Annotated in this window: 46 protein-coding genes and 1 pseudogene; 35 read left to right on the top strand and 12 right to left on the bottom strand. The window is 46.4% G+C overall.

Going from position 1 to position 52813, the window contains the following annotated elements:
* Positions 1-161 precede the first annotated feature (161 nt).
* From gatC to KKC1_RS03425, 14 genes are all read left to right on the top strand, one after another.
* Positions 162-443, top strand: a complete 282-nt coding sequence (gatC, locus tag KKC1_RS03490; RefSeq protein ID WP_088553122.1) for an Asp-tRNA(Asn)/Glu-tRNA(Gln) amidotransferase subunit GatC — start codon at positions 162-164, stop codon at positions 441-443.
* A 12-nt stretch (positions 444-455) separates the two neighbouring features.
* Complete coding sequence (gene gatA, locus KKC1_RS03485) at positions 456-1925, top strand: Asp-tRNA(Asn)/Glu-tRNA(Gln) amidotransferase subunit GatA (protein WP_088553121.1); 1470 nt, start codon at positions 456-458, stop codon at positions 1923-1925.
* A complete protein-coding gene (gene gatB, locus KKC1_RS03480) occupies positions 1925-3364 on the top strand; it encodes an Asp-tRNA(Asn)/Glu-tRNA(Gln) amidotransferase subunit GatB (protein WP_088553120.1) in 1440 nt (479 codons plus the stop codon). Before gatA ends, gatB begins: the two co-directional genes overlap by 1 nt.
* A gap of 557 nt (positions 3365-3921) precedes the next feature.
* Positions 3922-5061 (top strand): homocitrate synthase, encoded by a 1140-nt coding sequence (nifV, locus tag KKC1_RS03475; protein WP_088553119.1) that lies wholly within the window; start codon positions 3922-3924, stop codon positions 5059-5061.
* Between the two features lie 53 nt (positions 5062-5114).
* Positions 5115-6116 carry an isocitrate dehydrogenase (NAD(+)) gene (locus tag KKC1_RS03470; RefSeq protein WP_088553118.1) on the top strand — a complete coding sequence of 334 codons (1002 nt, stop codon included), beginning with the start codon at positions 5115-5117 and terminating at the stop codon, positions 6114-6116.
* 149 nt (positions 6117-6265) lie between these two features.
* A complete protein-coding gene (locus KKC1_RS03465; protein ID WP_088553117.1) occupies positions 6266-6853 on the top strand; it encodes a DUF6305 family protein in 588 nt (195 codons plus the stop codon).
* An 18-nt stretch (positions 6854-6871) separates the two neighbouring features.
* On the top strand, positions 6872-8248 hold the full coding sequence (locus KKC1_RS03460; RefSeq protein WP_088553116.1) for a HAMP domain-containing sensor histidine kinase: 1377 nt from the start codon (positions 6872-6874) through the stop codon (positions 8246-8248).
* Entirely contained in the window at positions 8226-8855 is a 630-nt protein-coding gene (locus KKC1_RS03455) for a response regulator (protein ID WP_088553115.1), read from the top strand. The genes KKC1_RS03460 and KKC1_RS03455 overlap by 23 nt, the downstream gene beginning before the upstream one ends.
* A gap of 139 nt (positions 8856-8994) precedes the next feature.
* Positions 8995-9960: an ABC transporter ATP-binding protein gene (locus KKC1_RS03450; RefSeq protein WP_088553114.1), complete on the top strand. Its 966-nt coding sequence runs from the start codon at positions 8995-8997 to the stop codon at positions 9958-9960.
* Between the two features lie 15 nt (positions 9961-9975).
* Positions 9976-10941: an ABC transporter ATP-binding protein gene (locus KKC1_RS03445; protein WP_088553113.1), complete on the top strand. Its 966-nt coding sequence runs from the start codon at positions 9976-9978 to the stop codon at positions 10939-10941.
* Positions 10942-11036: 95 nt separating this feature from the next.
* Entirely contained in the window at positions 11037-12656 is a 1620-nt protein-coding gene (locus tag KKC1_RS03440) for an ABC transporter substrate-binding protein (protein WP_088553112.1), read from the top strand.
* Positions 12657-12754: 98 nt separating this feature from the next.
* Positions 12755-13759: an ABC transporter permease gene (locus KKC1_RS03435; protein WP_088553111.1), complete on the top strand. Its 1005-nt coding sequence runs from the start codon at positions 12755-12757 to the stop codon at positions 13757-13759.
* A 19-nt stretch (positions 13760-13778) separates the two neighbouring features.
* Positions 13779-14672 carry a nickel transporter permease gene (gene nikC, locus KKC1_RS03430; RefSeq protein ID WP_202819928.1) on the top strand — a complete coding sequence of 298 codons (894 nt, stop codon included), beginning with the start codon at positions 13779-13781 and terminating at the stop codon, positions 14670-14672.
* 174 nt (positions 14673-14846) lie between these two features.
* Positions 14847-15224 carry a carbohydrate-binding protein gene (locus KKC1_RS03425; RefSeq protein WP_238134180.1) on the top strand — a complete coding sequence of 126 codons (378 nt, stop codon included), beginning with the start codon at positions 14847-14849 and terminating at the stop codon, positions 15222-15224.
* Positions 15225-15325: 101 nt separating this feature from the next.
* On the opposite strand, the gene glgA is transcribed toward KKC1_RS03425, so the two are convergent.
* The gene (glgA, locus tag KKC1_RS03420; protein WP_088553109.1) at positions 15326-16807 is read right to left on the bottom strand and encodes a glycogen synthase GlgA; all 1482 of its coding nucleotides are present in this window, start codon (positions 16805-16807) and stop codon (positions 15326-15328) included.
* Positions 16808-16820: 13 nt separating this feature from the next.
* Complete coding sequence (gene galT, locus KKC1_RS03415; protein WP_088553108.1) at positions 16821-17813, bottom strand: galactose-1-phosphate uridylyltransferase; 993 nt, start codon at positions 17811-17813, stop codon at positions 16821-16823.
* A gap of 190 nt (positions 17814-18003) precedes the next feature.
* Here galT and KKC1_RS03410 point away from each other — a divergent pair, with 190 nt between their 5' ends.
* Together KKC1_RS03410 and KKC1_RS03405 are read left to right on the top strand one after the other, a co-directional pair.
* Positions 18004-19350 carry a glycosyltransferase family 4 protein gene (locus KKC1_RS03410; protein WP_088553107.1) on the top strand — a complete coding sequence of 449 codons (1347 nt, stop codon included), beginning with the start codon at positions 18004-18006 and terminating at the stop codon, positions 19348-19350.
* Positions 19350-21830 carry a mannose-1-phosphate guanyltransferase gene (locus KKC1_RS03405; RefSeq protein WP_088553106.1) on the top strand — a complete coding sequence of 827 codons (2481 nt, stop codon included), beginning with the start codon at positions 19350-19352 and terminating at the stop codon, positions 21828-21830. The genes KKC1_RS03410 and KKC1_RS03405 overlap by 1 nt, the downstream gene beginning before the upstream one ends.
* A 145-nt stretch (positions 21831-21975) precedes the next feature.
* Here KKC1_RS03405 and KKC1_RS03400 read toward each other — a convergent pair whose 3' ends face one another.
* From KKC1_RS03400 to KKC1_RS03380, 5 genes are all read right to left on the bottom strand, one after another.
* Positions 21976-23883 (bottom strand): TRAP transporter permease, encoded by a 1908-nt coding sequence (locus KKC1_RS03400; protein ID WP_088553105.1) that lies wholly within the window; start codon positions 23881-23883, stop codon positions 21976-21978.
* A complete protein-coding gene (locus tag KKC1_RS03395; RefSeq protein ID WP_088553104.1) occupies positions 23880-24404 on the bottom strand; it encodes a DUF1850 domain-containing protein in 525 nt (174 codons plus the stop codon). The genes KKC1_RS03400 and KKC1_RS03395 overlap by 4 nt, the downstream gene beginning before the upstream one ends.
* On the bottom strand, positions 24404-25456 hold the full coding sequence (locus tag KKC1_RS03390; RefSeq protein ID WP_202819927.1) for a TAXI family TRAP transporter solute-binding subunit: 1053 nt from the start codon (positions 25454-25456) through the stop codon (positions 24404-24406). The genes KKC1_RS03395 and KKC1_RS03390 overlap by 1 nt, the downstream gene beginning before the upstream one ends.
* Positions 25457-25751: 295 nt before the next feature.
* Positions 25752-27137 carry a sigma-54-dependent transcriptional regulator gene (locus tag KKC1_RS03385; protein WP_088553103.1) on the bottom strand — a complete coding sequence of 462 codons (1386 nt, stop codon included), beginning with the start codon at positions 27135-27137 and terminating at the stop codon, positions 25752-25754.
* Positions 27130-29211 (bottom strand): transporter substrate-binding domain-containing protein, encoded by a 2082-nt coding sequence (locus KKC1_RS03380; protein ID WP_088553102.1) that lies wholly within the window; start codon positions 29209-29211, stop codon positions 27130-27132. The genes KKC1_RS03385 and KKC1_RS03380 overlap by 8 nt, the downstream gene beginning before the upstream one ends.
* 186 nt (positions 29212-29397) lie before the next feature.
* On the opposite strand from KKC1_RS03380, the gene KKC1_RS03375 reads away from it, so the two are divergent.
* Positions 29398-30447, top strand: a complete 1050-nt coding sequence (locus KKC1_RS03375; RefSeq protein ID WP_192868056.1) for a TAXI family TRAP transporter solute-binding subunit — start codon at positions 29398-29400, stop codon at positions 30445-30447.
* Complete coding sequence (locus tag KKC1_RS03370; RefSeq protein ID WP_088553100.1) at positions 30444-30917, top strand: DUF1850 domain-containing protein; 474 nt, start codon at positions 30444-30446, stop codon at positions 30915-30917. The genes KKC1_RS03375 and KKC1_RS03370 overlap by 4 nt, the downstream gene beginning before the upstream one ends.
* A gap of 308 nt (positions 30918-31225) precedes the next feature.
* On the opposite strand, the gene KKC1_RS03360 is transcribed toward KKC1_RS03370, so the two are convergent.
* Genes KKC1_RS03360 through KKC1_RS03350 form a run of 3 tightly spaced genes read right to left on the bottom strand, consistent with a single transcriptional unit; the run spans position 31226 to position 33947 of the window.
* A complete protein-coding gene (locus tag KKC1_RS03360; protein ID WP_088553098.1) occupies positions 31226-31720 on the bottom strand; it encodes a hypothetical protein in 495 nt (164 codons plus the stop codon).
* A 37-nt stretch (positions 31721-31757) separates the two neighbouring features.
* The gene (locus KKC1_RS03355; protein ID WP_088553097.1) at positions 31758-33341 is read right to left on the bottom strand and encodes a glycoside hydrolase family 57 protein; all 1584 of its coding nucleotides are present in this window, start codon (positions 33339-33341) and stop codon (positions 31758-31760) included.
* The gene (locus tag KKC1_RS03350) at positions 33342-33947 is read right to left on the bottom strand and encodes a DUF4912 domain-containing protein (protein ID WP_088553096.1); all 606 of its coding nucleotides are present in this window, start codon (positions 33945-33947) and stop codon (positions 33342-33344) included.
* A gap of 163 nt (positions 33948-34110) precedes the next feature.
* On the opposite strand from KKC1_RS03350, the gene KKC1_RS03345 reads away from it, so the two are divergent.
* From KKC1_RS03345 to rlmD, 5 genes are all read left to right on the top strand, one after another.
* Positions 34111-36075, top strand: coding sequence for a glycoside hydrolase family 15 protein (locus tag KKC1_RS03345; protein ID WP_088553095.1), 1965 nt, complete (start codon positions 34111-34113; stop codon positions 36073-36075).
* A 74-nt stretch (positions 36076-36149) separates the two neighbouring features.
* The gene (locus tag KKC1_RS03340; RefSeq protein WP_143288665.1) at positions 36150-37148 is read left to right on the top strand and encodes a potassium channel family protein; all 999 of its coding nucleotides are present in this window, start codon (positions 36150-36152) and stop codon (positions 37146-37148) included.
* A gap of 169 nt (positions 37149-37317) precedes the next feature.
* Entirely contained in the window at positions 37318-38025 is a 708-nt protein-coding gene (locus tag KKC1_RS03335) for a CPBP family intramembrane glutamic endopeptidase (RefSeq protein ID WP_088553093.1), read from the top strand.
* 57 nt (positions 38026-38082) lie between these two features.
* Positions 38083-38736 carry a CPBP family intramembrane glutamic endopeptidase gene (locus KKC1_RS03330; protein ID WP_088553092.1) on the top strand — a complete coding sequence of 218 codons (654 nt, stop codon included), beginning with the start codon at positions 38083-38085 and terminating at the stop codon, positions 38734-38736.
* 45 nt (positions 38737-38781) lie between these two features.
* A complete protein-coding gene (gene rlmD / locus KKC1_RS03325) occupies positions 38782-40149 on the top strand; it encodes a 23S rRNA (uracil(1939)-C(5))-methyltransferase RlmD (RefSeq protein ID WP_192868055.1) in 1368 nt (455 codons plus the stop codon).
* Between the two features lie 35 nt (positions 40150-40184).
* On the opposite strand, the gene KKC1_RS03320 is transcribed toward rlmD, so the two are convergent.
* The gene (locus KKC1_RS03320; protein WP_088553090.1) at positions 40185-41627 is read right to left on the bottom strand and encodes a multiheme c-type cytochrome; all 1443 of its coding nucleotides are present in this window, start codon (positions 41625-41627) and stop codon (positions 40185-40187) included.
* 168 nt (positions 41628-41795) lie between these two features.
* On the opposite strand from KKC1_RS03320, the gene KKC1_RS03315 reads away from it, so the two are divergent.
* The 3 genes from KKC1_RS03315 to KKC1_RS03305 are packed head-to-tail and all read left to right on the top strand — an operon-like array spanning position 41796 to position 43349.
* Positions 41796-42188 (top strand): hotdog fold thioesterase, encoded by a 393-nt coding sequence (locus KKC1_RS03315; protein WP_088553089.1) that lies wholly within the window; start codon positions 41796-41798, stop codon positions 42186-42188.
* Between the two features lie 24 nt (positions 42189-42212).
* Positions 42213-42488, top strand: a complete 276-nt coding sequence (locus tag KKC1_RS16190) for a hypothetical protein (RefSeq protein ID WP_192868054.1) — start codon at positions 42213-42215, stop codon at positions 42486-42488.
* Positions 42489-42512: 24 nt separating this feature from the next.
* Positions 42513-43349 (top strand): deoxyribonuclease IV, encoded by an 837-nt coding sequence (locus KKC1_RS03305; RefSeq protein ID WP_088553088.1) that lies wholly within the window; start codon positions 42513-42515, stop codon positions 43347-43349.
* A 3-nt stretch (positions 43350-43352) separates the two neighbouring features.
* On the opposite strand, the gene KKC1_RS03300 is transcribed toward KKC1_RS03305, so the two are convergent.
* Entirely contained in the window at positions 43353-43784 is a 432-nt protein-coding gene (locus tag KKC1_RS03300; RefSeq protein ID WP_088553087.1) for a hypothetical protein, read from the bottom strand.
* Positions 43785-43937: 153 nt separating this feature from the next.
* Here KKC1_RS03300 and nth point away from each other — a divergent pair, with 153 nt between their 5' ends.
* The 9 genes and pseudogenes from nth to KKC1_RS17330 form a co-directional block, all read left to right on the top strand.
* The gene (gene nth / locus KKC1_RS03295; protein WP_088553086.1) at positions 43938-44576 is read left to right on the top strand and encodes an endonuclease III; all 639 of its coding nucleotides are present in this window, start codon (positions 43938-43940) and stop codon (positions 44574-44576) included.
* Positions 44577-44632: 56 nt separating this feature from the next.
* Complete coding sequence (locus tag KKC1_RS03290) at positions 44633-44965, top strand: hypothetical protein (RefSeq protein WP_088553085.1); 333 nt, start codon at positions 44633-44635, stop codon at positions 44963-44965.
* A gap of 9 nt (positions 44966-44974) precedes the next feature.
* Positions 44975-45160, top strand: coding sequence for a hypothetical protein (locus KKC1_RS15985; protein ID WP_088553084.1), 186 nt, complete (start codon positions 44975-44977; stop codon positions 45158-45160).
* A 360-nt stretch (positions 45161-45520) separates the two neighbouring features.
* Positions 45521-47194, top strand: coding sequence for an L-lactate permease (locus KKC1_RS03280; protein ID WP_088553083.1), 1674 nt, complete (start codon positions 45521-45523; stop codon positions 47192-47194).
* A gap of 104 nt (positions 47195-47298) precedes the next feature.
* Positions 47299-48681 carry an FAD-binding oxidoreductase gene (locus tag KKC1_RS03275; protein ID WP_088553082.1) on the top strand — a complete coding sequence of 461 codons (1383 nt, stop codon included), beginning with the start codon at positions 47299-47301 and terminating at the stop codon, positions 48679-48681.
* Positions 48682-48692: 11 nt separating this feature from the next.
* A complete protein-coding gene (locus KKC1_RS03270; RefSeq protein ID WP_088553081.1) occupies positions 48693-49994 on the top strand; it encodes a (Fe-S)-binding protein in 1302 nt (433 codons plus the stop codon).
* Complete coding sequence (locus KKC1_RS03265; RefSeq protein ID WP_088553080.1) at positions 49975-50517, top strand: LutC/YkgG family protein; 543 nt, start codon at positions 49975-49977, stop codon at positions 50515-50517. Before KKC1_RS03270 ends, KKC1_RS03265 begins: the two co-directional genes overlap by 20 nt.
* Positions 50514-52703: an L-lactate dehydrogenase (quinone) large subunit LdhH gene (gene ldhH, locus KKC1_RS03260; RefSeq protein WP_238134179.1), complete on the top strand. Its 2190-nt coding sequence runs from the start codon at positions 50514-50516 to the stop codon at positions 52701-52703. The genes KKC1_RS03265 and ldhH overlap by 4 nt, the downstream gene beginning before the upstream one ends.
* Positions 52704-52706: 3 nt before the next feature.
* Positions 52707-52813 (top strand): annotated as a pseudogene (locus KKC1_RS17330) (alpha-hydroxy-acid oxidizing protein); the annotation flags it as partial.

Below are 52813 nucleotides of genomic sequence, written 5' to 3'. Positions count from 1 at the left end.
ATCATACATAAATCCCCAATTACCATTGGAGGAAAGAAAATCGAAAAAATTACCTAGGTCCACTTGACAGCTTCTTGACGGGGGGCTTGTTTGGACAGGCGGTCGGCGATTTGGTATAATAAAGTAGTATTCCATAATAAGCCAACAGGACGGTGAAGGTTATGATTTCCAAAAAAGAAGTAGAACACGTGGCCTTGCTTGCTCGTTTGGAACTCTCCGAAGAGGAAAAGGAAATGTATACGCAGCAGTTGGGCAGTATCCTGGAATACATTAATAAACTGAACGAGCTGGATACGGAGAATGTGGAACCGACTGCCCATGTTCTGCCCATGCGTAATGTTTTTAGGGAAGATCAATCCCGTACATGGCTGGATAACGAGACGGCATTGGCCAACGCACCTTCCAAGCAGGATGGTTATTTCAAGGTGCCGAGGATAGTTTGAGGAGGGATACGGTTGAATCTGTACGAATTAACGGCTCACGAGCTTCACGAGCTGTTACAGAAGAAAGAAGTCAGCTCCCGGGAAATAACCCAGAGCGTTTTGGAACGGATTGAAGAGGTAGATGATTCGGTAAAAGCGTATGTGACCCTAACCAAGGAAAAGGCTTTACAACAGGCGGACAAGGTTGATAAGTCCTTAGCTTCAGGAGAAACGCTTGGTCCTTTGGCCGGTATACCCATGGGCTTTAAAGATAATATTTGTACCAAAGGTATTAAAACCACCTGCTCTTCCAAAATTCTGGAAAATTTTGTGCCGCCTTATAATGCTACCGTAGTAGAACGGTTGGAAGAGGCCGGAGCAATTTGTTTGGGGAAACTGAACATGGACGAATTTGCCATGGGCTCTTCCAATGAAAACTCCGCCTTTTTTCCTACCCGGAATCCCTGGGATTTGGACCGAGTTCCGGGCGGTTCCAGCGGTGGTGCGGTAGCGGCGGTAGCGGCTGACGAGGCCATCTATACGCTGGGCTCCGACACCGGCGGTTCCATCCGGCAGCCGGCTTCTTTTTGCGGGGTAGTTGGGCTTAAGCCTACATACGGTCTGGTGTCCCGTTTCGGACTGGTAGCCTTTGCTTCTTCTCTGGACCAGATCGGACCTATTACCAAAGATGTTACCGATTGTGCTCTAGTCCTGCAGGCCATTGCCGGACATGATCCGTACGACTCTACTTCGGCGAACCTGCCTGTTCCTGACTACCGACAGGCGTTGGTTCCAGATATCAAAGGCCTGCGGCTGGGGATTCCCCGCGAGTATTTCGGAGAGGGACTTGACGCGGAAGTAAAGGAAGCAGTTAACCAGGCTATATCCAAACTTGAGGAACTGGGCGCCTGTTGTGAGGAAGTCAGCCTACCTCACACCGAGTACGCTCTTCCCGCTTACTATCTTATTGCTCCGGCGGAGGCCAGCTCCAACCTGGCCCGGTACGACGGAGTAAAGTACGGCTACCGGACGGAGGAGGCCAAGGATACGGTAAGCATGTATATGAAGACCCGCAGGGAAGGGTTCGGCCCTGAGGTAAAGCGGAGAATCATGCTGGGTACTTATGCTCTGAGCTCGGGATATTATGACGCTTATTACCTTAAAGCCCTTAAAGTGCGTACTCTTATCAAGAGAGACTTCGATAGGGCTTTTGAAAAATATGATGCATTGATAGCTCCTACTTCTCCTACGGTGGCCTTTAAAATCGGAGAAAAGGCCAATGATCCTCTGGCCATGTACCTTTCCGACATCTGTACCATCCCGGTCAATATGGCTGGTCTTCCGGCTATTTCCATTCCCTGTGGGTTCAGCCAGGGGTTACCGGTCGGGCTGCAGATAATAGGCAAGCCTTTCGACGAGGTGACTATCCTCCGGGTGGCCTACACCTTTGAGCAAAACACCGATTATCATAGGGCGAAGCCGGCGCTGGAGGTGAAGCGGTAATGGCGGAATATGAAGCGGTAATTGGTTTGGAAGTGCATGCGGAGCTTAAGACTAATTCCAAGATTTTCTGTGGATGTACTACCGAATTTGGCGGTGCCCCCAACACGCATGTGTGTCCCATTTGCCTGGGAATGCCGGGAGTACTACCGGTTCTCAACCGCAATGTAGTGGAATACGCTATTAAGGCCGGACTGGCCCTTAATTGTGAAATAGCCGAGTTCAGCAAGTTTGACCGGAAAAATTACTACTATCCCGATTTACCTAAGAACTACCAAATTTCCCAGTACGATCTGCCTATTGCTAAAAACGGTTACCTGGAAATTGAAGTAGACGGCCAGACAAAGAGAATCGGTATTACGCGCCTGCATATGGAAGAGGATGCCGGCAAGCTGATTCATCAAGGCGACGATATAGCGGAGGCGGAATATTCTCTGGTGGACTATAATCGTACTGGTGTGCCTCTAATAGAGATTGTCTCTGAACCGGATTTGCGCTCACCGGTTGAAGCCAGACTCTATATGGAAAAGCTGAAGGCAATTCTTCAATATTGTGATGTTTCGGATTGCAAGATGCAGGAAGGTTCACTTCGCTGCGATGCCAACGTATCGGTACGGCCGAAAGGCAGTACCGAATTCGGGACTAAGACGGAAATCAAGAACTTGAACTCCTTCAAGGCCCTGCAAAGGGCGTTGGAATACGAAATCAAGCGCCAGATTGAGATTTTGGAAGATGGAGGCAGGATAGTTCAAGAAACCCGTTCTTGGGACGAAAGCAAAGGAATTACCATTACCCTGCGCAGTAAAGAGGAAGCCCATGACTATCGTTATTTCCCGGAACCGGATTTAGTACCGCTGGTCATTGATCGGGAATGGGTAGAACGGGTGCGCCAAACGTTGCCGGAGCTACCTGATGCTCGCCGACGGAGGCTTATGGAAGAATATGGGTTACCTGCTTATGATGCCATGGTGATAACTGGCAGCAAGGCCTTGGCGGACTATTTCGACCAGTGTGTGGAAAAATTTTCTGATGCCAAAACGGTAAGTAACTGGATTATGGGCGAGCTGTTGCGATTATTGAATGCCCATAACCTGGAGGTGGAGGATTCGCCGGTAAAACCGGAAGGTCTCGCGGAACTGCTCGCTTTGATTAATAAGGGTACTATAAGCGGGAAAATAGCTAAAACCGTCTTTGAGGAAATGTTCGAGACCGGTAAGGGTGCAGAGGAAATCGTCAAGGAAAAAGGTTTGGTACAGATTACCGATGAAAAGGTGCTGGCGCCTATAGTAGATAAGGTGATAGAGGAGAACCCCAAATCGGTAGAAGACTACCGTAACGGTAAGGACAGAGCCTTTGGTTTCCTAGTGGGCCAGGTGATGAAGGCCACCAAAGGTAAGGCCAACCCCCAATTGGTTAACAAGTTATTGCGGGAAAGGTTGTAACCAATCTGAGGCCCCCTACCAGGGGGCCATTTTAAACCCTAGTGGCCACGGTTAGTTAAACCAGTTTTCGCCCTGGGTAGGTTGATTAAGAAAAAGAGAAATTGTGTTATTCCCAGCAAGCAAATAGAAATTGGAGAAACTAGTGAAAAGATAAAAAATATGCTTAATTTTAGCTCAATAAGCAGGAAAATAAGGGCACACTGGTGAATAAGATATATTGGCGTATTATTTTCGGGAAGTCCAAGCAGGGAGGCAGGGTTCTAGCGAAGCGACGAAGACGGAACATTCGTTAAGTAGAACGAAAAGCTTTCTATCTACAGAATGCAACACCTCCCTGTACCGGTTTCTCGAAGGAGGTGTTTTTTTGTGGCCGGCTGTCAGAGAGCTTTTTGGCAGCATTACCTGAGATTGAGGAGGATGAGACGGTGAAGAGCAGTGGTTGGCTAATCTGGACGTTCTGCAGGCAGGGGAAATTGCCGGTCCCGGAAGAATGACGCAGCACGTATCCAGGGAATTGAGCCAAAGAATAAATTTTTTAAGAAAAGGGGTGATATTTGATGAAAAGACATGTAATAATCGTTGACACTACTCTTAGGGATGGAGAGCAAACGGCCGGAGTAGTTTTTGCCAATAAGGAAAAAGTACGTATTGCAAAACTATTAGATAAGGTAGGCGTTCATCAAATTGAGGCCGGCATTCCCGTTATGGGTGGAGATGAAAAAGAAGCGATTAAGCAAATTGTTGATTCCGGTTTGAAAGCCAGTATAATGGGCTGGAACCGGGCGGTAATTTCTGACATCAAACACTCCCTGGATTGCGGAGTGGATGCGGTGGCCATATCCATTTCCACCTCCGACATTCATATCCAGCATAAGTTGCGGAGTACCCGAGAAGAAGTAATTAAGAACATGGTCAAGGCTGTTGAGTTTGCCAAAAAACATAACTTGTATGTGTCGGTTAATGCGGAAGATGCTTCACGAACCGAACAGGATTTCTTAATTAAATTTGCTAAGGCCGCCAAGGAGGCGGGTGCCGACCGCCTGCGTTTCTGCGACACGGTAGGAATTATGGAACCTTTTAGTACCTACGAACGGATAAAGCATCTCATCGAAGAGGTAAAAATCGATATTGAAATGCATATGCACAACGATTTCGGGATGGCTACGGCTAATACCTTTGCCGGCATCAGGGCGGGGGCTACCCACGCGGGAGTAACGGTTGTCGGTCTGGGAGAGCGGGCCGGCAATGCCGCTCTGGAAGAAGTGGTTATGGCCTTAAAGTACCTGGATAATACCGATTTGGAATTTAACACGGAAATGTTCCGAGAGCTTGCCGAGTACGTATCCTTGGCTTCCGGTCGAGAGTTGCCTGCCTGGAAGGCAATTGTTGGGACCAATATGTTTGCTCATGAATCAGGTATCCATGCCGACGGAATGCTGAAACACGCCCGTACTTATGAGGCCTTCACTCCGGAAGAAGTAGGTTTGGAACGCCAGATTGTTATAGGAAAACACTCGGGTACGGCGGCTATTATTGCCAAGTTTCACGAATATGGTATTCACCTGAATGAAAAAGAGGCTACAGAAATTTTAGCCAGAGTACGGGCTGCGGCGGTCGACCTGAAGCGGTCGCTCTTTGATAAAGAACTGGTATATATTTACGAAGACTACATACAGGGGAAGAGAAAAACTTCTTAAACAGATGAATTTTTGGCTACATCTGACATTACATGAAACGGAGTGAGAAACTGATGAAACATGTAATAACTTTGATACCCGGAGACGGCATTGGACCTGAGATTACAGAGGCGGCCAGGCGAGTGTTAGATGCCTCAGGAGTGGAGATTGAGTGGGAAGTTGTTGAAGCGGGCGAAGCTGTGATTAAGGAATATGGTACTCCTTTACCGGAGCCCGTGCTGGATTCTATCCGCAAAAACAAGGTGGCCCTCAAGGGCCCCTTGACCACTCCGGTGGGGACTGGTTTTCGCAGTGTTAATGTTGCGCTGCGCAAAGCGCTGGACCTTTATGCCAATGTTCGCCCGGCTAAGACGCTTCCTGGTGTGAATAGTCGGTATGATAACATAGATCTTATAGTGGTGCGGGAGAACACAGAGGACCTGTACGCCGGGGTCGAGCACATGGTAGGAGAGGATGCTGCGGAAAGCATCAAGATCATTACCCGCCGGGCTTCGGAAAGAATAGTGCGTTTTGCCTTCGAGTTGGCTAAAAATCAAAACCGGCGTAAAGTAACCGCCGTGCATAAAGCTAATATTCTCAAGCTTTCCGACGGTTTGTTTCTGGAATGTGCCCGTAAGGTTGCCCAGGAGTACCCGGAGATAGAGTTTGAAGACCGCATTGTAGATAACATGTGTATGCAACTGGTACAAAAACCGGAGCTCTATGATGTACTGGTTATGCCTAATCTCTACGGTGACATCCTTTCGGATCTATGTGCAGGGTTAGTAGGTGGTCTGGGCGTGGCTCCGGGAGCTAACATCGGAGATGAGGCGGCCGTTTTTGAGCCGGTGCACGGGAGCGCTCCCAAGTACGCGGGACAGAACAAAGTTAATCCCTTGGCCATCATTCTGTCGGGCGTAATGATGCTGGAACACTTAGGAGAGTTTGAAGCTGCTGCCAGGGTCCGGCAGGCCGTTAATGAGGTTTTAGAGGAGAAGAAATTTGTTACTTATGATTTGGGTGGCAGTGCCGGTACCAGCGAGATGGCCGATGCCATAATCCGCAAAATGCAATAAAGGAGTATATTACTTCAAAAATCACAGCCCTGCAGTTAGTTTAGCTGCAGGGTTTGTCAGTTATGTCAGGCGCCAAATGGCGCTTTTTTTAAAGGATTTACGCAAAACGTCATCGAAATAGGAAGCAGTACGAACAGGTGGTGTACAGGTTGCGCAAAGCTTTATTAATACTCTTAATCGTAAGCATTCTTATTTTAACTTGGTACTTCCGTCTGCCCTCCGGTGATAACCATGCTGAGACCGTTCCTCACCTGTTTAAACCGCTCGGCCGGGAACGGGCACTGATTACCACGGTAGGACAAGGCCCGGAGGGATTAATAGTAGCTAAGATGGCCGATGAGTTAAAAATAAGGAATTATTACCGCTATAAAGCCGAAGCAATCGATGTGGAAGGATACGGTAGCTTGCTGGTGGCAGTCGGATACAGTGATATGGGTATGCTTAGTTCCCGAATCTCGTGGGGGGAGGAAAAACAAAGAGCCTTGGAACTGGTTAAAGCCGCAAAGAAACAGCGCATACCGGTTATTCTTTTACATTTAGGTGGCCGGAGTCGGCGGGGGCATAAAAACGATGAACTAATCAATATGTTAGCACCACATGCCGATTATATGATTGTTTTAAGAAACGGTAACCGAGATGGTTTTTTCAGCCGCATTGCCAAAGAGAATCAAATACCTATAACGGTGGTAAGAGACATGGAAGCCGTCAAAATACCACTCAACTCAGTTTACAGATAGCGGGGGAGGGAGAGGAGCATGGTAAAGATTGTCCCCCGTAAACGCTATGTCTTTTTAATTGGAGTTGTATTGGTTGCTCTGGGTTTCTATATTCCCAAGTTGTTAGTGCCGTTAGCTCTATCTATAGTTGATTTGATAGAAAAAAGTATTAAGAGGGTGGATACTGGTTTATTAATACTGGCGGCGGCAAAGTTGGTGATTTATCAAAGCGTCAAAGGTTTGCCGGGCTATTTAGGGGTCTTTTTAATTGCCGAAAGTATAGAGACGAAAAGAGGAAGCAGAAAATACATTAAATTAATACTTCCGTTAATTATTGTTTCTGCGATGCATTTGATGGTAAACAAAGGCGTGGATAAAACTGATATATTGGTTCCTTTGCTCACAGTGATAGCAGGAAGCCTGTTGATCGAGCAAATGTCTTTTAAAGGAGATAACATTTTTGCTACCACCATAGTAGTTGCCCAACTGGCTTTTGGATTGCAGTGGCTGAATTTAACTCCCTGGCTTACTAATTTTGGCTTCGGCTCCGGGGATCTGGCTACTTCTATTCAAATTGCTAGTAAATTCCTTGTGGGAGATAAAGTAATGAATTTTCTCGGTTTTTCCTTTTGTATTCCCCTGTTGGTTACTGCCGTGATAACTACTAAGCTATTAGCAGTTTATATGAAACGAATTTCTGATGTGGAAATACGTAAGGAGCAGGAAGTGGAATTGGAACGCATGCGCTTGCAGGCAGAGGAAACCCGAATACTCCGCGAGATGCACAGTTTGGTACATGACCTCAAGACTCCTCTCATGACGGTGCAGGGCCTATCCTCTTTGGTTGAGATGGCCACTAGTGAAGAAAAAGTGAGAGACTACTGTCGGCATATAGGAAATGCTGTAGATAAAGTAAACGAAATGATTTCCGAGATTTTATATGAAAAAGTTCGGAAGCCTGCGGAGATTGAAGACCTGATTAATTATGTCCGGGCTCATGTCATGGTTAAAGTGGAGGGAAGAAAAGTATATTTCGAATTAGATGACAATCTACCTGTTTTACGGATAAATAAAATTCGTGTAGCCCGTGCTATAGACAATTTAATCCAAAATGCTTTTCGTGCTACGTCGCCTACAGAGGGCAAAATTTGGATAAGGGTTAGATCTGAGCGACAAGGTGTAACTTTTGAGGTTGAAGATAACGGGGTGGGTATTCCCGCCGAGAAATTGGCGGATATCTGGACCGTGGGGTACAGCACCCGTCCCGAAGGTTCGGGACTTGGCCTGGCTTTTGTCAAAAGAGTGGTTGAGAGCCACCAAGGAACTGTAGAAGTGGAAAGTACTGTGGGTAAAGGAACAACCGTGAGAATATGGTTGCCGGAGGAGGTCGCAAATGACCAAAATATTGGTGATTGACGATGATGCTGGCGTTAGATTTACCCTCCAAGAAATATTTAAGTACGTCGGCTGGAAAACAATAACTGCTGCCAACGGCATGGAAGGTGTTGAAAAATTTAGCAGTGAAAACCCGGATGTAGTAGTAGTGGACTACCACATGCCAGTGTTGGATGGTTTGGAGACAGTGCAGAGGGTAAGAAGTATGGATCAATATGTACCTATAGTAGTGCTGACCGTAGACGAAAGGCAGGAGATAGCGGACCAATTTTTGGATGCCGGCGCTACGGATTTTGCTTTGAAGCCTATTAAAGCTCCCGATCTCATTGCTCGTTTAAAGGTAAATCTGCAAGTAGGCGACCTGCAGAGAAGCAGGGCTAAAATGCAGGAAGATACCTATGTGACCAAAGGTATCAGAACCGCTACCATGAATTTAATTATTAATTATCTTGCCAACCGGAAAGAGCCTGCCACTCTAGAGGAAATCACTAAGGAAGTCGGCTTGGCTTACCAAACTGTCCACCGATACATGATGTATATGGTGCAGGAAGGCAAAGTGGAGACCGAATGTGATTATGGTAAGGTGGGCAGGCCCAAGAACAGATACCGGTTAAAGATAAATCGCTAATCCATGAAATCCAACCTTAATACTTTAAAATACGGCATTTTGCCGTTATTTTTTTTCAGAAAAAAGAGAGAAAATAGGAGAATTGCAACCGGTAGCGAATTGCTTATGTCTATATATACATCGTTACAGGAGTGGCAACATGGCTGAACTGTTAGAAGTAGTCAATTTGAAAACCCATTTTTTCACCAAAGAAGGAATTGTTAAAGCAGTGGATGGGGTGAATTTTTCCCTGAAACCGGGTCAAACAATGGGTATCGTAGGAGAATCCGGTTCAGGAAAATCCATCACCGCCCTGTCTATTATGCGTTTGGTTCCTACGCCCCCCGGTAAAATAGTGGACGGGCGAATCTATTTTAATGGTAGAGACATTCTCCGTTTATCCGAGGAAGAAATGCGCAAAATTCGGGGAAATGAAATATCTATGATATTTCAGGATCCCATGACCTCTCTCAACCCTGTGCTTACGGTGGGAGAACAAATAGTAGAAGCTCTGGTTTACCACAGGAAGATGAAAAAGAAAGAAGCCTGGGCGGAGGCAGTGGAGCTACTGGAAAAGGTTGGTATTCCCGAAGCCCGTTCCAGGGTAAAACATTATCCCCACCAATTTAGTGGGGGTATGAGACAGCGGGCGATGATAGCCATGGCCATAGCATGTAATCCCAAACTTTTGATTGCTGATGAACCAACTACGGCACTTGATGTTACCATTCAGGCGCAAATTTTAGATTTGATGCGCAATCTGAAGAAAAACTACGGGACAGCTATTATTATGATTACTCACGATCTGGGTGTGGTAGCGGAGTTGTGTGAACAAGTACTGGTAATGTATGCGGGGACTCCGGTGGAGTTTACCGACGTAAAAACACTTTTTGGCAATCCCAAACACCCGTATACATGGGGGTTATTACAGTCCATTCCCCAATTATATGATGATGAAAAACAGAGACTGAAACCCATCAGAGGCATGCCCCCTGATTTAAAAAATATGAAAGAGTGCTGTCCCTTTGTGAATAGGTGTGATTACAGTAAAGCTATTTGCCACAGAATGCGCCCGGTTGCCAAGGAACTGGCTCCCGGGCACAGAGTAGCCTGCCACCTATATTAAAATTGGAGGAATTGCATGAGCGAGGTATTACTGGAAGTAAGGAAACTGAAAAAATATTTCCCCATTACCAAAGGTATATTTTCCCGGCAGGTGGGGGTAGTTAAAGCTGTTGACGGAGTTTCATTTACGGTACATAAAGGCGAGACCTTAGGGCTGGTAGGAGAATCCGGTTGCGGAAAATCCACCACCGGGCGCTGTATTCTGCGGCTCATTGAACCTACCTCCGGAGATATTTACTTTCAAGGGAAAAACATAAGAAATTTAAAACCGGCGGAGATGCGGCGTATGCGCAAAGAGATGCAGATAATTTTTCAGGATCCGTATGCGTCTCTTAATCCTCGCATGACCGTGGGTGAGATTATTGCGGAGCCCATGCTCCTTCACGGAATTGCTAAAGGCTCCGAAGCCAGAAAGCGAGTATTGAAATTATTGGATACCGTAGGGTTAATGAAGTATCATGCAGACCGTTATCCCCACGAATTTTCGGGCGGACAGCGACAGCGCATTGGCATTGCCAGGGCGCTAGCTGTAAATCCCAAGCTGATAATTTGTGATGAGCCGGTTTCCGCGCTGGATGTCTCTATCCAAGCTCAAGTGATTAATCTGCTGGAAGATTTACAGCAGGAATTCGGTTTGACCTATGTTTTTATTGCCCATGATTTAAGTGTGGTTAAGCATATTTCCAGGCGGGTGGCGGTAATGTACCTCGGCCGCATTGTGGAAGTAGCTTCGGATAAGGAACTGTATCGCAATGCCCACCACCCTTATACCAAGGCGTTGCTTTCCGCCATACCAATACCTGATCCGACGGTAAAAAAAGAGCGGATTATTCTGGAAGGGGATGTACCCAGTCCCATTAATCCGCCTTCAGGATGCAATTTTCATACTAGGTGCAAATATGCAATGGAGATTTGCCGGCGTGAGGTGCCGACTTTTAAGGAAGTGGGGGATGGACACCAGGTAGCCTGTCACCTGTTTTAAATTGTTCTTTTCTACGGGGAGGTGATAGCTGGTTTTTCGAACAGAACACAACTTGCATATAACTTAAATTGAGAATAAGGAGGTCAACTCTTGTTATGAAAAAGATCGCTTGGATAGTAGTTGTAATGTTAGTCTTGAGCCTTGTTTTGGCAGGCTGCGGCACAAGCGAAAAGTCTGCCGTTAATAACGAGTCGGGGGACAAGCAATCTGAAGCTTCGGCAGAAAAGGTTTTCGTCTTTGGCCGAGGTGGGGACTCGGTGGGGCTTGACCCTGCTAATGTTACCGATGGAGAATCTATCTATGTAACCCAACAGATATACGATACTTTGGTGAAATATGACAAAGAATCTACTAAGGTAGTTCCTGGCCTGGCCGAAGAATGGGAAGTATCTAAGGACGGTCTGGAATGGACATTTAAACTGCGTAAGGGCGTGAAGTTCCACGACGGTACGCCTTTTAACGCTGAAGCGGTAAAATTTAATTTTGACCGGTGGATGGATGAAAATAACCCGTATCACCACGGCGACTTTGAATATTACATGTATATGTTCGGAGGATTTCCCGGGATAATTTCCTCAGTGGAAGTTGTTGACGAATATACCGTAAAGATTGCCTTGGAGAAACCTCTTGCTCCCTTCATTCAAAATCTGGCTATGCCCGCTTTTGCCATTGCCAGCCCGGAAGCCATCAAGAAATATGGTGAGGATTACTTTAAACATCCGGTGGGTACTGGCCCCTTTAAGTTTGTGGAATGGAAGAAGGATGATAGAATTGTTCTGGTGAAGAACGAAGAATACTGGGGCCCCGAACCCAAGTTAGACAAAGTAATATTCCGCACCATTCCTGATAACACCGCGAGATTAATGGAACTGGAAGCTGGAACCATTGATGCCATGATTGGCGTCAACCCGGATGATGCAGCCAGAATTAAAGAAAATCCCGACTTGCAGCTGCTACTGAGGCCGAGTATGAATGTCGGTTATTTGGCCATGAATACGGAAAAAACACCTTTCGATAACGTATTAGTAAGAAGAGCCATCAACCATGCCATCAACAAAGAGGCTCTTATCGAGGCTTTCTACGCCGGGTTTGCAAAGCCAGCCAAAAACCCGATGCCTCCCAGTTTATGGGGATACAATGATGACATAGAAGATTACGAATATGACCCGGCCAAAGCTAAAGCTTTGTTGGCTGAGGCAGGTTATCCCGATGGGTTCGAGACCACCCTGTGGGCCATGCCGGTAGCCCGTCCCTATATGCCCCAACCTATGGAAATTGCCCAGGCTATCCAGCAGGATTTGGCTGCTGTAGGTATCAAAGCGGAAATCGTTACCTATGACTGGGCAACTTATCTGGAAAAAGGAGAAAAAGGAGAACACGACCTTTATTTACTTGGCTGGACGGGGGATAACGGCGACCCGGATAACTTCCTTTATGTATTGCTTGATAAGAACAATGCGGTTAAAGGTGCTGCCAGCAACGTGGCCTTCTATAAGAACGATAAGGTTCATGACCTCCTGGTAGAAGCCCAAATGGAAATGGACCAGTCCAAGCGCGCCGAACTTTATGAAGAAGCACAGGTTTACATCCATGAAGACGCCCCCTGGGTACCTCTGGTACATTCCACTCCCGTACTGGCTGCTAGAAAGAATGTTACCGGTTGGGTACCTCATGCTACTGGTTCTGAAAGTTTTATTGATATTGATATACAGTAAGAACTATGTTTGATAGGCAGATACTAAACGACTTTCGGGGAAGCCGTTTGGCTTCCCCGCATTCTGAAATGATTTAGCTCCTTGATGGAGGGCACGCCATGCTGACGTACATCGCAAAACGTTTATTAATGTTAATACCGGTACTGGTCGGAGTATCTATTATCGCTTTTTTACTTATCCATCTGATCCCCGGCGACCCGGCGCAGGTTATCCTGGGTGAAAGAGCTACGCCGGAAGCACTGGAAAAATTGAGAGAGGAATTGGGACTTAACGACCCGTTATACATACAGTATTTTAGATTTGCCCGGAATGTGCTGAGGGGAGATCTGGGGCGATCTGTGATCAGCCACGAACCCGTTGCCGCCGAACTTGCCGAAAGATTTCCGGCGACCATTGAACTGACCATTGCGGCCATGTTGATAGCCATTGTGATCGGGGTGGCTGCGGGAGTGATTTCCGCCGTAAAACAGTATTCCTGGTTTGATAACCTCAGCATGACCGGAGCTCTGGTAGGGGTTTCCATGCCCATATTTTGGCTGGCACTGATGTTGATTTGGATTTTTTCCAATCTACTGGGATGGTTTCCGCCCTCCGCCAGATTAAGTCATACGGTGGACATTCCTGTAGTTACCAATTTTGTGGTTATTGATAGCCTGCTGGCCGGCGATATGCAGGCATTAAAAGACGGCCTCTGGCACCTGGTTTTACCGGCTATTGCTCTGGGGACCATTCCCATGGCCATTATTGCCCGTATGACCCGGTCAAGCATGCTGGAAGTAATGAGACAGGATTACATCAGAACAGCTAGGGCTAAAGGTTTAAAGGAGAACCTCGTGATATTCAAGCATGCTTTAAAGAATGCGCTTCTACCGGTAATCACGGTGATGGGACTGCAATTTGGGATTTTACTGGGCGGTGCAGTTATGACGGAGACCATTTTTTCCTGGCCGGGCGTCGGCAGGTACATGTACAACGCCATCATGGCCAGGGATTTTCCTGCGGTTCAGGGAGGAATTCTCGTAATAGCAGTGGTTTTTGTTTTGGTCAATTTGGCGACCGACATTCTTTATACCTTTTTAGATCCGCGAATTAAGTTTGACTAGGAGGCGCCACATGCAAAACATGAACTTACAATTGGAAACTCAAACAGAGGTGAAGGATAAGGCAACTAAAAGCAGTCTCTGGTTGGAAACGTTACGACGCATAGTGGCCCGCAAGTCGGCCATGGTAGGGGCCTTTATCGTATTTGCTTTGATTTTTGTTGCTATGTTCGCTCCCTACCTGGCACCTTACCACCCCACCGAAGATGGCAAGCTGGTGGATCGTTTAAAGCCACCTAGTGCGGAACACTGGTTGGGAACGGACTCATTGGGTCGGGATATTTTAAGCCGTATTATTTTCGGGGCTCGCATTTCCATCCAAGTTGGGATAATTTCCGTTGGTATTGCTATGAGCATTGGTACTTTGGTGGGAGCTGTTGCCGGGTATTACGGCGGATGGATTGACCTTGTAGTTATGCGTCTAATTGATATTATGATGGCCTTTCCCAGCATACTCCTGGCCATTGCTATTACCGCCGTATTGGGGCCTAGTCTCCAAAACGCCATGGTGGCTATCGGTATTGTATACATCCCCACCTACGCCAGGATAGTACGTTCATCGGTGCTTTCCGTAAAGGCCACGGAATATGTGGAGGCAGCCAAAGCCATCGGTGCCAACGATTTTCGCATAATTTTCAAGCACGTGTTGCCTAACTGTATAGCACCTATCATTGTGCAGACAACCATGGGCATAGGTACCGCTATCCTGGAAGCGGCAGGTCTTAGTTTCCTCGGGCTGGGAGCCAGACCTCCTCAGCCCGAATGGGGTTTCATGCTTGCCAATGCCCGTCAGTTCATTCGGAACGCGCCTTGGGCAACAGTTTTCCCCGGTCTGGCTATCATGCTTACCGTCTTAGGCTTCAACCTTTTAGGGGATGGATTAAGGGATGCTCTGGACCCGAGATTAAAAGAGTAAGTCGGATTATTCACTGGTTTACTATGTTACAGCAAGAGAGGCCGTTGACGAAGTTGCAGGTCAACGGCTTCTATTATTTGATACATAAATTTTTCTATTAGTTTCCTAACATACAATAATGCTTTTTCCTCATAATATAGTTAGAATTAAAATCAAGACCAGGAGGTTTTACCGGTGACGGACAGGAAATACACTCGGTACGGAGACTTGGAAAACAAGCTATGGAGTATGCGGGAAGCTAACTATCCCGATGGAGTGGCGGTAGACCCGCTACCGATTACGGCGGGGGAAGAGATCACCGTTCTCTATTACGGGCTACTTGCCCAATCCGGGGCCGACCAGGTCTGGCTTCACTGCGGTTTTGGGCCGGCCGATCGCTGGTATGACATAAATGACTATCGCATGGAACGAACCGAAAGGGGTTGGGTGAAGAAATTCAAGGTAAAAAGCGGAGACCGCCTGAACTTCTGTTTCAGAGATAGTGCCTACAACTGGGATAACAATAACGGCCGGAACTGGAGTTTTGAAATTCACGAAGGCAATCTGCCCTAATCGGAACGGGGCAGATTTTTTTGTAGGCGCCTCGAACTAATGTCGCCTTACGCCTACATCACCCAGCCTCACCGGGGATAGTACAACTGCTGAGTGGCGGGTTAGACGGCCTTGAACAGGGTTGCCTTGGCTTTGCTCATGGCCCGGGTGTAGAGGTCGAGGTACTTCAACGCCGACTGGGACCAGGAGTAATTGGCTCGCATGGCGTTGGCCATCAGTTCCTTCCATACCCCCGGCTGGTGGTAGTAGGCCTCCAGGGCGCGGAAAATAGTGTCCTTTAAAGCTTCAGGGGTGTAAGGTGCAAAAGAGAAGCCGTTTCCATTAACGGGATCTTTATGAATGTCGGTAATGGTATCCTCCAGCCCGCCGGTAGAACGTACTATGGGGATGGTTCCGTAGCGCAGGCTGATGAGCTGTCCCAGCCCGCACGGTTCAAAACGAGAAGGCATAAGAAACATATCCGAACCGGCATAGATTCTCTGTGCAAGATCGGGATCAAAGCCGATTTTGACGGCCATTTTATGGCGGTACTTAACCTGCAAGGAAGAGAAAAGCTGTTGGTAGTAATCCTCCCCGCTGCCCAAGATTACCAACTGGAGGTTCTTGTGCATCAGCTCGTCTATTATGGGAGCAATTAGATCCAAACCTTTTTGATTAACCAGACGGGAAATAACGGATATCACTGGTATATCTTCTACCGGCAGGTTTAGCTCTCTCTGCAGGGCCTCTTTGTTCTTTTTCTTCAAATGTAAAGTATCCGCATCGTAGTTTACGGCGATCCGCGGGTCGGTTTTCGGGTCAAAAACGTCGTAATCAATACCGTTTATAATACCGTAGAGGTCCTGCCCTCTCTTGCGCAAAAGGCCATCCAGTCCTTCTCCCATTTCCGGGGTTTGAATTTCCAGAGCGTATTTGGGGCTGACCGTGTTTAAAACGTCGGCGTACAGAATTCCCGCTTTCATATAATTAACCTGGCCGTAAAATTCCAACTGCTCGGGAGTAAAAAATTCGTCTCCCAGAGCCATTATCTTCAGGGCTTCGCGATCAAAACGTCCCTGATACTGCAGGTTGTGAATGGTGAACAGGGTGGCTATTTTTTGGTAAAAAGGATCCTCTTTAAACTTAATTTTCAAAAAAAGGGGGATCGGTCCTGTCTGCCAGTCATTGCAGTGAATGACATCGGGCTTAAAATCAATGCGGGGTAGCATAGAAAGTACGGCTTTACAGAAGAAGTTGAAGCGGGCGGCATCATCCGGATGCCCGTAGAGGCCGTCGCGGTAAAAGTACTGGTAATTATCTATTAGATAAACCGGTATAGACTTTTTCTGCTGTTGCACCCGGGTTTCCATAGAAGCTTGGCGAACAATCGCAGTTTCCAAATGGCCGTCCATTTCTACGGGAAAGTCAGTGAGGTACGGAACGTCATTTATTTGTTTATAGCGGGGAAGTACAACCCGTACATCATGGCCATGGGCCGCCAGGGCTTTCGGCAACGAACCAGCGACATCGGCCAGCCCTCCGGTTTTGGCAAAAGGAGCTACTTCGGAAGCGACAAAAAGGATGTTAAGGTGTTTTTTACCCATGGATTAAACCTCCTTATCGCAGGTTTTCCGCGCTAGACTCGGGCGTGGTAGGGTTTATATAGAATCCGGTCCCCCATTCGAAACCGGCCACTTTAGTTAAACGAGGTAGAATTTCTATATGCCAGTGATACATCTTGTCACTCCCGTAAGGAGCGGTGTGAAGGACCAGATTATATGGGGGATCCTGGAGCGTGTTCCGAAGACGGCCGGTGATCTCTTTCAGAATCCCGGCCAGGCCTTCTATCTGGGCCGAAGAAATTTCACCAAATTCCTCTTGATGCTGACGGGGAATTATCCAAATTTCAAAAGGGAACCGGGAAGCGTAGGGGCAGAAAGCAACAAAATGGGCGGAGGCGTAAACAATCCTTGTTTCCTCTAGGAGTTCCCGGTTTAAAAGTTCGCAGTAGATGCATTTACCGAAATTGGTATCGTATTTATGCACTCCTTCCAATTCTTCAAGTATGGTTTTGGGAACCACTGGAGTAGCAATAAGCTGGCTGTGCGGATGTTCTAAAGAGGCTCCGGCCTCCGGGCCGTGGTTGCGGAAAATTTGCGTATAACGGATCTTTTTGTCAGTTGAGAGTGCCTGATAGCGTTCTTTCCATGCCTCAACTACCCGGACCATTTGTTCCAGGGAAAGTTCCGGAAAGGCAGCCTCATGCTCAGGGGTTTCAATGATTACTTCGTGGGCTCCGACGCCGTTCATAGTTTCGTGTAATGAGTCTTCATGACGTTCCGGTGCTACCCCCGGTTCAAGGGCGGCGAACTTGTTGGGAACCACCCGTACCGACCAACCTTCCTCATCGGGATTGGTACCTTCTTCCCGGAAGGCGAAAACCTCCGGAGGGGTGCTTTTTTCATTTCCCGGGCAAAAGGGACAAAAGCCCCCTTTTTTTGTATCTGTTTCTTTCTCACCAGATTTGACAAAGTCGGAAGGTCGTTTTGCTCTTTCAGTCGCAATTACGACCCAGGTACCAGTTACCGGGTCCTTACGCAATTCTGGCATGTTCATACCTCCGTTAATTTTGAGCCAAGGGTGAGTTTCTTCCATTAGCATGATCTTAAACAGCCACTTTTATTCCGGTTAGAAATCGTTAAAGCATAAAAGAAGGGGGAAATAGGAAAAATATTTTTGTCCGCTTGAGTTTAGCGTTTGACGGAATAGTTCAAGCAAAAGAGACGGGAGGCTGAAGGATTTGCGGGTATTGATGTTAACCTGGGAGTATCCGCCTAAAAGTGTGGGTGGATTAGCCCGGCATGTGGAAGATCTGGCGGCTGCCATACCTCAAGATCAGTGGGAAGTACACGTGTTAACCTGTGGAGAACCGCACCTTCCTACTTCCGAGGAAATCAACGGAGTTTATATCCACCGCGCAGTACCATATCAACTGTCCACTCCCGACTTTATAACCTGGAGCCTCCAATTTAACATCACCCTGTTGGAATACGCAATTAATCTTCTTCAGGCCAAGGAATTCGACCTGATTCACGCCCATGACTGGCTGGTAGCCTATGTGGCCCGTGCCCTGAAACATGCTTACCGGTTGCCGCTGGTAGCTACTATCCACGCCACGGAAGCCGGGCGGAACCATGGTTTACATAATGATGTCCAGCGATTCATAAGTAGCGTGGAGTGGTGGCTTACCTACGAAGCCTGGAAAGTAATTGTCTGTAGCCAGCACATGAAACAGGAAGTACACCACCTTTTCCAATTACCGCTGGATAAAATTGAAGTTATCCCCAACGGAGTTAACCCCGAAAGATTCAAGATGGTCACTCCAGTACCCGGTTTTCGGGAAAGGTACGCCAGGCCGGAAGAAAAGATTGTATTTTTCGTCGGCAGGTTGGTAAGGGAAAAAGGAGTGCAGGTTCTTTTAGAAGCCGTGCCTCGTGTTTTGCGTTCCTTTCCGCAAACTAAATTTGTAATTGCAGGCACGGGACCCATGGAGGCTCATCTGAAATATACGGCTGGAGCTCTCGGCATAGAGCATAAAGTATATTTCGCCGGTTATATTGACGATGAAACCCGTAACCGGCTGTATGATGTGGCCAGCATTGCTGTCTTTCCCAGTCTTTACGAACCCTTCGGTATTGTGGCACTGGAAGGCATGGCTGCCGGTACTCCGGTTGTGGTATCTGACACCGGCGGTTTATCTGAGATTGTGGAACACGAAGTTAACGGTTTAAAAGCGCTGCCGGGTAATGCCGATTCTCTGGCGGACCAGGTGTTACGTCTCCTGCACGATGAAAATTTAGCGGCGCGTCTGAAGAGCCGTGCCCTTCAACAGGTGAAAACCGTTTATAACTGGCAGCGGATCGCAGAAGCTACGGCTAAAGTTTACCGGGAAGTTCGTCAGGCCTACGAACGTAATTGGTGGCCGCATGAATCGCGGCCGTTAAACCGGCTAATTAATCATGCCATGCGCTTGTTCAACCCTCGATGGCTGCACCAAAATTCCGACCGTCACCAGTATGCCCGCTATACTCTGGTAGACCAGCGGGTAGCATCTATACACCAGTATCAGGGAAGGAGAGATTGGTGATGAAAGCTATTATTATGGCCGGTGGAGAGGGCTCTCGCTTGCGTCCTCTGACCTGCGATCGTCCCAAGCCGATGGTTCCGGTGGCCAACCGGCCGGTAATGGAATATGCAATAGAGTTGCTCAAAGAGCACGGTATAACTGAAATTGGCGTTACCCTTCAATATTTGCCGGAAGCGATTCGAGACTACTTTGGAGACGGGGCTGATTTCGGGGTCAATCTCCATTATTTTGTAGAGGAGACTCCTCTCGGAACGGCGGGCAGTGTTAAAAATGCCCAAGAATTCTTAGATGATACCTTCTTGGTGGTTAGTGGAGATGCTCTAACCGATTTTAATTTAACAGAAGCCGTCAAGTTTCACCGGGGAAAAGGTGCTCTGGCTACTTTAGTTCTAACCACGGTAGCCAATCCCTTGGAATACGGAGTAGTTATCACTGCTCCAGACGGAAGTATCCGGCGTTTTTTAGAGAAGCCGGGATGGGGTGAAGTGTTCAGCGATCAGGTAAATACGGGTATCTATGTGCTGGAACCGGAGGTTCTTAATTTTATTCCGGAGAAAACCAAGTACGATTTCAGCAAGAATCTGTTCCCCCTTTTGTTGGAAAAAGGCAAGCCCCTCTATGGATTTCTTATGCCGGGATACTGGTGTGATATCGGTAACCTGCAACAATACCAGCAGGCTCACCATGATATTTTGGAGGGTAGAATTCAGGTTGCATTGCGGGAACAACAGCTTAAAGAGGGAATATGGGTGGGGACGGGTACTGAAATCAGTCCCGGGGCGCAGGTTAAAGGACCTATCATAATCGGAAATTGCTGCAAAATAGGGGAAGGGGTGGTAATTGAACCTTATACGGTTATCGGAGATAATGTCATCCTAGAGGAAAATAGCTCCGTCAAACGAAGCATCATCTGGAATAACAGTTACATAGGTAAAGGAGCCGCACTGCGGGGTACGACAATTTGCAACCGGGTAACTGTTGGTGTTAATGCCAGTATTTACGAAGCTACAGCTATCGGTGACGACTGTCATATTCAGGAAAACAGTGTAATTAAGCCGGGAGCTAAATTGTGGCCACACAAGACGGTGGAACAGGGAGTTACGGTGAGAAATAGTCTTGTATGGGGTACCCGTATAAGCAAAAATCTTTTTGGACTGCAGGGAATTTCAGGATATGTAAATCGGGACATTGCACCAGAGTTTTGTTCGCGCTTGGGAGCGGCTTACGGTAGTGTTTTGGGAAGAGAAGACCAGGTAGCAATTAGCGCCGACGCTTTTGAGGCTACGCAAATGTTAAAGAGCGCCTTCATGGCTGGAGTTCAATCCGCCGGAGTAAATATATATGATTTAGGCCGGATTATTATGCCGGTCAACCGTTTTGCAGTCCGTTCCCTGGGAGCCAAAGGAGGTGTTCATTTTAAGACGGACGCCGATGACCGGGAAAAGGTTTGGATCCATTTTGTAGACCACAATGGTATAAACGTCAACCGTGGGGTGGAAAGGAAGATAGAAAACCTCTTTTGGCGGGAGGACTACCGGCAGGTTAAGGCTGCGGACATAGGCAGGGTAATGGATATGCCTCACGTTCTAGACCTGTATCGAGACAACCTTATGGATGAAGTGGAGACAGAAATTATTCGGGAGGCCGGTTTAAACCTGGTAGTCACACACTCGCCCCATCTGGAGCCGGTTTTATTACCGGTTCTGGAGCAACTGGGCTGTAAAATAAGCCGTTTTAAACTTGGCGGGGAGGAAGAGTATTCCTTCCAAAAGGCTAAAGAAAAGATACCTGCTCTGGCGGAAGAGGTGGTAAGGCAACAGGCAGATTTAGGTGTGGTGATGGACGGCAATGCGGAGCGATTGATCCTGGTGGATGAGCGAGGAAACATTATTGATGACCATCTCTTTACCGCTCTGGTTAGTTTGGTGGTTCTCCGGGCCAATAACGGTGGTACGGTGGTGGTCCCGGTTACGGCTCCCGGAGTTATAGAGCAAATGGCGAAGCAGTACAACGGGCAGGTAGTAAGGACTAAAACAGCTCCTCAAGCTTTCATGGAGTTTACTTTAAAGGAAGAAATTGCTTCCCGCCAGGGAAAGTTTGCCCAATTTATGCTGCAGTTTGATGCGGTTCATGCTCTGGTGAAAATACTAGATTTCGTGTGCGGTCACCAGGTGAGCCTAGGTGAGTTAGTGGCATCTATACCGAAGTTTTATCTCAGTGAAAAAACTACCGAATGTCCCTGGGAAGCGAAGGGGAAAGTGATGCGCATGTTGATTGACGAACAAAGGGATAAACAGGTAGAGCTTTTAGACGGAGTTAAAATTTATCATGACAACGGGTGGGCGTTAGTCCTTCCTCATGCGGAAGAACCCCGTTATCAGGTTTACAGCGAAGCCTTTTCCCAGGAAGCCGCCGAAGCTCTTACCGACTTTTACGTGAACCGGATCCGTTCCGTCCTGGGCGAGAAAAGTCATACCTGAATAAAAAGCGCCATTTATTAATATAATGGAAGGGGGAACCAGAGATTGAAAATAATAACCTAAATACCTAAAAAGTAACACCCCAGGTAGTGACCTGAGGTGTCAATTTGTTTCTACTACTCTAATTTCTGGAATCTGGTTTCTGTTATGCTTCAATTTCAACTACTTTTTTTCTCGTGAGCATTTGTTTCAAAAATACGGCCGTTAGGAGAGCTAAACCAATGCCGTCAGTGGTCAACGCGGGATGAAAAAGCAGGAAGGCAGCTCCACCTAATATTATTCGCTCCAACAATCCTGTATCTGTTATAAAATATCCTTGTAATGCCGGTCCTGCCGCGATAATCCCTAGGGAGACAGAGATGAATGTAATGATAATCTCTGTTACCGTCCCGTTTAAGAGAATTGGCGTATAGGCAAATAAGAAGGGCATAAGATAGAGACCTTTGCCAAACTTAAATGAGGTCCAACCGGTTTTCATAGGGTCAGCCCCGGCGATTCCTGCGGCAGCAAAGGCAGCCAAACAAACTGGTGGCGTAATATTAGCGTCCTGGCTAAACCAAAAGACTATCAAATGAGAGGCCACAAGTGGTACTCCCAATTTAGTCAGTGCTGGCACGGCAAGAATAGCCAAAATGATATAAGATGAGGTAACTGTCAAACCCATACCAAGAACATAAGACGCCAAACCTACCAATATTATAGCAATTGGTAACATACCCCCCGATAGAGAAACTACCAGGTCAGAAAATTTCAACCCTAAGCCGGTGAGGTAAACTATCCCAATGATAATACCAATAGTGCCTGCCGAGGCTCCGATAGTTAAAGACTTTACTGCGGCATCTCTTAACAGTTTAACAAATTCCCTCCAACTGATGCGGGTTGATTTATTGATCATGCCGACGGCTACAGTTGTAACGATGGCCCAGAATCCTGCTTGAGACGGTGAATATCCCTGCATTAATAATAAGATAATAGCTGCCAACGGTAAGACAAAAAACCAACCGCTTTTAATTACTTCTTTGATATTCGGCAAGTCGTTTTTGGAAAGTCCTCTAAGCCCGGTTCTGGCCGCCTCCAAATCTACCAGCCATAAGACGGAACCAAAATATAGCAAGGCCGGAATAATGGAAATCTTCACAATATCCCAATAAGGCACTCCTGCAAATTCTGCTATTAAAAAGGCTCCGGCACCCATAATCGGTGGGACCATTTGGCCTCCTGAAGAGGCGGCGGTTTCCACGCCTGCAGCTACGTGTGGCTTGTAGCCTGTTTTTTTCATTAACGGGATGGTAAAGGTACCGGTAGTAATTACATTGGCTACCGCACTACCGGACACGGAACCCATTAACCCGCTTACCAGAACGGCTGCCTTTGCTGGTCCACCACGGGTGCGCCCGGTTAGAGCATAGGGAAGATCGATAAAAAATTTGGCGGCACCCAATTTATCTAAAAACGTACCGAAGATGATGAATAGAAAAACATACTTAGCAAAAATAGATGTAACTATACCAAAAATACCGAAAAGGGTGGTGAATTGATATGTCGCGATACGCTCAATGGAAAATCCCCGGTGGGCAATTATACTCGGCATGTATGGCCCGAAATAGGCGTAGATTAGAAATACAATGGCAATTATGGGAAGAGTATTTCCTAAAACACGCCTGGTAACTTCTAAAGTTACTATTATGGCCATGATACTAAAAATTATGTCTGTCTGGGTAACTTCTCCGGCACGGAATGTCATTTTTGGATATTCAACAATAAAATAGACGATAACTGCAACCGATGCAGCTAAGAATAAGTAGTCTATGATGGATAACCTATGGCGTGGAGATTTTTTTGTGGCCGGATAAAGCATAAAGCATAAAACAAAGGTAAAACCAAGATAAAGTCCCCGATTTAACTGGGGATTAGGAACTCCGAATTTTGCAATATAGATATAAGTCAGTGTAAACAGGCTGGCTACAATAGTAAAAATGATGCCCAGCGGACCGGAAAGGGTGCGAGTTTTATTCTCAGCAGTGTTTACTGATTCTTCATTTTTGATGGTCATGCTGTTCCCCCTTTCCCCAACAAGGTTATTCTCGGTACTTTCAATATTTCTACTTTGACGCGTTCATTACTGTTTAGGTGTTTCCACAGGGGAATCTCCTGGTCATTTATAAACAGAGTGTGCTTGGCAATATGACCTACCCGCAGAAAGAATGTTCCGATTGCCCGGTTCATGTCACTCACTATGTTCCAACCGTCTTCAAAGGTCACGGTTTGTTCGTAAGGTCCCATACCGGCGCCAAGCATTTTAAATTTAGTATCGGTTAGGACGATTGTTCCATCAGCTGCGACATGAAATTTTTCCCAAATAGGTTGTCTGTCCACTGAGTGAATATAGCGAATGCTAAATTCGGTGCCCGAATGTACCGGGATACGAGTTACAACTAAGTCTCTTTCAACACTTTTTACTTGGAGCACTAAGACCGGGCTAATAAGAAAATATATGGTACTTAAAACTAACAGGGAAAGAACCAGCAAGGGGCCGGGTCTTATTCGGCCCCTGTCGACTCGAATGGTATTCATTATTTTGCTTCCGGAGGAATTAACCTGTCGGGTATTTCTAAGCCAAGCTCTTTATAGTACTTAAGTGCTCCCGGGTGCAACGGCACTACAGCATTGGCGATAGTGTTTTCGGGGGTAGTCCAGTTAGCTGCCTTATGGATATTGATTAAGGTTTCCCTATTCTCAAACACTGCCTTAACTATCTTGTAAATTAGGTCTTCTGGGGCATCCTTGCTGGTAATCATGGTGTTCCATACAGTAGGAGTTGGGACTGCTTCATCTTGTCCTTTGTAGGTTCCTGCTGGAACTTCCCCTGCATTGTAGAACGGGTACGCGCTAGTGATTTTATCTAAATCTTCTTGGCTAAAGGGTATAATGTAGATATCTTGTGTGGCTGCTAGTTCGGTAATGGATGATGTGGGCGCAGCAACACTCCAGATACCGACGTCCAAAGTCTTATCCCGCAAGTTATTTGCTTGATCGGCAAAAGGTAGACGCTGTACTATAAAATCATCGTAACTTATTCCCAAAAGATCAAAAATTAGATTGGTTTTATACTCGGTACCACTTCCCGGTGCGCCTACGGAAACTCTCTTACCTTTAAGGTCTTCTAAGGTTTTAATGCCGGTTTCTTTTAGGGTAACTACCTGATAGATATTGGGGTACATGAGGAATACGGTTCGAATGTCTTTTTTATTGCCTTCAAATCTACCTGTACCGTGATATGCCTGGTATCCTACGTCATTCATGATTGTCGCCAACATGGCTTGACCGCTGGCTACCATCTTAGTGTTTTCTACAGATGCACCGGTTACTTCCGCAGTAGCTTCCACATTGGGTATATGGTCGTTAATAATGCTGGCGACGCCACCACCATATGGATAATAGACGCCGCCTGTGCCACCGGTAGCGATGGAAAGCCAGATTTTTTTCGTCGTTGTTTCATTCTTTGCTTCTTCCTTCTGACCGGTAGGCTGTTCTTGCCTTGACTGACCGCCACCGCAGCCGACTAAGGCAATGGTCAGCAATATCAACATAACCGCTAACAAAAGTTTGTTGCGCATGAATTTCATTATGTTACACCTCCAATATTCAAGTATTATAACGGGATAAAACCAAGGAAGCAAAAGGATCTTATCACCGCCTTTCTTTTTCAACAATAATAATTTTAGTTTGAATATTCTAACTATTTACTATGCAAATATCATTCCAATCAATGGACGTAAGAGAAAGAATGTGAATAATGTAAATAAACCAAGGGTTTGTTAAACTTTATCCATTTAGGAATATTTGCTTTTTAAAGGGAAAAAAATGCCACGTATGCGGCAATTTTTTCCGGTTGGTAAAATATAGGGTGTGCAACCTAACTTAAATTATATTATTCAAATTATATTTTTTTATCTTTTCCCTCAGGGAACGTTCACTAATTCCTAACATTTTCGCTGTTCTTTTACGGTGTCCATTACAGTACTTTAAAGTAGCGGCAATTGTTTCCCGCTCTATATCTAACAGGGACTGACCTACTTTAACAGGGATACTTTTAGGTTGTGGCGTGTTCTCAATTTCATTTCCCGTGTTAAGAGAAATCCAGGATTCCAGGTAATTGGGGAGGTCTGAGGGGGTAATAGTGGGTCCCGTTGAAATAGCAACTGCATACTCAATGATGTTTTCTAGCTGCCTAACGTTACCGGGATAGTGGTGATTTAGGAGAATTCGTTTAGTTTCTGGGTCTAACTGTTTGATTTTTTTGCCCATCTTCTGGCATTTTTCTTTAATAAAATGTTCTATTAACAACAAAATATCCTCTCTTCTTTCCCTAAGCGGTGGAATGTGAATGGGAATAACATTGAGGCGAAAATAGAGATCTTCACGAAACTTTTTTTCCCGTACCAGCTCTAGCAAGTCTTTGTTAGTGGCTGCTAAAATACGTACATCTACTCGGTAGGATTTGGTTGAACCTAAAGGGGTGACTTCTCGCTCCTGGATCACCCTTAGTATTTTTGCCTGTAAAGACAAAGGCATTTCGCCTATTTCGTCTAGCAGCAGAGTACCGCCGCTTGCAGCCAAAAGTTTTCCTGCTTTGTTTTGCAGGGCTCCGGTAAAGGCACCTTTTTCATAACCGAAAAGCTCGCTTTCTAACAGTGTTTCCGGAATGGCGGCGCAATTTATGACTTCAAATGGTCCTTCCCTGCGTTTCCCTAAATAATGAATGGCGCGGGCTACCAATTCTTTGCCGGTACCGCTTTCTCCCGTAATGAGCACATTAGAATCAATATCCTTTACTTTCTCAACCAGTCGAAAGACTCTTTGCAAAGCCTTACTTTTTCCGATAATACCGGCGTAACCCGGTTTGTTATCTAGAGTTTCGCTGAGAAATTTGACTTGGTTAGTAAGCCGGTAGTACTCTATAGCCTTGTCGATGAGCAACTGTAACTCTTGGATATCCAAGGGTTTGGTGATGTAATAGTAGGCGCCGCTTTTCATGGCCTCTACGGCAGATTCAATGGTGCCGTATGCTGTCATAATGATAACTACTGCATTGGGGAAGTCGTGTTTTATTTGTCGTAGAACATCCAAACCGTCTGTGCTCCCTAAGCGCCAATCTAGAAGGATGACCGAGAACGGTTGCTGATAGATTAATTCTAGGGCTTCTTCAGGGTTGGTTGCGGTGCTCACCCGGTATTTGTCTTCTAAAGCAAAACTGAGAGAAGAACAGATGGAAATTTCGTCGTCAATAATTAAGATATCATGCATGGTCGATCCCCCCTTGAGCCAATAATTTGGAGCTAGGTTGTGCAGCAGGGAACTCCAACTTCACGGCAGTTCCTGAACCTGGTGTACTATCCACGGTGATTTCTCCCTGGTTTTCTTTAACTAATTGGTAACTAACGGTCAGTCCTAATCCCACTCCGTTAGTTTTTGTCGTAAAAAAGGGTTCGAATATTTTATCAATTTGATCCCTCGGTATTCCTTTTCCAGTATCTTTGAATAACAGGACTACGGATTTATCTTTTATTTGAGCAGATATAGTAAGGTGTTTTTGATTACAGTCCCCCATAGCGTCAAGAGCGTTCAATATTAGGTTTAAAGCTACTTGTTTAAGCTGACGTGGATCGGCATAGATATAGAGCGTTTCATCAATTTCTTTGGTGACCTGGACGTTTTTGTCCCTAAAAGTCTTATGAAATAGCAAGAGTACCGACTCCAACCACTGGTGAACATTGAAGACTTCTTTTTTTGCTCTTTGCGGCCGGGAGTAATCCAATAGATCCTCTATTATATTGTTTAGCCTGGCAATTTCTTTGGGAAGATAACGGGCTATCTCCTCTCGAAAGACTGGATTATGATGTTTTAGGGGTATTAGCTCAACAAACGTTTTGATAGATGTTAGGGGGTTTCTTAATTCATGGGCAATTCCAGCTATCAATTGCCCCAGTGCACGCATCTTTTCTTGGGTAATTAATTTATTTTGTAGCTTTTTTTCATGAGTTCGATCCTGGAGTGTAAGTAAAGTACCCATGATATTTCCTTGTACATCATAAAGAGGGGAGATATCACAGGTTAAGTGTTTTATTTCGCCGTTTAGAGACAAATCAATTTCTGCTTGTTGAACTTCTTCAAATGCTTCAAGTTGTTTGCGGAAAGGTTCAAGTATTTTTTTTAGTTGATTGATTGACGTAGCAGGTAACAAACTGATTTTTGAGATGTCTTCCAATTTGAGAATATTAACTGCTGCCGGGTTAACGGTGGTTATACGACCTTCTAAGTCCATGGTAATAATGCCGTTTTTAACACTGTTTAACACTTGTTCCTTAAACGCATCATTTTCGGCAATTAGTTTTTGCTGCTGTTTTAAGTTCAGATTTGCCTGGGAAAGTTCTTTGGTACGCTTATCCACTTCAATCTGCAGCTTCCGGTTCCATAACATGGCAAGCAGGGCTACAATTACAAGGAAAGTAGCCAGTAACTTGATTATTTTCATAAGACGTGCAGTCACAAAGGAGAGGCGTTCACCAAACCAGCGGTAATAAATTCGATCGTATTGTCCGTTGGCTTTAATCGTCTTTAAAGCGGAATTGAATTTATTCAGCAGTTGGTAATTCCCTTGACGGACAGCGATTGCATAGTCTGCCGGTTGGATAGTACCGCCGACCATCTTAAATTTATTTTCAAGGCCAAATTTTTTCAGGTAGTATTGGGCAGTCCAAGGGTTACCCAAGAAGGCTTCGGCTCTGCCCATTATTAATAATTTGAGCGCCTCTTCTTGACTAAAAGCTACGTTTATTTGAGCTCGTCTTACGTCTTTCAAGAGGTTGGCTGCTACGTGAGATTTTTGGACTGCCGTCGTGCGCTCTTTCAGGTCAGCTAAGTTTTTGATGTCATCTTGATGGGTGGGAATAACTATGGTTTCTGAAATAATGAAATAAGAATCGGAAAAATCAAAAATTTCATCACGTTCAGAGGTATACTTCATGCCAAAAATAGCGTCTACATCACTATTTTTCAGAGCTTTGATTGCTTTATCCCATTCCATAGGTAGGGTGACAATTACTAGGTCGCTGTTTTGTTCTATGGCTTTAATTAGGTCAATACTGTAACCGTTCAGTTGGCCTGATCCATCTATATAGGAAAAAGGAGGAAGGTTTTTGTCTACAGCTACTCGTACTAATATTTCTTTCTGGTCTCCTGTGTCTAAAATACCTAATGCTTTATCGGCAGGTAGTAGTACAACCGGAGGCATGCTTGTTAATATGAGAAAAATTAAAACTAAATTTTTTAATTTGCGACCCAAATTTATCCCCGCCTCTAGTTCATGGTATTTAATCATCCTGTTGACTGCTTGGCAGGAAAGGGAAAGAAAATTACAAAAATTCTGTTATTATTTATTCTACCATGTGATGCTATTATGTGCAAAAATGGGCTACCTTTTGACAAAAGTACACATCTAAATAAATTTGTGATAAAGTATTTAACAGAATGAGAAAATTAACTTGAACCCAAAAGGGGGATTACAGTGAAAAAGGGTAGAAAAAATTTATTAATTTTTTTTCTCCTGGCAGTATTGAGTTTAACCTTATTGGGATGCAGTTTTACTCCCTATCAGCAAACGGGAGTTCAAAATAACAATCCAATGGTAGCAGACAGCCATAGACACTCGAAGCCTTTAGAAGGTATATTTGTAACTATTCTTACAGGTGGTAGTTCAGGCGTATACTTTCCGCTGGGAGGTGCTTTAGCAGGTATTTATAAAGAGAAGTTAGGTGCTTCTGCTACTTTTCAGTCCACTAGTGCTTCTGCAGAAAACTGTTTTAAATTGGCAAGGGGAGAAGGAGAATTGGCCTTTGCTATGGCCGATACGGTGGCTGATGCCTATTACGGTGAGGGGAGATTTCAAGGCAATGCACTGAAAAATTTACGGGCTGTATCTGCCATGTATTCCAATTACTTTCATGTAGTTACTACCGCTGAAAATAACATATCTAGTTTAAAAAGTTTAAGGGGTAAGCGGGTGGCCGTTGGTGCCCATGGCAGCGGCACAGAAATTAATGCAAAACGTGTGTTGAATGCGGCTGGTATTACTTATGCAGAAATAGAAGAACAATTCCTTTCATTTGCTGAAGCAATTCAGGGTCTTCAAGAGGGCACCATCGATGTGGCTATTCTTTCCTCCGGGATTCCTAATGCTGCCATAAGCAAGCTTTCCCAGACAGAGGAAATTATTCTAATTCCTATTCAATCGGAACTTGTGTCCCGGTTGCAGCAACAATACCCTGCTTATAACATCGGAGCAATTCCTGGAGGAACATATGAAGGCATTGCAAATGATGTTATTACCATAACTGTAAAAAATTTACTTATTACCCATGAGGGGTTAAGTGACGAAATGGTATATCAGTTAACAAAGGCTTTTTTTGAAAACCTTGACACTTTAAGGGAAACCCATAGTGCGGCTAACAGTATTACTTTGGAAAAAGCACTGGAAGGCCTGCCTATCCCTCTTCACCCAGGAGCAAAAAGATACTACCAGGAGCAGGGAATATTAAGATCCGGGGTAAGTCGATGAAGAAAATCATTGTTTTTCTTTTGGCGATTTTGGGTGTGACTGTTGTTTTTCTTCCCATAATTCCGGTCCTAACTGTTTATGACCAGCATTCAAACAACGTGCTGTTGGCGTTTCGTCTTGAAAACAATACTTTTTCTGTTCGGTGGATACATTCAGTGGAATTAGAACCATGGCAGGAGACCTTTCAGTTAAGAAAGGGCAGGCTTGTTCTTCAAGAAACACGATTTAAAGCTTATGGAGCAGGTATGCCTACCAACGGGAAAGAGGAAATCTTTGTGGAAAATGGTTGGATCATAATCCGTGGAATAAATCGTACTTATGACAGCCTGCCTATTAGCATTTCTAAGGTAAGTGGATATCAATTAATTAGTGGTGAAAAGGTCGTCAATCTAAATGATTGGACAATAGACGGGCAGAAGATCGTTATTAAGGGTAACCGGGTAGGGCTATGGAGTTTAATCTACCCATAACTTTCAGGTACTTCCCGTGTATTTTAAATTGAAATAGTCCTCGATTTTTGACATAACGTTAAAAGGATACGAGGGTGACATAGATTATGGGCACAATGCATAGTAAACTACCATGCGTATCGCCAGAAACTGGAGTACAAGAAATTGGTAAATTGCTAGTGGATACAAAAAGTAATATAGTGTTGGTGGGTTCAGATACTGAAGAGCTAGTAGGGGTTGGCTGTATTACAGTTTTAAAGGTGCTCCTGACACAGATAGAAGGGGCCACAGTAGGCAGAAGGTAATGGGTACATATCAGTAGTATGTGTTTACTTAAGTGTTCGGGCGAGCCCTTGTAGGTTCTCCAACCGACCCGTTGCGTTAAGATATACCGCTATCGCCAGGTGAATGCCCAAGGAGATAAGGAAGGTTAACGGCAGGTTCCAGTTGTGATAGGTTAACATTCTGTTGTTGAGCAAAAGTAAATGGATGAAAGTAGCACTCAGTGGAAAGGCTAACAGCACAACTCCAACTAAAATGATATTCTTACACTGGGCCAAAAGATGACTGAAAGCGATTACCACGGGAATCCAACCTGCCACCAGGAAAAACGGGATACCAAAGATACTGACCAAGTCAACGTGATGGTAAGTCCAGAAACCGAAAACGTTTTGCATAAGATAGCCCAGCACTAAGCCTACGCCCAACCCGCCTACCAATCCAATCGCGGCTAGTGTCTTTATTCGCTCCCAGGGAACAACCAAAAACATAAAGATTAATCCACTGACAAAAACCAGTGGTCCTGCAAGACTTTGAAAAATCACATTACCTCACCTCAAGAATAGTTTTTTGATTACCCATTTATGGGTACGCAAAAACGCGATAATCGATGTCGGGGAATATATTATCTTTCTCCTCAATATCCTTAAGCCAATTTTCGTCCACTTTATGCTCCAGGATTTGTTTGTGGAGCTTCAAGAACCGGCCTACGTGAAGTTTGGTACGTCGCACGGCGTAATCTACCATGGTCCCGGTTTTCATGATAAAGGCCCAATCACTGCTCTGCGCCAGTAATACTTCCCTGGCTGCCTGGTTCAAGGCTCTCTGTTCTATCGAGGTGGGATTAGTGTACTGCCTGGCCAGCCGGATCATCTGGTAGGAGATTTCATGGAGATGCCGGTAGATCCAGTCGTTGCTTCCGTTGAGCCAGACATCGTTATACCCGTTTTCGCCCCAGCTGGAGGCACAGGGAGTAGCCGGCTGGTTATGGGGAAAAAGCTTCAGGTAGTCGCCGGGGGTTATCAGCCGGAATACGTTTTGGTCGCAAGCTATCTTACGAAGCAGGAAATCGAGCCACTGGGGACCTTCGAACCACCAGTGTCCGAACAGTTCGGCATCGTAAGGAGAGACTATCACCGGTGGCCGGTCCATCTTGTGGGCCAGGTATTCAATTTGTTTTTCCCGGTTGAACATAAAGTTGCCTGCGTGTATGGCTGCTTTTTCGGTGGCCCTGGAAGGAACGTAAGGCTCCTTGTAATCGGTCCGACCGGTTATACGGTAGTACTTGATACCAGTATGGACGCGAATACCATCGGGATGAATATACGGTTTAATGTAATCAAAGTCCAGGTCATAGCCAATATCGCGGTAAAACTCTCGGTAGTCAAAATCTCCGGGATACCCTTCGGTGGCACTCCAGACCTGGAGAGAGGTTTCTACATCCCTTCCGAAAGCGGCCACCCCCTGAGTGTTTAAAGGAGCAAAAATGGCATAGCGGGGGCGGGGGGTGGCGTAAAGAATACCATGGGTATCAACTATGAAGTAATTTAAGCCGAATTCACGCAGAATAGGTTCCAATCCCGGACGGTATCCGCATTCCGGCAACCAGATGCCTGTCGGGGGACGGCCTAAAAGCCGGGTATGCAGGTCAACGGCAACTTTTAATTGCGCCTGGATAATTTCTTTTTCCAGTCCCACCAAAGGCAGGTATCCGTGAGTGGCGGCGCAGGTTATCAATTCCAGCTTGCCTAAATCTTGAAACTTTTTGAAGGCTTGAATTAAATTGTCATTATACTTTTCATGATAAATTGTATAGGCCTCTTCGAAAAGGCGGCGGTACATACGTGCTACCTCGTGAAATTCCTTTTGGTGGCGCGTTCTTTTAACTTCTTTCTCAGCCAGTTCTCGTAAAAGGTTTAAGTGCTTCAGGTACCGCTGTTGCAAAAGCCGGTCGTTTAACATGGACAGCAGGGGCGGGGTTAGAGACATAGTTAGCCGGAAGTCAATTTCATCTTCGATTAGCCTTTCGAATACCTTAATTAGCGGTATATAGCACTCGGTGATGGCTTCATAAAGCCATTTTTCTTCCAAATAATGCTCACTTTCCGGATGCCGGACGAAAGGAAGATGGGCGTGAAGAATTAGGGCTAAATAACCTAGGGTCATCTAATCATTCCTTTCCTGCCTCAATTGGGGTGAACCGGGAACCGGTATACCTTTGGCTTTATAAACACTTTTCCACAGTTCTTCGAGGGGCGGCCATTGGGGGTCAATTTCGGAAGAAATAGAATCTGCCGGAGTTGTAACGCGGTTGGAACGGAGCAGGGGTACAAAAAGACCGTCGGCAAATTTCCTCCCCAGTTCCAGATAAAATGTGCTGCGGGGTTTTCCCACCCGGATGTACCAGTTGTTCGCCAGGTCATCGATAAAGAGGTCAAAATAGGGAGCCTTGGTCTCCGTGTAAGATTCGACACCGGTCAGGTCGTACACCCGCAGAGTTGGCCTGCTTCTCTCCCAGGCGTCCTTCCCGTACTGGGAAGTGAATTTTTGCTTTTGGGAAGGATTTAAATCCCAGTAGGCGTAAATCCAGTACGGATTCTTAACCATGGCCACCAGACGGCCTGTGGAATAACTTTGGGGTATTTGATATGTTTCTTCAGAAGAGGTTGGGAGTTGTCGTTTGAGAATAGGTTTGGTCCGAAAATAAAAAGCTATATATGCGAATAATATAATCAGAAGAATAATACCCACGACCAGGACTGGTATTAACATAGCTCCATACTCCTTCTGTCCGATCTCATAAAATGCTTTTTCCGGTGGAATAAGGGTAGCGAAAAATGGAGCGGTTCTTTCACAGTCATAGTATATCCAGAAAGCCAGAGTTTATTTTTAAAGACAGTCGTTAGACTAAAATTTTAAGTGGAGGAGAGGGAGGATGCCCCGATACTTGGTGCTTGGCAACGGTAAGATGCTGGTAAATTTTGATCAAGGTTTAAATATGCGGGACCTGTACTACCCTTACGTGGGAGCAGAAAACCACATAAACGGCAACAAAAATCGGATAGGTATATGGGTGGACAATAGTTTTTCCTGGATAGATGAAGAAGGCTGGAAGAGAGAATTGGGCTATTTGAAGGATACGCTGGTAACTCAAGCGACCGCTTGGTGCGAGGAACTGGGCGTCAGCTTAAGCATGAATGATGCCGTGCATTTCCGGCATAATGTATATCTTAAAAGGGTAACGGTCAGCAATCTGAAAGCAAGTACCCGGGAGGTACGCATTTTTTTTACTCACGATTTTTCCATCAATGGAACCGAAGTGGGGGATACCGCCCTTTATGATCCTACGGTAGATGCTATATACCACTACAAACGGGACCGTTACTTTTTAATCAACGGTATTTCCAGTCAGGGAGGTATATATCAATACTCCGTTGGGATCAAGCGCTTTGCCGGAGCGGAAGGCACCTGGAGAGATGCAGAAGACGGTCACTTGGAAGGCAATCCGATAGCCCAGGGTTCAGTGGACAGTGCTATCAGTTTCCGGATAATATTAGAACCTTACCAAACGGAAGAGCTTTATTACTGGATAGCCGTAGGCAGGAATTTTCAGGAAGTGCGACAGAAGAATCAATATGTGTTTGATAAAAAACCGTCTCGCCTTTTGGAAAGAATAAAAACTTATTGGCGCACCTGGGTTCACAAATATGATCGAGACTTCGCCGACCTGTCCCCGAAAATTATGGACTTGTTTCATCTCAGCCTGTTGGTAGTTCGTACTCAAGTAGACCAGGGAGGAGCGATAATTGCGGCTAACGACACTGATATATTAAAAGTGGCGCGAGACCACTACAGTTACATGTGGCCTCGAGACGGGGCTCTGGTCGCCTGGGCTTTGGATAGAGCCGGATATCCTGAAATAACCTCCAGTTTTTACCGGTTTTGTCAAGATATTTTAACTGAAGGAGGATACCTGCTCCATAAATATAATCCAGATGGTTCAGTCGGTTCCAGTTGGCATCCTTGGATACGCGAAGGAGAATTTCAACTCCCTATTCAGGAGGATGAAACGGCCCTAGTTCTAATAGCCCTGTGGTATCATTACCGGTATCACCGGAATTTTGAATTTATTGAGTTTCTGTACAAGCCTCTGGTCCGTAAGGCAGCTAACTTTATGGTTGAATACCGGGATCCTTCCACCGGTCTTCCTAAAGAGAGTTATGATCTCTGGGAGGAAAGAAGGGGCATATTCACTTTTACAGCCGCTGCGGTATATGGAGCCCTTAAAGCAGCCGCTAATTTCGCCCGTCTTTTTAATGACCGCATTCGAATTGAGAGATACGAGGAGGCGGCTGCTGAAGTGAAAAAGGGAATTCTAAATTATCTTTACAGTCGCGAACTAAATCGTTTTTTAAGGGGTATTTACTTTAATGAAAAAGGCGAGATCATTCCGGATGTTACCCTGGAGAGCAGTCTTTATGGAATTTTTGCCTTCGGTGTACTGGAAGCTAATGACCCTCGGGTAGTTAGTACTATGAATGCGATCGAGAAAGGACTGTGGGTTAAGACCCAGGTAGGCGGTGTTGCTCGCTATACCAATGACTACTACTTCCGCAAAAGTGATGATATCAAAACGGTTCCGGGCAATCCCTGGGTTATTTGTACCTTGTGGCTGGCCGACTGGTATATTGCCAAGGCCACGACCGAAGCGGAACTGCAGAGGGCCAGGATGCTCCTGGAATGGGTGGCCGATCATACCATGGAGAGCGGGCTTCTCCCGGAGCAACTTCACCCGTATACCGGGGAGCCGGAATCGGTAGCTCCTCTTACCTGGTCCCACGGCACCTTTATTTCGTCAGTTCTGGCTTATGTAGAAAAAGCAAGATCTATGCGCTTCTGATTTACCTTTGTCTGAGCACAAAAAAAATGATACAATACAGGTGAATTATAACTATTGTAAACGAGGTGGGGCCCTTGCAACCCACTCGACAGTTGATGCAGGCCTTTTTTTTACTTTTGTTGATTATTGCCACCGGGGTTTTGGGCTACCTCTGGTTGGAAGATATGTCGTTTTTGGATACTCTCTGGTTGACTATTACCGGTGTCACTACGGTAGGATATGGCGATATAGTTCCCGTAACTCCCGGAGGCAGGGTTTTTACCCTGTTTTTAAATATAGCCGGCGTGGGTTTGTTTCTGTATGCGGTAAGTAATGTAACGGCATTCCTGATTGAAGGCCATCTCAAAAACGAATTGGGGAGACGCAAGACAATGCGGGCTATTGAGAAGTTAAGTAATCATATTATAGTTTGTGGGGCGGGGCGGGTAGGCAATGAAATTATCTTCCGCCTGCGGAAAGAAAAAGTGCCTTTTGTGGTGGTCGAGAGCGATCCCCAGAAAGTGGCTGAGCTCTCGGCCGAAGGGGTGCTATGTGTAGAGGGAGACGCCACCAGTGATGCAGTGCTGGAGCAGGCAGGTATCCACCGGGCTGTGGGCTTAGTCACCTCCCTGCCGGATGATGCCGCCAATGTGTTCGTTACCCTGACCAGCAAAGGGCTGAATCCCCGAATAAAAGTCGTGGCCCGCTCCAATCGCCCGGAAACGGAAGAAAAACTGCTACGGGCCGGAGCAGATAAAGTTGTTTCTCCCTCCGCCATTGGAGGGAGACGGATGGCTATTTCTATTCTCAAACCTGCCAGTGTGGATTTTATCGAGACCTTAATGCATGACCAGGATCTGGAGTTTGAACTAGAGGAGGTTACGGTCAGTTCTAAATCCTCGCTGGTAGGCAAGGAATTGCGCCATTCCGGTATCAAGCAGGAGGCCAGTGCCATGGTGGTGGCCATAAAGCGGGGAGAAAAAATAATCAACAATCCTCCCGCCCATGAAAAAATCCAGGCAGGAGACTTGCTAATTGTCATTGGCACCCGTTCCCAAATGGAAAAGCTGGAACGTATGGTTTCAGGGGACTAGCTTGAAAGGTCTCTAGAGCCATTACCATAAAATCATAAAGGCCCGGTGCTCAGTCCGGAGTAGTTCGTTGGAGCAAGCTAGTTGTAGATATAGGCAGCAGGTATTTTTATATCTAACTGCCAATAGGATTATAGTGAAGATTTAGGCTGGTCCTGAAAGGAGAATTCGGTTGAGAAAACCTGACAGACCTCGCTGGACGACATGGGATTGCATAAAAGTTTTGGTTTTAGTTCTGGCAGGAAGTTACGGGGTACTTTTACTTCTCACCCCCTGGTGGGAGAAAACCGCACTAGGGCAAAGCAAAGGCGTGCGCTTTTTATTACATACTATAATTCAAGCCGGGTTAATCTTTTCAGGAGTAACTTATACGGTCAGATATCGTTACCGGCAAGACTGGGCTACTTTGGGTTTGCACGGCAGAAATTTGGGCAGAGCGTTTTCCCACGGGACCGGAGGGGGCTTTTTTCTTTTTTTGCTGGTACTGGGAATGGGAATAATTTTGGAACAATTATTGCCTGTGGAACCTAAACCCCAACCTTTTGCCCGTTTGGTAATGGAGGCAAGAAATTGGCAGCAATTGATCATACCCTTCCTAATCGGGAGCGTAATTGCTCCCTTCGCCGAAGAACTCTATTTCAGGGGATTTTTGTACCCTGCTTTGCGGGTTAAATGGGGGATCCGGTGGGCTGTTTTCCTTTCAGCGTTAATTTTTGGTTCCCTTCATTTAGATCCGGTTCGCCTGATACCTCTGGCGGTGGGGGGAGCGGGGCTGGCCTGGATTTATGAGATTTCCGGTTCTCTAGTGGCTCCCATAATTGCCCACGCCCTGTGGAACACCATTATGTTGGTTGTTTTATACTTGAGCACCACAGTATAAGGTGACGTGTTAGAGGAAAGATTACTACCGATTCTGAATTTAGGAGGCGGCGAGAGATTGAAAGCTGACCTTTTACCCGCTTGGACTTGGAAAACGGTTCTGGCAATATTTTTACTGCGCCTGGGCTTGGGAAGGCTTTTGGCGGGTTTAACTCTCTTTCTCCCCGGCATGAGTACGATCTGGGTTAATCTTTTTGACCGCCTGATTATGATTTTTTTAGTGGTCTATGTAGTTTTAGTAAGGTACAAAAGTTCCATCCGCAACTTAGGTCTGCAGCTAAGACCGTTGGGGAAAAATTTGTTAGCCGGCCTGCTGACCGGCTTTATTCTCCTGGGATTGACGAAATTAATTCCTTCTTCTGATCACCCGCTCATTCGCATGGCCCAGGAAGCCAAGACCGCCAAGAGTTTTCTGTTGCCACTTTTTCTGGGCGGTGTGCTTACCCCCGTGGCCGAAGAAATATTTTACCGGGGCTTTACCTACCCGGCTTTGCGTAAAGAGCTGGGTGTATGGTGGGGTCTCGTGTCCAGTTCCCTTTTTTTTGCTTTGGTACACTTGAACTGGCGTTGGTTTTGGGAAATCGCCTTGGTGGGATTTGGATTAACTTTGCTTTATGAAATAACCGGTTCTTTGCTACCGGGAATGATTGCCCATGCCTTCCTGAACCTGGTTCGCCTGATCGGAGTTTATCTCAATTACTCCGGTATTTAAAAAGGTATATCCCTTAACTTAAATGATATGGAGGCTTGGGAAAAGATGGCTTCCGGAGTTCCGGTTTCCGTAGGACAAGAAGTAGAAATTTGTATTGACAATATTAACCACCAGGGAGAGGGGGTAGGGCGTTACCGCGGATTTGCTCTGTTTGTACCTTACACCGTTCCCGGTGAGAAGATACTGGCCCGGGTAATTCAGGTTAAAAAAAACTATGCCCGAGGCGAGCTGGTCGAGGTACTGGAGAAAAGGCGGGAACGAGTTTTACCCCGCTGCCATAACTTTGGCCGTTGCGGCGGCTGCCACCTGCAGCATATTGATTACCCCAGTCAATTAAAGATAAAAAGAGAGCTGGTACAGGAAGCGCTGCGTCGCATCGGCGGGCTGCAGGATGTACTTGTTCATCCGGTCATTGGCATGAAAGAGCCCTGGTATTACCGCAACCGGGTCCAACTTCATGTAGGAGAAAGAAACGGTGAATTGGTAATAGGTTTCTATGCCCCCGGAACTCGCCGCCTGGTGGAGGCCGAACGCTGCCTGCTTTTCCCTCCCGAATTGGCCCCTGTTATTGAGAGAATGAAACAGCTTTTCCAGCATTGTGGAATTAAGGCTTACCGGCACGGAAAAGGAATTTTACGGCACCTGGTGTTGAAGAAAAGCCGGTCTACGGGGGAAGTAATGTTGGTGGTGGTTACTTATACCAACTCTTTTCCCGGCGGAGAAATGATTGCCGAGAAACTCATGGCTGAGTTTCCGGAAGTAGTCTCCGTATTACAAAATGTGAACCGAAGCCGATCACCTCTGGTCTTAGGTCCTCGTTTCAGATTAATCAAAGGAAAAGAAACTATTCGAGAAAAAATAGGTCCCTTCCAATTTTTGATTTCCGCACCGTCTTTCTTCCAGGTAAACCCTGAGCAGACGGAGATCTTATACCACAAGGTGGTGGAATATATAGAACCGCTGAAACCAGAAACAGTTGTAGATGTTTATTGCGGTACGGGAACCATTGCCATATTTCTTTCTCAAACGGCCCGGAAAATAATCGGCATTGAAACGGTAGCTGCTGCGGTGGAGGATGCCCGGGTCAATGCGGCCCTTAACCGGGTGCACAATTGTGAATTTCGGGTGGGTACGGCGGAAGAGGTAATACCGGAACTGGAAAGGGAGCAGCTTGAGCTCCAGGCCGTGGTCTTAGATCCACCCCGGCGCGGTTGCGATCGCCGTGTGCTGGGAGCTGTCGCGCGTTTAAATCCCCGCCGGATAATTTATGTTTCCTGTGATCCGGCAACCCTGGCCCGGGATTTGAAAATTCTTCAAGAGTTGGGCTACCATGCACGACAGGTACAGCCGGTAGATATGTTCCCCCATACTTATCATATTGAAACTGTAGCCCAGATAGACAGGCTCAAATAAGTACGAAAAGGCGACCCTCCGGGGCCGCCCCAGGTTTATTCTTTTTTCGCCTCTTTTACAATTTGTATCATTTCCTCTACCTGTTCATCAGTGGCGTTGGTATGACATTCTATGCAGGAGGTAGGCATATTGTACACTTCTTTGTAACTGGGTGGAATTACGTTCAAACGGTGGGAGTGGATGTCACCCAGCCCTTTTTCATCCCAGACCGCCGATTTGGCCGTGCGTGGCATATGGCAGGCGGTACAGCGGATGTTGGCATGGGCGGTGTACTTGCTGTCGCCGAAATGGTGCCTGGCGCCATTGAATGGTGCCCGGTCCTGGTGACATTCGAGGCAGAGTTCGTTGTTGCGAACCTGCTCCAGGCTAAACTTTTTGTCCCCCACCTGGAAACCGTCGTCATGGGGAGAATGACAGGAGAAACAGGTTTTAGGGGCGTTTTTAGAATCGCTCTTGTAGTGAGCTGTAGTCATGAAGTCCCACCACTGCTGGTGATGTTTTTGGGAGGCTACGGATTCCTCCAGGCTTACCCGCCCGTCACCGTTTTTATCTTCACCCCAGTAACCACCGCCTTCGGTGTAGTACTCGCTCAAATCATCTCCTATCTTGTAGCGACCGTCGTTACCTACCGTTTCTTTCCAGGGAAATCCAAACAGGCCCTCCGGCTTGCTCTTCCCGCGGCTATGGCACTGGCCGCATACCTCGTTGGCGGCTTTCTTAGCCAGTTTGGCGGGATTGATAATATTTTCTGGGCTGGGATTGTCGGCATGAAGGCTACCGGCTCCGTGACAGTTTTCACATCCGGTGTTGAACTCTTGGTAGCTATAGTCGGTGACATATCCATCTGCATTCCATTTCAAAGCCAGGCCGGTATTATGGCAACCGGAACAGTTCTTTTCAAAGGTCCTTTCCGGACGCCACCAGTTCTTTTTGCTCGGTTCGCCATGGCCCTCATCAGCATGATAGGGTACCCATTCTTCAGTTTTCTGGTTCCACTGGATGGGTAAGATGTAAATATTACCTTCTCTGATCGGGTCATCTACATCTTTGGTTAAGTAGCGCTGTTTCCACTCGTCCCAACCGCCGTAAGTGCCGAAAATCTTGTAATCCTTCTCTCCAATGGTTACAGTGCCGTCTTCATGCAGCACAATATCGACCAGCCTGCCACCGCCTTCTTTCATGGCCTTATAATCCAGTTTGCCGGCGGTGAAGTCCCCTTTTAGTTCAAATTTGTCCCAGCCCTTCTGTTGCAGGGATTTGGCGTGCATAGTTTCCTTCCACTGGTTGTAGATTTCCTTGTGGCAACCGGAACATTTTTCGGAACCTACATAGGTGGCTACTTCGGTAGAAGGTGGAGTTTCTTTTTCCCGTTTGCCCTCTTGCTCCCTCGGCTGGTTAAGACAACCGGCGGCTAATAAAAGACTTAGCAGGAGAGTGGAAAGCAGTACGTGAAGCAGATAATTTTTATTTCTGAACATAGCCAAAACCTCCCTCCATTAAGTGACTAATGGTTATTTTCTCTAAAAATCCTGTAAAGTATGACTTATAACCAGGGCTTTAAAAATTTTTTTTTATAATTTGGAAGGAACAGGTTAAACCAAGGGGAATAATTTAATGGTACAAACTACAGTTTGGAGGAGAAAGGTTTGGCAGGTACCGACATCAAGAAAAAGTTAGAGAAAGACGCCCTCGCCAAATTGCTGGGTGTAGAAATACTGGAAGTGAGAGAAGGTTATGCTAAAACGAGGGTTAAAGTTAGTAAGGATCTGTTAAACTCATTAAATACTACCCATGGAGCTGCGATTTTTGCCGTAGCAGATATGGCTTTGGCGGCGGCCAGCAATTCTTACGGCCAGACTGCGGTAGCGCTTAATGTAAATATTACCTATCTGCGGGCTACCGGGGAAGGAACGGTGCTTTATGCCACTGCCGAGGAGGAAAATCTGACGGCGAGGACCGGTTTGTACCGGATTGTGATAAGAGATGAAGAAGGTTGCAAGGTGGCCGTAGCTGAAGGGTTGGTATATAGAAAAAAATAATTAATGATGGGAGGAGGAATGAGGGTGCCTTCCGGCTTCGTACCTCAACTGATTTCCCTACTGTTAAGCGATAAAGTGCCCGTTTATAAGAAATGGTTATATTTGTTGCTGGTTGCCGGATACTGGCTGTCTCCCGACCTACTTCCTTTTATACCGCTGGATGACCTTCTGGTCACCCTGCTGGGAAGCTGGCTTTTCATCCGCTCGGCGGCAAACGACCTTGAGCAGGAAGGAGATCGCCGCCGGAGAGACCGGAATGTAATAGATGTGGAAGGAAAAGTTGTGGAAGATGATGATTGATTTAAGTAAAGGAGCGGGTTGCTTTTGCGTATCGGATCTCATCTATCTATTGCTAAAGGTTTAAACAACGCAGCCAGGATGGCTGGGGAAATAAAGGCCAATACGTTTCAGTTTTTTACCAGGAACCCCCGTGGAGGCTGGGCGAGAAATATACCAGAGACCGAAGTCAAATCGTGGAAAAAAATACGGCAGCAACAGGACCTCTATCCTGTTGTAGGTCACCTTCCTTATACCGTAAATTTGGCAGCGGGTAGGGAAGAAGTCCACCGCTTTGCCAGGATGGTGCTGAGGGAGGACCTGCAGCGTATGGATAATATCGAGGCCGAGTACTTGGTGGTACACCCGGGCAGTCATGGGGGATTGGGGCGAGAAAAGGGACTGGATAAAATTTTAGAGGCATTAGAGGAAGTCTTTTTGCCTTACAGTGGGAAAAGTATGCTCCTTTTGGAAACTATGGCGGGCCAGGGAACCGAGCTTGGTACTTTAGAAGACCTCGGGGAAATCCTGAATCGTCTGGGTAATCCCGACCAATTGGGTATTTGCATAGATACCTGTCATCTTTTTGCCGCCGGGTATAACTTGAGAGAAGAGAGAGAAGTAGATCGTTTGGCGGAAGATATCGAGCGCTATGTGGGGATGAACCGGGTTAAGACAGTTCACCTTAACGACTCCAAGATGCCTTGGGGAAGCCGTAAGGATCGCCATGCCGGTATTGGAGAAGGCTACTTGGGCTTAGAGGGTGTAGAAGTGCTGGTAAATCATCCCGCACTGCGTGATTTACCATTTTTGCTGGAAACTCCAGTGAAAGAATATAAAGAATACGGAATTGAGATAGAACGGGTATTGTCGGTCAGGCGATAGCATTCATTTTTTCTTGTCGTCTTCGGAAGCGGGAGAAGGACCGGAAACGCCAGTAGAGTGAGGGAAGTACAGGGTGGCGGAAGTAGAAGGAGGTATTTCCGGCGGTGGAGCGGGGGGACCGGCCAGAGGGTGACGGGGTGCATGGACTATGGTAATGCTGCTGTAAATTAGCTCTTTGCGACAGGAACAGGGCTCAGGGCAAGAACAGGTCTTGCGCAATTCGGCACGGGGGACGACTACCGTTACTTCATGGGGAATGTCCAAAGTCGTCTCCCGATTTACTTTTATATGCAGTCCGGGAAGGGACAGTTCAATTTGGTCATCGGAGTATTCGCAGGCTCCGAAGGGTAAGCGCCGTTTTTTTCTTTTCTTGTTTGTAGCCGCAGAAGGCATCAGTTTTGAGATCAGCTTGGTTACCCGATGGCGAATTGACATATTCTTTCCCTGCCCAGATAGTTTCTTGCTGTATCGTATGCATTTGATACTGTTTTTGGCTAACTATTTTCCTGTCATGTAAGCTTGTTGCCAACTAATATTATAGGTACTAAAATAAATCAGGATAGGGGAGGCGGGAGGAGGGTATAAAATTTGACGGAGCAAGAGAGGGTACAGAAGATTTTATCCGTGTTGGAAGAACTTTACCCTGAAGCTAGAACGGCATTGAACTTTAGCAATCCTTTTGAACTGTTGGTGGCTACAGTTCTGTCGGCTCAATGTACCGACCGGCAGGTTAACCGGGTTACGGCGAAATTGTTTAGAAAATATAAGACGCCCGGGGATTATGCTAACCTCTCCCCGGAGGAACTGGAAACGCATATCAAAAGCTGTGGGCTGTATCGTAACAAGGCCAGAAATATAATTGCCCTGGCTAGAATGCTGGAGGACAAGTACGGGGGACAAGTTCCGGCCAGCCTGAAGGAACTGGTGAAGTTACCTGGTGTAGGAAGGAAAACGGCTAATGTGATTTTGAGCAATGCTTTCGGGCAGCCTGCCATGGCCGTAGACACCCATGTTTTTCGCGTGGCACGTCGCCTTGGTCTTGCCCGGGGGCATACACCTTTACAAGTGGAAAAGGAGTTGCAGAAGAAGATTCCTGTTCATCTATGGTCGGGGACGCACCACCGGCTCATTCAGCTGGGGAGAAATATATGCCGGGCGCGAAGCCCCAAGTGCCCTTCATGTCCTCTTAGCGCCTGGTGTCCTGCTGGTTCAACTTGGCAAAAGTAATTATCGTATAAGCCAGGCCTTTCTTTGAAAGAATATTCGGTAAAGGAGGGCTGGCGATGCATGACCTATGGCGAAAAACCATAAAGTCTACCGGGGCGCTGTTCGCTCTTCCCTTTCGCGTGGCCCGGGAAGCGCTGGGAGAAAAAAACCCTACTTTCGGGGAAATTATGGCCATATCGGAAGATTTAATAACTATTCCGTTCAAAATGATGGAGCGATTATTTACCCGGGATAACGGTAAAGCAGCGGCGGAAAAGCGGTGGGGTCCTCGGTTGGAGAATATATGGGTTAATCCCCAGGTAACGGTTCTCTCGGAACGGGTTCAGGCAGCGGGAACCGACCAGAGACAGGTGACCTTTCACGTGAGCGGCCTTATCTGCGATGCTTGAGTTAGTAGAGTGCGCCGAGCCTTGGAAAGGTTCGAAGAGGTAAATGAAGTGCAATTTATTCCCGAAAGAGAAGCCTTTGTGGTAGACTATCGGGCGGACGAACCTTTGACTTTGCAATTGAAGCAAGTAATAGAAGCCTCGGTTCTTGTGCCTGGGGTGCGGAAAGAACTGGAGAAAGTGGGTACAACCCATTAACAGACTTTATTCGTTTATTTTTTTCAGGTTCAAGTTCCGTTATCTTAAAAAATTTTGTTTTTTTCCAAAAATGGAGACAAAACAGTTATTGAATTATCTTAAAATTCATGGTATATTAACAATATCCATAATTCTCTTATTATTTTTTGCCAATGGTCAGGCCACCTGGTGTATCTACCATAATATGTTTATGTATTTTGGTTAATTTTTATTATCAGTGGACTGACCACCAGATATACAGGTGACTGAAGGGAGTGATGGCCCGGGAGCTTGGGAAAAGTTAAACGATATCGTCAGAATATATTGAACCATGCTACCAATCATTACTTACCCTAAAATAAGACATCAGGAGGTCAAAGCATGAATTCCTTGTTAGGACTGGCGTTCATCGCGTTTATTCCTATATTATTCACTGTGATTGTAATGACCGTTTTTTCCTGGCCGGCTAAGAGAGCTCTTCCTGTGGCCTGGCTTATTTCTGCCATTATTGGGCTGACAGTATGGCGTATGGATTTAAGGCACGTATTAGGCTTTTCCATCTTTGGTGCTTTGAAAGCGTTGGACATCTTAATCATTATTTTCGGGGCTATCTTAATATTGAATACGCTTAAGCAATCAGGCGGAATGGCAACTATAAACAACGGTTTTATGGGTATCACCAGGGACCGGCGTATTCAAGCCGTGATAATTGGCTGGATGTTTGGAGCATTTATCGAGGGGGCTGCAGGATTCGGTACTCCGGCGGCTTTAGCCGGGCCGCTTCTGGTAGGTTTAGGTTTTCCTCCTTTAGCAGCAGCTTTAGTCGCCCTGATATATGACAGTACACCAGTTAGTTTTGGTGCAGTAGGTACGCCGATCTTCGGTGCTATGAGCACCCTAAGCGCTAACCTGCCCCAAGATGCGGCGCTGGTAGAAGCTTTCAAACTGTCTCTATCTCAATGGACCGCGTTGCTTCACTCCATAGCCGGTATTTTCGTCCCGCTGCTGGGACTCTGCATGCTAACAAAGTTTTTCGGTAGAGAGCGCTCTATTAAACCGGCCTTAGCCGCAGCACCATTTGCTATATTTGCCGGTTTGGCCTTCGTGGTTCCTTATTACTTAATTGCCTGGTTTTTAGGACCGGAGTTGCCATCTTTGGTAGGCGCACTGATCGGGCTTCCCATTGTTATTGTAGCCGCGAAAAAAGGCTTCTTAGTGCCCAAAACTAACTGGGATTTTCCCGCTAGGGAAGAATGGGAGAAAGACTGGCATTCGGTTGTTGATACAGGCAACGTGGGCGAAGCTAAGATGTCTCTGGTTAGGGCGTGGATACCCTATGTTCTCATCGCCTTAATCCTTGTTGTCACTCGAATTCCTTCATTGGGACTGAAAGGTTTCCTGACGGCCCAAAAATTGGTTTTGCCAAATATTTTGGGCATTGAGGGACTGGACTATGGCCTCATGTATCTGTATCTCCCGGGTACTGTGCCCTTCATACTAGTAGCCTTAATTACGCATATTCTTCATGGCATGAATGGAAGACAAATCAAAAGCGCCTGGCGGGATTCTTTCAAACAGATTACCGGCGCCGCCATTGCGTTGTTCTTTGGTGTGGCTATGGTTCAATTAATGCTGAAATCCGGTGCTAACGCCGCCGGCCTTGACAGCATGATGACGGTTATGGCCCGAGGGGTTGCCCAGCTTGCCGGTACCGCATATCCTTTCTTCGCTCCCCTGATAGGCGTGTTGGGGGCGTTCATTTCCGGTTCCAATACAGTATCTAATATTCTGTTTAGCTCCCTGCAATTTGAGACGGCAGACATTTTGGGCTTATCGCCGCTGTTAATTGTAGCTTTACAGGTTATCGGCGGGGCCATCGGAAATATGGTCTGTGTAAACAACGTGGTAGCCGCTTGTGCTACGGTGGGAACAAACGGGGCAGAAGGAAAACTTATCAGGAGAAACGCCATCCCCATGATTTTATATACCTTGGTTGTGGCGGTAATTGCCGCGGCTCTGATTTACAGCGGCTTTGATCCTTTCCCGCTGAAATAAGTTAAATGAGGAGTAAAAACGGTGGCAGGAGGAACCATTATTCCTCCTGCGCCGTACTTTTCATCATTTATTTGACCAGGTTGGCAGGGGAGGAAAATTGTGATATGTGCCTCAACAAAGTTATTGAACAGTTAACTCAAGCTTTAGGTGAAGAGAATGTTCTGACGGAAAAAGAAGAACTGGCAGCTTATTCGTTTGATGCTACTGCGGACATACCCAAGGTCGTACCCCAGGTAGTTGTCACTCCTACCAGCACCCAGCAGGTACAGGAGGTAGTTAAAATTGCTGCTAAATATAAAATGCCTCTTTATACCCGGGGTTCAGGGACCAATTTGAGCGGTGGCACTATTCCCTTAAACCAGGGGATAGTCATGGTAATGGTTAAAATGAATAAAATTTTGGAGATAGATGCGGAAAATTTAACGGCAACCGTCCAGCCGGGAGTAATTATTCAAGACCTTAATGATGCTGTTGCAGAATACGGGCTAATTTATCCTCCTGACCCGGGGACGGTGGCCACGGCCACGATGGGCGGCAGCGTGGCTGAATGTTCCGGCGGGTTAAGGGGCTTGAAGTATGGCGTAACTAAACATTATGTCATGGGACTGGAAGTAGTACTGGCCAACGGTAAGGTCATGCGCTGCGGCGGCAAGACGGTGAAAAATGTTACCGCTTACGATATGGTAAAACTTTTCGTGGGTTCGGAAGGAACACTGGGGGTCATTACGGAAATAATTGTTAAACTTATTCCCGCACCGGAAACCAGAAAAAGTGCTCTGGCCGTATTTCGTTCTCTTGACGACGCGGCTAAGGCCATTACCGGAATTATTGCCAATAAAGTTATTCCGGCAACCCTTGAAATTATGGATAATGTAACCATAAGAACGGTGGAAAATTATGCCCGTGTAGGGCTGCCTACCGATGCGGAAGCCGTCCTATTAATTGAAGTAGACGGCATCCCGGAAGTAGTTGAGAAGGAAGCAGAAGTGGTTGCTCGTGTCTGCCGGGAAAATAACGGCGAGTTGAAGCTGGCTGAAACCGCAGAAGAAAGAGATGAAATCTGGCAGGCTCGCCGCGCTGCTTTGCCTGCCCTGGCGCAGGTCAGTCCCACCACGGTTTTGGAGGATGCTACGGTACCCCGGAGCAAAATACCCGACATGTTAAAGGCGCTGCGCCATATAGCGGAAAAGTACCAGTTAACTATTGGTACTTTTGGGCATGCAGGGGACGGTAACTTACACCCTACCATTTTGACCGATGAGAACAACGCCGAGGAAATGAAACGGGTACACAAAGCGGTGGATGAGATTTTTGAGGTAGCACTGAGTTTAGGTGGGACGTTATCGGGAGAGCATGGTATTGGCATTGCGAAACAAAAATACCTGGAAAAAGAATTTGGAGAAGCAGGTATTGAAGCTTTAAAGGCTATTAAGAAGGCGCTCGACCCGGAAAATATTCTTAATCCCGGCAAAATCCTAAAATTCTAGGGGGCATAACCATGGCCTGTTACGATTCCCTGGAAAAGATTAAAGCGGAGATTACCAAATGCATGAAGTGCGGCAACTGTCAAGCCGTATGCCCTATTTATAAAGAAGTGATGAGAGAAACCGGTGTAGCACGGGGCAAAATTCAGATCGCCAAGGACCTTTTGGAAGGACGACTAGAACATACAGAAAAGCTGCAGGAAATTTTCAACCTCTGTTTGACCTGTAAAGCTTGCGCCGCCAATTGTCCCAGCGGCGTGCGGCCGGATAAAATTATTTTAGCTACCCGGGCGGCTATAGTCAGAAAGAGAGGATTACCCCTTGTAAAAAGACAAATATTTGGCCTCATGTCAAAACCCCGGCGGTTCCGGATGGGAATTGGTATGGCCAGTAAATTGCAGGCTCTGGGTCTGAAAAAGATCAAAGATAAGGACCTTGCCCGCCCCCGTTTCCCCATTGGGCTGGATATGAAGCGTATAGTAAGACCGCTGGCGGGCAGGCCTTTGTTATCCCAGATACCGGAAGTGAGTAAAGTTCCAAAGTCGCGGGCACGGGTCGCATTTTTTACCGGCTGCATGTTGAATTACATTTACACCCAGGCCGGCCGAGCGGTGATAGAAGTCCTTAATGCCAACGGGGTTGATGTGGTTACGCCCCGAGAGCAGCATTGTTGCGGTATTCCGGTGCTTGTCAATGGCGATGTAAAAACGGCTAAAGAAATTGCTAAATATAACCTGGATGTTTTTGCCCGCGGAAACTATGATGCGATTATTACTCACTGTGGAAGCTGTATTGGTGCCTGGGTTCATCATTACCATGAACTGCTAGCTGATGAACCCAGGTATGGAGCTCTAGCCAAAGAGCTTTCCGCCAAAGCATTTGATGTCAGCCAATATCTCGTCGATAAATTAGGAATGAGAGAACCTTTGGCTAAGCTGAATTATACGGTAACTTATCACGACCCCTGTCATATGGTTCGGGGTGTGGGCATAAGTCAACAACCACGAAAGGTAATTAGAAATATTTCGGGAGTAACGTTGAAGGAAATGAAAAAACCCGATCGGTGTTGCGGCAGTGCAGGTTCTTTCAGCCTCAGTTATTATGAGCTGTCCGGGAAGATAAGAGATAAAAAAGTAACTGATATACTTTCGGTGAATCCTGATATAGTCCTGACCAGTTGTGGTGCATGCCGCATGCAACTGGAAGAAGGTTTATACCGGGCGGGGTCAGATATTCCGGTCCGGCATGTGGTAGAGGTATTGGCCGAAGCGTATGCCAAAGAAGGAGGCGTGACTAGTGAGCGAAAAACTGGTTAATGAATTTATTCAAAAGGCTGAGGCTGCTGCTGCCAAAGTAACCAGAGTAAAAACTCTTGATGAAGCGTATAGAGAAGTTCTAAACATAATACATGAAGCTCAAGTTCATGAAGTAGGCTGTGTAGCCACGGACATGACTCAAGGGCTGTTCCCGTTGTTAAAGGAGCAGGGAATCAAAGCCATAGCCGAAGGAGCTCCGCGGGACCTGGCCCGGTTGGAGATTGGTATTGTGCCGGTTGATGTGGGTATTGCCGAGACCGGTACCGTTGCTCATGATGCAACCGATCTTTACAGCAGGTATTTTTCCATGCTTTGCCCTGTAAATATTGTTATGCTGAGAACTTCAAGAATTAAGGAGAATATGACGGAAGCCCTGAAGCTCTTAGAAAATAGCGGTATTTATCCTGCGTACATGGCGTTTATCACCGGTCCCAGCCGAACGGCGGATATTGAAAGGGTCCTGACAATAGGGGTTCATGGTCCCGGACGTCTGCATATTATCCTGGTTGATGAAGGGGAGTGATTAAAATAGCCGTTAGCAAAGAATTTAAGAACCGAGTGAAACAAGCGCTGGAAAACGAAAATTTACGGCGTGCTCTCACTAAATTTGGCAATGACTATCCTGCTGCCCGGGAAAGAGCATATGCGGGGAAAGATGTCGAAGCGCTACGGGATTATATTTCTAAAGCTAAAAGAAGAGCGGCACAGAATATTGATTCCCTAGTGAAACAGTTTACCAAAGAAGCGGAAAAACGCGGCGCCAGGGTTTTCTATGCCCGCACGGCGGAAGAAGCGAATGAATATATTGCCAGAGTGGCCGAACAGGAGAATGTTAAAAGGGTTGTTAAATCTAAATCCATGGCCTCCGAGGAAATTCACCTTAATAAGCATTTGGAGCAAAAGGGTATTGAGGTGACCGAAACCGATTTAGGAGAATGGATTATACAGCTCATGGGGCAGAAACCGTCGCATATGGTGATGCCTGCCATCCATTTGACCCGCCAGGAGGTAGCGGCTACTTTTTCCAAATATCTTCATGAAGAGGTGCCGGATGATCCCTTAAAACTTACTGAAATTGCCCGCAGGGAGTTGCGAAAGAAATTTCTTACTGCCGATATGGGTATCACCGGGGCCAACATAGCCGTGGCGGAAAATGGCTGTCTCATAATTGTAACCAACGAAGGAAACGCCCGGCTGACAACTACCCTACCGCCGATTCATGTGGCTTTGGTCGGTATTGAGAAATTTGTAGATAATATGGAAACGGCTGCTAAAATATTGGAGGCCTTACCGAGAAGTGCTACTGGACAAACTATTACCAGTTACGTTACCATGATTGATGGAACCACACCGGTCTGGAAAGACGGAAAAGTTGTTGAAAAGCAATTGCATATTGTGATTCTGGACAATGGACGCAGGAAACTACTTGAAGATCCCGTTTTCCAGGAAGCTGCCCAGTGTATTCGTTGTGCCTCCTGTCTAAATGTTTGCCCTGTTTATCAGCTGGTCAGCGGTCACGTTTACGGGTATATTTACACCGGGGGAATAGGAGCTATTTTAACGGCCTTTTTACACGGCGAAGATGCCGCTTACGACCCGCAAAACCTCTGTATTAGCTGCGGTAAATGTGCTACTATTTGTCCTGGCAAAATAAATATTCCTGACTTGATAATCGAACTGCGCCGGAGATTGACGGAGAGAAGAGGACTTTCTTTTGCGGAAGATATTATTTTGAGAAAGGTATTGGCTAAGCCGCGTACTTTTCATAAATGGCTGAGACGGGCGCGAGCTTTACAAAAACCCTTCGCCAGAGATGGATTTATCCGCCATTTACCGCTGGCCTTTTCCAGTTTGACCGAGAGTCGCAGTCTCCCGGCCATAGCAGATAAACCGTTAAGGGATATCGTTCCACAATTGAGAAAAGAAATAAAAAATCCTAAGTTTAAGGTTGCTTTCTACAGCGGGTGTATTATCGACTTCAGTTACCCGGAAATAGGCGAGGCTGTTTTTAAAAGTCTGCAGGAGCGGGGCGTTGAAGTAGTGTTTCCCGAGGGTCAAAGCTGCTGCGGGGCACCCGCGAAGTATATGGGAGATCGAGCTACGGCTCAAGCACTGGCCAAACAGAACATAGAGGCACTGGAACAAGTTGATGCCGACTATGTCGTAGCCGCCTGTCCTACATGTATCCATGCCTTAAAACATGATTTTGTAAAACTATTAGAAGATGATGTAGAATGGAAGAAAAGAGCAGAGAGAATGGCAGGTAAAGTAAAAGATTACTCCGAATTAATGAACGAACTGCCGCCATGGCATGAGGAGAAGAAAGAAACTGGGCAAATGGTCAAAGTAACCTACCACGATTCTTGTCACTATAACAGGAGTTTGGGGTTGGCGGATAAACCAAGAAATCTGCTCCATAATAGACCGGATGTAGAACTAATCGAAATGAAAGAATCGGAACTGTGCTGTGGTTTCGGAGGCTCGTACGCTGTCAAGTTTCCGGAAGTATCGGCGGAGATCATGAAACGGAAGATTAAAAACATCGAAGAAAGCGGTGCCCAAATCGTGGTGACCGACTGCCCGGGCTGCATTATACAGTTAAAGGGAGGTTTGGATAAGGCGGGCAGCAAAATCAAAGTGATGCATACGGCGGAAATTATGGCTGGAAAAATATTTACTATGCGAAACGAAACGAAAAGGGGGAGATGATGGATGGATTTAAAACAGGTGAGGGAAACCGCGAGAGAGAAGCTTAAAGGTTACTGTCGGGTTTGCCCGGTGTGCGACGGTAGGGCGTGTGCCGGGGAAGTGCCCGGTAT

It is taken from the genome of Calderihabitans maritimus (assembly GCF_002207765.1).
Classification (GTDB): Bacteria; Bacillota; KKC1; order Calderihabitantales; family Calderihabitantaceae; genus Calderihabitans; species Calderihabitans maritimus.
This window is presented reverse-complemented; position numbering and strand designations above follow the sequence as displayed.

What these genes read in the sequence shown, in the direction of transcription:
- gatC (WP_088553122.1), top strand. Translation starts at nt 162, where the DNA reads ATGATTTCCAAAAAAGAAGTAGAACACGTGGCCTTGCTTGCTCGTTTG.
- gatB (WP_088553120.1), top strand. Translation starts at nt 1,925, where the DNA reads ATGGCGGAATATGAAGCGGTAATTGGTTTGGAAGTGCATGCGGAGCTT.
- nifV (WP_088553119.1), top strand. Translation starts at nt 3,922, where the DNA reads ATGAAAAGACATGTAATAATCGTTGACACTACTCTTAGGGATGGAGAG.
- KKC1_RS03470 (WP_088553118.1), top strand. Translation starts at nt 5,115, where the DNA reads ATGAAACATGTAATAACTTTGATACCCGGAGACGGCATTGGACCTGAG.
- KKC1_RS03460 (WP_088553116.1), top strand. Translation starts at nt 6,872, where the DNA reads ATGGTAAAGATTGTCCCCCGTAAACGCTATGTCTTTTTAATTGGAGTT.
- KKC1_RS03455 (WP_088553115.1), top strand. Translation starts at nt 8,226, where the DNA reads ATGACCAAAATATTGGTGATTGACGATGATGCTGGCGTTAGATTTACC.
- KKC1_RS03450 (WP_088553114.1), top strand. Translation starts at nt 8,995, where the DNA reads ATGGCTGAACTGTTAGAAGTAGTCAATTTGAAAACCCATTTTTTCACC.
- KKC1_RS03445 (WP_088553113.1), top strand. Translation starts at nt 9,976, where the DNA reads ATGAGCGAGGTATTACTGGAAGTAAGGAAACTGAAAAAATATTTCCCC.
- KKC1_RS03440 (WP_088553112.1), top strand. Translation starts at nt 11,037, where the DNA reads ATGAAAAAGATCGCTTGGATAGTAGTTGTAATGTTAGTCTTGAGCCTT.
- KKC1_RS03435 (WP_088553111.1), top strand. Translation starts at nt 12,755, where the DNA reads ATGCTGACGTACATCGCAAAACGTTTATTAATGTTAATACCGGTACTG.
- nikC (WP_202819928.1), top strand. Translation starts at nt 13,779, where the DNA reads ATGAACTTACAATTGGAAACTCAAACAGAGGTGAAGGATAAGGCAACT.
- glgA (WP_088553109.1), bottom strand. Translation starts at nt 16,807, where the DNA reads ATGGGTAAAAAACACCTTAACATCCTTTTTGTCGCTTCCGAAGTAGCT.
- galT (WP_088553108.1), bottom strand. Translation starts at nt 17,813, where the DNA reads ATGCCAGAATTGCGTAAGGACCCGGTAACTGGTACCTGGGTCGTAATT.
- KKC1_RS03405 (WP_088553106.1), top strand. Translation starts at nt 19,350, where the DNA reads ATGAAAGCTATTATTATGGCCGGTGGAGAGGGCTCTCGCTTGCGTCCT.
- KKC1_RS03400 (WP_088553105.1), bottom strand. Translation starts at nt 23,883, where the DNA reads ATGACCATCAAAAATGAAGAATCAGTAAACACTGCTGAGAATAAAACT.
- KKC1_RS03395 (WP_088553104.1), bottom strand. Translation starts at nt 24,404, where the DNA reads ATGAATACCATTCGAGTCGACAGGGGCCGAATAAGACCCGGCCCCTTG.
- KKC1_RS03390 (WP_202819927.1), bottom strand. Translation starts at nt 25,456, where the DNA reads ATGAAATTCATGCGCAACAAACTTTTGTTAGCGGTTATGTTGATATTG.
- KKC1_RS03385 (WP_088553103.1), bottom strand. Translation starts at nt 27,137, where the DNA reads ATGCATGATATCTTAATTATTGACGACGAAATTTCCATCTGTTCTTCT.
- KKC1_RS03380 (WP_088553102.1), bottom strand. Translation starts at nt 29,211, where the DNA reads ATGATTAAATACCATGAACTAGAGGCGGGGATAAATTTGGGTCGCAAA.
- KKC1_RS03370 (WP_088553100.1), top strand. Translation starts at nt 30,444, where the DNA reads ATGAAGAAAATCATTGTTTTTCTTTTGGCGATTTTGGGTGTGACTGTT.
- KKC1_RS03355 (WP_088553097.1), bottom strand. Translation starts at nt 33,341, where the DNA reads ATGACCCTAGGTTATTTAGCCCTAATTCTTCACGCCCATCTTCCTTTC.
- KKC1_RS03350 (WP_088553096.1), bottom strand. Translation starts at nt 33,947, where the DNA reads ATGTTAATACCAGTCCTGGTCGTGGGTATTATTCTTCTGATTATATTA.
- KKC1_RS03345 (WP_088553095.1), top strand. Translation starts at nt 34,111, where the DNA reads ATGCCCCGATACTTGGTGCTTGGCAACGGTAAGATGCTGGTAAATTTT.
- rlmD (WP_192868055.1), top strand. Translation starts at nt 38,782, where the DNA reads ATGGCTTCCGGAGTTCCGGTTTCCGTAGGACAAGAAGTAGAAATTTGT.
- KKC1_RS03320 (WP_088553090.1), bottom strand. Translation starts at nt 41,627, where the DNA reads ATGTTCAGAAATAAAAATTATCTGCTTCACGTACTGCTTTCCACTCTC.
- KKC1_RS03300 (WP_088553087.1), bottom strand. Translation starts at nt 43,784, where the DNA reads ATGTCAATTCGCCATCGGGTAACCAAGCTGATCTCAAAACTGATGCCT.
- KKC1_RS03290 (WP_088553085.1), top strand. Translation starts at nt 44,633, where the DNA reads ATGCATGACCTATGGCGAAAAACCATAAAGTCTACCGGGGCGCTGTTC.
- KKC1_RS03280 (WP_088553083.1), top strand. Translation starts at nt 45,521, where the DNA reads ATGAATTCCTTGTTAGGACTGGCGTTCATCGCGTTTATTCCTATATTA.
- KKC1_RS03275 (WP_088553082.1), top strand. Translation starts at nt 47,299, where the DNA reads ATGTGCCTCAACAAAGTTATTGAACAGTTAACTCAAGCTTTAGGTGAA.
- KKC1_RS03270 (WP_088553081.1), top strand. Translation starts at nt 48,693, where the DNA reads ATGGCCTGTTACGATTCCCTGGAAAAGATTAAAGCGGAGATTACCAAA.